The following is a 53,990-nucleotide window of genomic DNA, read 5'->3' as shown; positions in this document are numbered from 1 at the left end:
CAGCAGGCCGAGGTAGACGGAGGCGAGCAGTTCGGCGTCGCCGACCGCCACCGCGCCCGCGCCCTCGCCGATGCGCAGGTCGCGCAGTTCCACGAGCGGGCCGAGCTTGGTCCAGTGCGTGCGCAATCCGGAAAACGACACCGGGCGCTTGGTGCGGTGCTCGAGCCAGGCCTTGACCTGCGTCGGGTGCTCGGCGAGCAACGGCAGGGCGAGGCTGACGAGCCCGAGCAGCAGCGCGAAACCGAGGACCGCCACCGCGGCCATGTAGCCGAGGCCGACGTGCGCACGCTTGGCGTGGCGGAGGATCACGCGGCGGAACGCGGCCGGCACGGCCCGACGCACGACGACGCGACGCACGCGCTGCGCGTGTCGCGGTTCGGAGGCATCGTGGCTGCGGGTCTACGGATCACGGCTCACCGTCGGAAGGTCAAAGCAGGACCACGTCGAACTGCTCCTGCGAATACTGCTCGTCCGCCTGGAAGCGGATCGACTTGCCGAGGAACTCCTCGAGCTCCGCCACCGCGGCCGATTCCTCGTCCGTGATGCGCGCCACCACCTTCGGCGAGGCGATCACCAGCAGGCGCTGCGCTTCGAACTGCCGCACCTGCCGCACGACGTCGCGGAAGATCTCGTACGTCACCGTCTCCGGCGTCTTCAGCGAACCGCGCCCGCCGCACTCGTGGCACGGCTCCGAGAGCTGGCGCTGCAGGCTCTCGGTGGTGCGCTTGCGCGTCATCTCGACCAGGCCGAGCGGGGAGAAGTCGTACACGGTCGTCTTGGCGTGGTCGCGGGCGAGCGCTTTTTCGAGCTGTCGGAGCACCTGCCGCTTGTGCTCGGCGTCCGTCATGTCGATGAAGTCGATGATGATGATGCCGCCAAGATTGCGGAGTCGAAGCTGACGGGCGACCGACTGGGCCGCCTCGAGGTTGGTCCGGTAGACGGTTTCCTCGAGGTTGCGCTGACCGAGGAATGAACCGGTGTTCACGTCGACGGTGGTCATCGCTTCCGTCTGGTCGATCACGAGATAACCGCCCGACTTCAGCGGCACCTGCTTCTCGAGCCCGCGCTGGATCTCGTCCTCGACACCGTAGAGGTCGAAGATCGGCCGTTCCCCCGTGTAGTTCTCGATCTTCTCGTTGAGCCCCGGCATGTACTGCGCGGCGAACGCCTTGAGCCGGTCGCACGTCTCGCGGGAGTCGACCTTCACCTTCTCGACGTCGCGGCGCAGCAGGTCGCGCACGGCGCGCATCGGCAGCGACAGGTCCTCGTAGACGCGTTCGCCGACCTTGCAGCTCTTCGAACGCTCCTCGATCAGTGACCACACGCGGCCGAGGTAGGCGATGTCTTCGCCGATCGCCTCGTCCGGCTGGCCTTCCGCGTTGGTGCGCACGATGTAGCCGTGCTGCGCGCCGGGCGGCGAGAGCGAGGAGACGACCTGCTTGAGCCGCGCGCGTTCGCCTTCGTCCTCGATCCGCGCCGACACGCCGACGACGCGCGTGCGCGGCAGCAGCACGAGATAGCGCGAGGGGATGCTGAGCTGCGTCGTCAGGCGCGCGCCCTTGCTGCCGATCGGATCCTTGACCACCTGCACCACGATGTCCTGCCCGTCGCGCAGCAGTTCGGTGATCGGTCGCGTGGGTTGCGGCGGAAGCGGCGCATCTTCCGCGCCGCCCTCCCCCAGCGTCGTAGCACGGACGATGTCGCCCGCATGCAGGAACGCCGCGCGCTCGAGGCCGATGTCGACGAACGCCGCCTGCATGCCGGGCATGATGCGCTGCACGCGGCCCTTGTAGACGTTGCCCACGACGCCGCGACGCCAGCCGCGCTCGATGTGCAGTTCCTGCAGCATTCCGTTCTCGACGACCGCCACGCGCGTCTCCCGCGGCGTGACGTTGACCAGGATCTCCTCGGTCATGCCGCGGCTCCCGAGAAGACGTCGATGCCGAATTCGGCGAGCAGCGTCGCCGTCTCGTGCACGGGCAGGCCCATGACGCCCGAATAGCTGCCGTCGAGCCGCGTGACGAAGGCTTCGGCGCGTCCCTGGATCGCGTAGGCGCCAGCCTTGCCGTCCCATTCGCGCGTGGCAACGTAGCCGTCGAGCTGCGCGGGCGTCAGCGCCGCGAACGTCACCTCCGACACGCTCGCGGCCTTCACCTCGCGGCCCGCGGACATCAGCCAGACCACGCTGACGACCTGGTGCGTGCGCCCCGAGAGGCGCGTCAGCATGCGCATGGCATCCTCGGCGTCGACGGGTTTGCCGAAGACCTCGTCGTCGAGCACGACCTCGGTGTCCGCGGCGAGCACGAGTGCACCGGGGACGGCCGCGATCTCCAGCAGCCCCGCGCCGGCCTTCTCGCGCGCGACGCGGCGCACGTAGTCGAAGGCGGCCTCGCCGGGCTGGCGGACTTCGGGGATGTCGATGTCGAGCACGCGTGGCTCGAGGCCGAGGCGGCCGAGCAGCTCGCGACGGCGCGGGGATTTGGAGGCGAGATAGAGCATCGTTCGAAGAATAACCCGCCGTCCGCGACGACGATCCTGAACCTTCGGCATCGCCGCCCGACCCCACGACGCCTCACCGCTCGTTCACTCCGGCGTACCGACCCTCTTTCCCACGGAGTCCCCCATGCCCAGCCTCGCCGCCCGCCTGCGTCCCCTCGTCCTCGCCATCGCACTCGCGTCCGGAGTGTCCATGACCGCCGCCGCCCAGCCCGTTTCGAACGCGGCCGTCGCCACCGACGGCACGCTGCTCGCCGTCGCCGCGCAGGCCGAGTCCCGCCGGGCGCCGGACATCGCCACGGTGTCCGCGGGCGTCGTCACCCAGGCGGCCGATGCGAACACCGCGCTGCGGGAGAACGCGGAGCGCATGGCCAAGGTGGTCGCCGCCATCCGCGCCGCCGGCGTGGCCGATCGCGACGTGCAGACCGCCGGCATCAACCTCAATCCGCAGTACCGCTATGCCGAGAACCAGCCGCCGGCCATCACCGGCTACCAGGCGAGCAACACGGTCAACGTGACCGTGCGCGACATCGGCCGCCTCGGCCGCATCCTCGATGCGCTGGTCGCCACCGGCGCCAACCAGATCAACGGCCCGACGTTCGACATCGACCGCAAGGAGCCGGTGTACGACGAGGCCCGCCGCGCCGCGCTCGAGAAGGCGCAGGCACGCGCGCAGATGTACGCGAAGGCGCTCGGCCTGCGTGTACGGCGGATCGTGAGCATCGACGAGACCGGCGGCTCGATCCCGCGGCCGGGCCCGGTGTTCGCGATGGCGAAGATGGCGCGCGACGAGGCCACACCGGTTTCGCCCGGCGAGAACGTCCTCTCGGTCAATCTGGACGTCGTCTTCGAACTCGGACAATGACCATGGCTCCTCCCGAAAAAGGCACGACGCCGCAGATCGACCCGCGCCCGGGCAAGAACCCGGGCTACGACGACGCGAATCCGCGCAGCCGCGAGGACGTGCCGCTGCGGCAGGAGGACGCGCGCGGCGAGAACTTCGGCAAGTTGCCGAACCCGGAGGTCGGCGGCCTCGACCGCGATCCGGTGGTGCGGCCGGACCCCGCCGCCGGCGGCTGACCCGCCTCGACGCCGCGAACGAAACGGGCCCTTCTCGGGCCCGTTCTTTTTATGCGCCGATCGCGACGCCGGTCGCGCTTCGTGCATCGATGCCACTGCTGCAACCCCGTTCGCCCGGCCCGCCCGTTCGTATCGGCACCGCACAACGAGGAGCCGGTCATGCATACGATCCACGCCCCGCGCGTCGCCCCGCTCGATCCCGCACGTATCGCCTCCATCAGCGGTGCGATCGCCGTCAACGGCCTGCTGTTCCTGCTGCTGGTGGCGCCGATGTCGGCGCCGGTGCTGAAGCTCATGCGCGACAACGGACCGATCGTCACCTACATCCCGGTCGAGCACACGCCGCCGCCTCCGCCGCCCAAGGATCCGCCGATCCGCGTGCGCATCGAGCACACCACCACGCCACGCCCCGTGCCCACGCCGACGATCGCGCGGCCCGACCCGCAGCCCGTGCTCGACACGGATCCGGAGCCCGGAGACTTCGCAGTCGTTGAGCCCACCGATGCGGGGCCCGTCACCGGCGGCGACGACGTCACGACCGATCCGGGCCCGCCGATGGCGGGCGCGCATCTGGAGTACGCGAGGAACCCGGCGCCCGCGTATCCGCGCGAGGCGCTCGCCGGGAACGACGAGGGCACCGTGCTGCTCGAGGTGACAGTGGACGTCGACGGGAAGCCGATCGAGGTGCGGGTGGCGCGGAGCAGCGGGCATCGAGCCCTCGACCTGGCCGCGCGGCGTCAGGTGCTGTCGAGCTGGCTGTTCCGCCCCGCGATGCGTGACGGCCGCGCCGTGCAGGCCATAGGCCTCGTGCCCGTCGAGTTCAAGCTCAACTGATCGACCCGATGCCGGCGGCCCGCGCCGCCGGCATCGTCAGGCGCGGTGGTACGGGTGGTTCGCCAGCAATGCGGCCGCGCGATAGAGCTGCTCGGCCACGACGAGGCGCACCAGCATGTGCGGCAGCGTGAGCGGGCCCAGCGCCCAGGACTCGTCCGCGCGCTCGAGCACTTCGGTCGCGTGCCCCTCGGGCCCGCCGATCAGGAAGGCGAGATCCCGCCCCTGTCCCCGCCAGTGCTCCAGACGCTGCGCGAGTTGTTCCGAGGTATGGCCGCGACCGCGGCCGTCGAGCGTCACGACCCACGCGCCACGCGGAACCGCCGCCAGCACGCGCCCGCCCTCGTCGGACTGCGCGCGTCCGGCATCACGGCCCTTGCCGCGCAGGCCCGGCTCGACCTCCACGAGATCGAGCGGCAGCCAATGCGAGAGGCGCTTGCGGTATTCCGCGAAGCCTTCGGCGACCCATCCGGGCGCGCGCTCGCCGACGGCGACCAGACGCGCCTTCATCGCGCCTCAGCTCAAGGCGAGGGACGCGGCCGGCGCTCGACGTCGAACTCGTCCGCATCGTCCTCGAAGGACAGCGGCATCTCGTCGTCCTCGCCGAGATGGCCGGAGGCCAGCTCGTCCATGCGATCCGGCGGCTCGTCGCCGACGGTCCAGAGGCGCTCGAGCGCATAGAACTCGCGCACGCGCGGCAACATGACGTGGACGATGACGTCGCCGAGGTCGACGAGCACCCACTCGGCCTCGCGCTCACCCTCGACGCCCAGCGGCATGATGTCCAGGCGCTGCTTCGCGAACTTGACCACCTCGTTCGCGATCGACTTCACGTGGCGCGTCGACGTGCCGGACGCGATCAGCATGTAGTCGGTGACGCTGCTCTTGCCGCGAACGTCGATCTCGACCACGTCGCGCGCCTTGAGCTCCTCGACCGCGTCGTGGACGGTCTTGAGCATGGTCTCCACCGAAGGCGGCGGGCTCGGCAGGCGGGTCTTGATGACGTGGGCTTGTGTGCTCAAGGCGGAACAGCTCCGGGTAGTGAACGCGAAGTATAGGGACTAGGCTGGATCGGGCCGTGCATACAGCCGGTGACGGACGATGTAGGCGGCGACGGGCGGCGGCACCTGCGACATCCAGGGTTCATCGTTTCCGATCGCAGCGCGTATGGCGGTGGACGATTCCGGGCGCGGCGGCGTCATCGGCAGCACGGCAAGGGCGCCGGCCGGCGCGTCGAGTAGCGCGTCGACGGGCCGCAGGCGCTGTGCCACAGCGGCGGCGAGTGCCGCATCGATCCCGGCGAGGCCGGTGGCGTCCAGCGGAAACCCGGGCCGCCCGACGGCGAGCAGGTGCGCCACCTCGAACAGGTCCCGCCAGCGGTGCCAGCGATGCAGCTGGCCGAGCGAATCAGCCCCGATGACCCAGATCACCGGCGTCGCGGGAGCGACCTCCGCCCGCACCTCGGCGAGCGTGTCGATGCTGTAGGACGGCCGGTCGCGCGCGAGTTCGCGGCGATCGACGCGCAGGCCGCGTTCGCCGGCGACGCCGAGTTCGACCATGCGCGCGCGGTGTGCCGCGTCCGCATGCGTCGCGGATTTGTGCGGCGGGTCCGCGGCGGGCACGAGATGCACCTCGACGCCGAGTCGGTCGCGGACGGTGCCCGCCACCGCCAGGTGCCCGCAATGCATCGGATCGAACGTGCCGCCGTAGCCGACCCAGGCGCGCATCAGCCGGTGGCGAGCAGCCGTGTCGCCCCGCGCTCGGCGAGCGCGACCATGAGCCGCTCGAGTTCCACCCACGCATCGCCCGGCGCGCGGCCCTTGGCGATGCGGTCGACACGCCCGGCCTGCACCAGCATCGCGTCCCAGGCCTCGGGCCCGTGCTGCTGCAGGGCACGCCGGTACATCGGCTGCTTCGTGTCCCAGACCCGCTGCGCCTTGAAGGCGGCGGCGAGGTTGCCGCCCTTCGCCTGCACCTGCGCAAGCGCGGCGCCGCGCGAAAGCTCCATCACGATCATGCCGAGCAGGGCCGGGATCGCCTCGCCTTCCGCGCGCAGGCCGGCGAGGATCCGCACCACCTGGGCCGGCTGGCGGTTCATGGCCGCATCGATCAGGCGGAAGACGTCGTAGCGCGCGGCGTCGGCAATCAGCGACTGCAGCGTCTCGAGTGTCAGCGGCCGGCCGCCGCGCGCGCCATCGGGGGCATCGCGGAACAGGAGCGCGAGCTTCTCGACCTCTTGCGCAGCCGCCAGCAGGTTGCCCTCCACGCGCTCGGCGAGGAACTGCACGGCGTCCCGATCCGGCGAAAAGCCGCGGCTGCGCAGGCGTCGATCGATCCACGTGCCGAGCTCGTGCGGCTTCACTGCCGTAGCGACGGCGACGCGGCCGATCCGGCCGATCGCCTGGCTCCAGTCGCCGCCGTGGCTGCGGCTCCACTCGCCGCAGGTCACCAGCAGCACCACGTCGGACGGCGGCGCGGAACAGAAGTCGAGCAGTAGCTTCGCGCCCTCCTTGCCGGGCTTGCCGGTCGGCAGGCGCAGCTCCATCAGGCGCCGGGTGGCGAACAGGCTGGGCGCGCCGAACGAGGCGGACATGCCGGCCCAGTCGGGCTCGCGCTGGTTGCCCACGGCTTCGAAGACTTCGCGCTCGGCGATGCCATCACGACGTGCGGCGGCGCGGACCGCATCGGCCGCCTCGAGCACGCGCAGGGGTTCCGGCCCGGCAATCAGGTAGGCCGGACGAAGCGGGCCGGAATCGAGTTCGGCGACCAGCTGCTCGGGTGAGAGCTCCACGCCGCGACGATCAGCCGCCGGCGTTGCCGGCCGCCTGGTCGGCAGGATTCGGCGTGATCGCCGGCTGCGGGATCGGCTTCATCGGCTGGACGTTGCCCGCCTTGAACACCGTGTCCACGCGGCGCAGCACCGAGAACGCCATCTCGCGGCTGAGCTCGCGCGAGAGCGCCTCGCGCTCGCCTTCCGCGCCGATGGCGCTGGTGGGGTTGGAGACGTAATCGCGCGACAGCTCGATCGTCTGCCGCGGAACCACGACGCTGCCGTCAGCGCCGCGCAGTTCGAAGATCACCGCGTAGCGCAGGCTGAACTCCTGCGAGCGACCCAAGGCGTCGACGCTGATCGGCGTGTCGCCCCACTGCTCGGCCACGATGTCGAGCACCGCGCCCTCGCCGCCTTCGCGGATGACGGTCACGCCGCCGCGCTCCAGCGCCTGCGCGATGGTCTCGGCCAGCGCGCTGTAGCGGTTCGCCGACACGACGTGCAGCGGGCTCAGCTGCGTCGGGACCGTGATCTGGTCGCGCAGGTGGAAGCCGCAGCCCGACAGGGCGAGGAGGAGGACGGCGGGAAGCAGGCGTCGGATCATGGGGGCAGTCTGGACGAGGGGACGGCGGGCGGCAATAGCGACGGTACGGGCGTCCACGTGGCGTGCACGCGGACGCCCGGGACTCATCCGGCCACGATGTTGACGATCTTCCCGGGCACCACGATGACCTTGCGAACCGCCTGGCCCTCGAGGAATTTGGCGACCGCCGGCTCCGCGAGCGCCTGGGCCTCCACCGCCTCGCGCGAGGCGTCGACCGCGGCCTCGATCGTGCCCCGCAGCTTCCCGTTGACCTGCACGGCGAGTGTCACCGCGTCGCGTGCGAGGGCCGAGGCGTCGGCCTTCGGGAACGGCACGTCCTCCAGCAGCGTCTCCGGGTGGCCGAGCGCCTGCCACAGCGCGTGGCAGACGTGCGGCGTGACCGGATTGAGCAGCAGCACCATCGTCTGCAGCGCCTCGTGGCGCACCGCGCGGCCCTGGTCGCTCATGTCGTCGAACTTCGACACCGCATTGAGCAGCTCCATCAACGCCGCGATCGCGGTGTTGAAGCTGTGGCGACGCCCGTAGTCGTCGCCGACCTTCTGGATGGTCTCGTGCAGCTGGCGGCGCAGCGTCTTCTGCGCGGCGGTGAGCTGCGCGACGTCGACCTCCGGATGATCTGGCTGCGCGACGTGCGCCGTCACCTCGCGCCAGAAGCGCCGCAGGAAGCGCGCCATGCCTTCGACGCCCGCCTCGTTCCACTCCAGCGACTGCTCCGGCGGCGCCGCGAACATCGAGAACAGGCGAACGGTATCGGCGCCGAACTTCGCGACCATCGTCTGCGGATCGACACCGTTGTTCTTCGACTTCGACATCTTCTCGGTGCCGCCGATCTGCACGCGGCCGCCGTCGACCACGCTGCGCGCGCCGGTGACCTTGCCGCGCTCGTCGCGTTCGATCTCGACGTCCGCCGGGTTGATCCAGTCCTTCGCGCCGTTGTCGAGCTCGCGGTAGAACGTGTCGGCGATGACCATGCCCTGCGTCAGCAGGTTGGTCGCCGGCTCGTCGCCGTCCACGAGGCCCGCGTCGCGCAGCAGCCGGTGGTAGAACCGGAAATAGAGCAGGTGCAGGATCGCGTGCTCGATGCCGCCGATGTACTGGTCGACCGGCAGCCAGTACTTCGCGCGATCGTCGACCTGGTCGGTGGCGCCGGCCGACGTGTAACGGGCGTAGTACCAGCTCGACTCCATGAAGGTGTCGAACGTGTCGGTCTCGCGCTCGGCCGCCGCGCCGCACGACGGGCACGTCGTCTTGCGCCACTCGGGATCGGACTTGATCGGCGAGGACACGCCGCTGAACTCGACGTCCTCGGGCAGCACGACGGGCAGCTGGTCCTCGGGCACCGGCACCGCACCGCAGGCGTCGCAGTAGATCACCGGGATCGGGCAGCCCCAGTAGCGCTGGCGGCTCACGCCCCAGTCGCGCAGGCGGAAGTTCACGCGACGACGGCCGCGACCTTCGGCCTCGAGCCGGGCGGCGAGGTGTTCGAAGGCTTCGGCGTATTCCATGCCGTCGAGCTCGTCCGAATTGACGACCCAGCCCTTCTCCGTCCACGCGCCCTCGTCGAGGATCCGGCGCTCGAAGGCGTCCACGACTTCGACCGCCGCCCGCGTCTCGTAGGGATCGGCCGCGGACGACTCGCCGAGCGCAATGCTCATCGGATCGTCGTGTCGCGTCAGGTGCTTGGCCGCTTCGAGCAGCGCATCGCGCACCTCGGCGGGCGCCACCACCATGCGGATCGGCAGGTCGTACTTCTTCGCGAAGGCCCAGTCGCGCTCGTCGTGGCCGGGTACGCCCATGACGGCGCCGGTGCCGTAATTCATCAGCACGAAGTTGGCGACGAAGACGGGCAGCGCCTCGCCGCTCACCGGATGGATCGCGCGCAGCCCGGTGTCGAGGCCGCGCTTTTCCTGCGTCTCGAGTTCCGCCTCGGACACCCCGCCCTGGCGCAGGTCGGCGATGAAGGCGGCGAGTTCGGGATTCGACGCGGCCGCGGCCATCGCGAGCGGGTGCTCGGCGGCGATGGACAGGAACGTCACGCCCATGAGCGTGTCGGGGCGCGTGGTGAAGACGGTGACCGGCTGGAGCGCGGCGCCGTCACGGGCGCGCACGTCGAAGCGGATCTCCAGGCCTTCCGAGCGCCCGATCCAGTTGCGCTGCATCGTCTTGACCGCGTCCGGCCAGCCCGGCAGCGTGTCCAGCCCGTCGAGCAGCTCCTGCGCGTAGTCGGTGATCTTCAGGAACCACTGCGGGATTTCCCGCTTCTCGACCAGCGCGCCGGTGCGCCAGCCGCGGCCGTCGATGACCTGCTCGTTCGCGAGCACGGTCTGGTCGACCGGATCCCAGTTCACGACCGAATTCCGGCGGTAGGCCAGGCCCTTCTTCATCAGCCGCACGAACATGCGCTGTTCGTGGACGTAGTACGAGGGCTGGCAGGTGGCGAACTCGCGCGACCAGTCGATCGCATAGCCCATCTGCTGCAGCTGGGCCTTCATGTGCGCGATGTTGGCGTAGGTCCACTTCGCCGGCGCCGTGTTGTTCTTGATCGCGGCGTTCTCGGCAGGCAGGCCAAAGGCGTCCCAGCCCATGGGCTGCAGCACGTTGTGGCCGGTCATGCGCTTGTAGCGGCTGATGACGTCGCCGATCGTGTAGTTGCGCACGTGGCCCATGTGGAGCGCCCCGGACGGGTACGGCAGCATGGACAGGCAGTAGTACTTGGGCTTGGGCGACGATTCGTCGACCTCGAACGCGCGCGAGCGCGTCCAGAAGGCCTGCGCGGCCGATTCGACCGGGGCCGGCGCGTAGGCGCGGGGGTCGGCGGGGGAAGGAGTGACGTCGGTCGCGGTGGGAGCGGACACGGGCAACCCGGACAGGAAAGGCGGTCCGAGAGCCTATCGCAGTGCACAAATCCGCGTCACGTCCGCACGCCGGCTGGCACACGGGTTGCATAAGGTGCCCATGCGCCCCACCTTACCCGCCATGCCGCTTTCGAACCCGTCCCGCCGCCGGCGCACTGCGCTTCTTGCTCTGCTCGTCGTCGCGATGGTGGCCATCGGCGGCCTGATGCTGCGCGGCATCCAGGCGTTCGACGCCAGCGCACTCTGGGTGGGACACACCCACCAGGTACTGGGCCAGATTGAAGCCGTGCGCTCGGCGCTGGAGGGCACCGAGTCCACGGCGCGGGCGTTCCGCCTGTCCAACGCAGAGGCGATCGAGGCCGACTACCAGGCCATGCGGCCGCTGGCGCTCCAGCGCGTCGACGAATTGACGGGCCTGGTGGCCGACAACCCGCCCCAGCTCGACCGCGCGCGCGCCTTGGCGCAGCTCGTCAAGGCCCGGCTCGCCAGCATCGACGCTACGCTCGACGCCCATCGCAAGGGGTTTCCCGACGTCGCCAACCGCATCATGCTTGACAGCGGCATGCCGCAGGCGCGGCGCATCACCGAAGCCGCCGATGCGATGAGCGCCGCCGAGCGCCGGCTGCTCGCCGAGCGGCAGACCGCCCGGTCGCGCGACGCCCGGGAACTCGGTGCCGCCGTGGCCGCGGGCATTGTGTTCTCGCTCTCGATGCTGGGCCTCCTGCTCTGGCTGGTGGCACGCGAGAACCGGCGCTCGCTGCAACTCGAACGCGAGGCGCGCGAGGCGCTGTCGACCCTCGAATCGCAGACCGCGCAGCGCGAGCAGCTCGCCGAGCAGCGTCGCGTGCTCGGCAGTTTCGCGGGGCTGCTGCACAGCTGCCATACGGTCGGCGAGTCGCTCGCGATCACCGGAAACGCCCTCGCCCAGCTGGTGCCGGACGGTGCGGGGATGTGCTACGCGATGCGCGCGTCGCAGAACCTGCTGGAGGCGCACGCGCTGTTCGGGACGCACGGCGTCGAATATCCGGAAGTGATGCGGCCCGACCAGTGCTGGGCACTGCGGCGCGGGCACACGCATCTCTACAACCCACGCCGGCCGACGGCGATGTGCGAGCACCTGGCCGACCTGTCGGCGGAGCATTCATGCGGGGCGTGCGTGCCGCTGACGTCGCAGGGCACGGTGCTGGGCCTGCTGCACGTCAGCAACCGCACCGGGGCGCCCCTGAGCGACCTGGAACGCGCCGCGGTCGAGTCGATCGCCGAGCACCTCGCGGTCGTGCTCTACAGCCTGGAGCTACGCGAGAGCCTGCGCGTCCAGTCGCTTCGCGACCCGCTCACCGGCCTGCACAACCGCCGCTACCTCGAGGAAAGCCTGCCGCGCGAAGTCGAGCGCTGCGAGCGGCGCGGGCGTCCGCTGTCGCTGCTGATGCTGGACGTCGACCACTTCAAGCGGTTCAACGACGAGCATGGCCACGGGGCGGGCGACGCGCTGCTGACGCGGATCGGCCAAGTGCTCGCCGAGGTGACGCGTGGCGAGGACATTGCTTGCCGCTACGGCGGCGAGGAGTTCACCATCGTCATGCCAGAGGCCGATCTTGCCCAGGCGATCATGCGGGCGGAGCAGATCCGTGAGGCGATCGCCGCGGCGGGCATCACGTACATGCGTCGCGAACTCGGGCCGGTGACGGTCTCGATCGGCGTGCACCAGCGACGCGCAGGCGTCGACGGCCCCGACGCGCTCATGACCACCGCGGACCGCGCGCTCTACGCCGCGAAGGCGTCCGGTCGTAATCGGGTGGTGGCCGCGGGCGCGGGCGTCGGCGCACTCCCCTCGCCGTGAGCAAGGTTCAATTCGCCTCCCTTCGCGGAGGCGCCATGGCTGTTCCTTCCCCGCCCCACCCCCCGACCGCTCCCCGCAACGCGGCGAGGCCGACATGACCGGCGAGTGGATCGGCTACGTCGCCGCCGCGCTGACCACGCTGTCGTTCCTGCCGCAGGCGGTGAAGACGATCCGCACGCGCGACACCCGCGGGATCTCGCTGGGGATGTACGTCGTGTTCACCGTCGGGGTCGGCTGCTGGTTCTTCTATGGGCTGGTTCTGTCGTCGTGGCCGATGATCGTCTCGAACCTGGTCACGCTGGGGCTTTCGGCGACGATCCTGGGGATGAAACTGCGCTACGGCTAGGCGGCGCCAGGCCGAACGTGGCCACGAACCACGCCGCGAACGCGAGGCGCTGCGAGAGCCCCACCGGCAGCAGGCCGGGCAGCAACAGCGCGAACAGCAGCACGTGCAGGGCTCCGATCGCGACGAGCGTCGCCATCCGCGTGTCGCGTGGGCCGCGCACGCCCAGCCTCAGCAGCGCCGCGCCGGCCGCGAAGGCGATCCACCACAGCGTCCACAGCGCACCGTGCAGGCGGCCGGACGCCCCGAGCAGGTCGCCCGAGTCGAGCGGCGACAGGCCCATGCCGACGAAGGCCAGGGCCGACAGCGTGCACGCGTTGAGCCCGACGCCGGCCATCAGCGGGGCGTCGTGCAGCCATCGCCGGCGCGCCTGCAGCGCCACCGCAACGAGCAGTCCCGGCAGCACGAAGGCGATCGCATTGAACGCCACGGCCCGCGGCATGCCGCTCGCGCCGAGCAGCGCGACGGGATGCAGCAGGTTCGAGAACACCGGAAATGCCGCGCCGAAGCCCGCGAGCGCAGCGGCGAAGAGCATCGCGGCGGCGACGACGGCGAGGCGCGGAAGGCTGACGGGACGTTGCATCGGCCCATGCTAGCGTGCGCGCCTTGCACCGACGGGGCCGCGTCCCCATCTCCCGACGACTTCCAGGAGCCGCCATGACCGCCGACGCGAATCCGCACGTCTTCGACGCCACCGCCGACCGCTTCCAGGACGAGGTGCTGCAACGCTCGCTCGAAACGCCGGTGCTGGTCGACTTCTGGGCCGAATGGTGCGGCCCGTGCAAGACGCTGGGCCCGATCCTCGAAAAGCTCGCCGCCGAGTACAACGGCGCGTTCCTGCTGGCCAAGGTCGACGTCGACAAGGAACAGCAGCTCGGCGCGGCCTTCCAGGTGCGGTCGATTCCGACGGTCTTCCTCGTCAAGGACGGCCAGCTCGCCGACGGCTTCCCGGGCGCGATGCCCGAAGGCGCGCTCCGCGAATTCCTCGCCTTGCACGGCATCGTGCCGCGCGAAGCGGCGCCCGGCGAGGCGCCGCAGGACGAGACGCCGGCGGCCGTCGACCCGCATGAGGAGGTGGTGCGCCTTCGCGCCGAGTCGGCCGGCAAGCCGGACGACGACGCGCTCAAGCTGGACCTCGCGCTGGCGTTGCTGAAGGTGGGCGCCGTGACGGAGGCCCAGGGCCTGCTCGATGCCCTGCCCGCCAACCTGGCCACAGACGACCGGACCGAGCGTGCGCGGTCGCACCTGCGCCTGCTTTCCGCGGCCCACGACGCGCCGCCCGCGGACGTGCTGGAGGCGGCGATCGCCGCGGACCCGGCCGACCTGCGCGCACGCCACCTGCTCGCCGTGCAGCGCCTGCTCGGCGGGCGCGAGGAAGACGGCCTGGAGCACCTGATCGAGATGCTGCGCCGCGATCGCCAGTACGAGGATGGGCTCGCGCGCCGCACGCTCATCGACGCGTTCCGGCTGGTGCAGGACGACGACCTTGTCGGCCGCTACCGCCGCCGGATGTCGTCGCTGCTGTTCTGACCGCTGCCGCATGAACGCATCGCTGTTCCGCCACGGGCTCAACCTGTGGCCGCCCTTCCTCGCGACCGGCATCCACGTCACCCACCTGTCCGACGACTGGCGCCATGCGCGCGTCGAGCTGCGGCTGCGCCCGTGGAACCGAAATGCCGTGGGCACGCATTTCGGCGGCAGCCTGTTCGCCATGACCGATCCGTTCTGGATGCTGCTGGTCATGCGCGGCGTTGGCCGCGACCACGTCGTCTGGGACCGTTCCGGCTCCATCGACTTCCTGAAGCCCGGGCGCGGGCTGGTGCACGCCGAGTTCCGGCTCGACGACGCCACGCTGGAGTCGATCCGCACGGAGACCGCGGACGGCGCCAAGCACCTGCGCTGGTTCGAGACGCCCGTGGTCGACACCGCCGGCGACACGGTCGCGCTGGTGCGCAAGCAGCTCTACGTGCGCCGAAAGCCGGGTCGCTGATCACGCTTCGCGGCGTCCATCGCTTCGCGTCCCCATGCCGGCCCTATATGCTCGGCCGGCCCATGGACGACACCCCGCACGACGCCACCCCCGCCGAACCGCTGCCGCAGGTCAACGGCTACCGCCTGTTGCGCCCGCTCGGCCGCGGCGGCATGTCGACCGTCTACCTCGCCGAGCAGATCGCGCTCGGCCGCGAGGTGGCGATCAAGGTGATGGCGCCACAGGCGCTCGCCGACGAGATCAGTCGTCGTCGGTTCGAGAACGAGGTGCGCACCATCGCACGCCTCGAGCATCCGCACATCGTCCGCATCCACGAACTGGGGCGCACGAAGGACGGGCTGCCCTACTACTCGATGCCGCACCTCTCGCGCGGCCACCTCGGGGACCGCGACTACGTGCGCGACGAGGCCGGGGCGGTGGAGATCGCCCTCGCGCTGCTGTCGGCGCTGGAATACGCGCATTCGCGCGGCGTCGTCCACCGCGACGTGAAGCCGGAGAACGTGCTGTTCGACGATGCCGGCCGGCCGCTGCTGGCGGACTTCGGCATCGCGCTGCGCCGCGGATTCGGTCCGCGCGTCACCACCGCGGGCCTCGCGGTCGGCAGCACGGCCTACATGGCGCCGGAGCAGGCGCGCGGCGAGGAAGTCGACGGCCGCGCGGACCTCTACGCGCTGGGCGTGGTGCTGTGGGAAATGCTCGCCGGGCGCCTGCCGTACGAGGCCGCCGACGCGCTGTCGATGGCGATCGCACATGCGCAGCAGCCGATTCCGCGGCTTCCCGCGCACCTGCGGCACTGGCAGCGTTTCATGCAGCGCGCGCTGTCGAAGTCGCCCGATTCGCGCTTCCAGGACACCGCGGCGATGCGCGAGGCGATGCTCGCCGTGCGTCCGCCCCGCTGGCTGCCGGCGTGGGAACGCATCCGTCCGGTCGTCACCGGTCGCGGCAGCCGCGTCGCGCTGGTGCTGCTGCTCGTCGCGGGACTCGGCTATGCCGGCTGGTCGGCCTGGCCGCGTGGCGGCGACGACGACTTCTTTCGTTCGACCGCGCCCGCCGCGGCCGCGCGCGATGCAGGCGAGGCGGCGGGCCCCGATCCCACCGAACGCATGCTCGAGCCGCTACCCGCGGCCGACATCGAAATCGCCGTCGAGCGCGCGCGCGCCCAGATCGCGCGCAATGCGCTGACGGCCCCCGACGGCGACAACGCGCTCGCCACGGTGCAGCGGCTGGGCCAGGAAAATCCCGACGACCCACGCGTCCAGGCCGTCGCCCGCGAACTGCTCGAGGCACTGCGCGCGCGCGTGGCCGTGGCGGTGCGCTCGGGTGACGATCCCAAGGCGCGCGAGCTCGCCGCCCGCAGCGATCGGCTCGCCAACGCCATCGCGCCGTCCACCCCCGCGGCGGCGCCCACGCCCGACGTGCAGAAGGCCCTGCGTACCCGCCTGGACGAGGCCGTCGCGCGCGGCGACCGTCGCCGCGCGACCGACACCCTCGCCCTCGCCCGCGATCTCCGCGTCGCCGCACCGGAACTCGCGCGCTGGTCCCGTCGCATGGCGACGACGCCCACGCCGGCTGCCTCCGCCGCCGCCGAGATGGCGGACGTCGGTCGCGGTCGTGTGTCGACGCATCCGGTCACGCGTGGCGAGTTCCAGCGGTTCGTCGAGGCCACCAAGCGCACGCCCTCGCTGTGCCGCGAGCGTGCCTCGCTGCTGCGCGTGCTCGCCCCGCGCTCCTGGCAGTCGCCCGGCTTCCCGCAGGGCCCGGCCGATCCGGTGGTCTGCGTTTCCCTGCAGGACGCCGAGGCCTATGCGCTGTGGCTCGGCGCGCAGACCGGCGGCCGCTTCCGGCTGCCGACGTCAGCCGAATCGGCGCGCACCACCGCGGACTTCGGCGGGCGTGCGATCAGCCTCTGGCTGCGCGACTGCGGCACCGGCTGCCTGGAACGGATGGTCACGGCAGGCTCGTGGCGTGGCCGGAAGACGCAGGAGGCGCTGACCGCGAACCGCGGCTACGACGACGTCGGCTTCCGCCTGCTCCGCGAGCGCTGACCGCCGCCGCTTACAATCGCGGCATGGGCAAAACCAACCTGCAGCGGCTCTTCCTCACCGGCCTCCTCACCCTGCTGCCGATCTGGCTGACGTGGGTGGTCGTGAAGTTCGTCTTCGTCCTGCTCTCCGACATCAGCCGTCCGCTGATCGGGCCGGGCCTGCAGCGGCTCGCCGCGAGCGATCGCGCACTCGCCTGGGTGGCCGATGCCTGGGTCCAGAACGGACTTGCGCTGCTCGCGACGCTCGCGGTGATCCTGCTGTCAGGCGTGATGGCGCGACGCGTGTTCGGCCAGCGCCTGCTGCGCTGGATGGAGGCGCTGATCAAGCGCATCCCGTTCGCGAACATCATCTACGGCAGCGCGCGCCAGTTGCTCGACATCCTGCAGACCAAGCCCGACGGCACGCAGCGCGTGGTGCTGGTCGACTTCCCGCACACGGAGATGAAGTCGATCGGATTCGTCACCCGCGTGCTGCGCGAACAGGGCACGGGCCGCGAGCTCGCGGCCGTGTACGTGCCGACCACGCCGAACCCGACGTCGGGCTACCTCGAGATCGTGCCGATCGAGAAGATCACGCCGACCGACTGGACCGTGGACCAGGCGATGGCCTTCATCATCTCCGGCGGCGCGGTGTCGCCGGAAACGATTCCGTTCTCCCCCGCCAGCCGGCCGTGAGACCGCTGCTCGCGATCGTCCTCGCGCTGGCCGCGTCGGCCGTCGTGGCGAAGCCGCCGGCGCTCGAAGCCCGGCGGATCGCGCTCGACGACGGCACGTCCTTCGTCCTCCGCGTGCCGTCCGGCTACCGTATCGAGCCGGTTGCCCAAGGGCTGCGCCGCGCGCGCTTCTTCGCGCGCGATCCGCGCGGTCGCCTGCTGCTCACCGACATGCACGACCTCACCGACAACCGTCGCGGGCGTGTCCTGTCTCTGGGGGCTCCGGAGGGCAACGGTCGCTTCGCGCAGCCGCGCGCGCTGCTCGAAAACCTGCGCAATCCGAACAGCATCGCCTTCCATGTCGATGGCGCGGGTCGCACGTGGCTGTACGTCGCGCTGACGCCCGCGCTGGTGCGCTATCCGTACGACGCGGACGCCGGCACCGTCCAGAACGCGCCCGAAACGCTCGCGACGTTCCCCGACGAGGGCCTGTCGTACAAGTACGGCGGCTGGCACCTGACCCGCACGGTCATCGTCGAGCGCGACGGCACCGCGCTGGTCTCCGTCGGCAGCAGCTGCAACGCCTGCATCGAACGTGAGCCGGTACGCGCGAGCATCGTCGCCATCGCGCCCGACGGCTCGCAGCGCACGATCGCCCGCGGCCTGCGCAACGCGGTCGGCCTGGTGCGCGACGGCGACACGCTCGTCGCGACCAACCAGGGCGCCGACCACCTCGGCCGAAACCGTCCGGACGAGACGCTGTACCGCGTCGTCGATGGCATGGACGCCGGCTGGCCGCACTGCTACAGCGACCGCGGCCGCGTGCGCGCCGACGCGAAGTTTCCCCGCCGCGCCGGCTGCGGCCGCGTGGCGCGCCCACTCGCCTGGTTGCCCGCGCACGCCTCGGCGCTCGGCGTGCTGCCGATGCCTGCCCGCGCGGACGCCACCGACGTACTCGCCGGCCACTACGTCGTCGCGCTGCACGGCTCGACGAACGCAGCGCTGGGCCGCGGTTACGCGCTGGTCCGCGTCAGTCGCGACGGACGGCGCGTCGAGCCGATCGTCACCGGCTTCCTCGACGGCCGCACCGTGCGCGGGCGCCCGGCCGGGCTGATCGACGACGGCGCCGACGGCCTCTACTTCAGCGACGACCGCCGCGGCGTCGTCTATCACCTGTGGAAATCGCCATGACCGACCTGCGCGCCACGACGCCCCACGTGCTGCAGGACCGCGCGGTGCGACTGTTCATCGCGCTCGCGGCGTTGTTCTGCGTCAACACCGTGCTCGCCGAGTTCATCGGCGTGAAGATCTTCGCGCTCGAGGACACGCTCGGCCTGCAGCCGTTCGAATGGCGCCTGTTCGGGCAGACCGGCTCGCTCAGCTTCACCGCCGGCACGCTGCTGTGGCCGATCGTGTTCCTGATGACCGACGTCATCAACGAGTTCTACGGCCGGCGCGGCGTGCGCCTGATCTCCATGCTCGCGGCGATGCTCATCGTCTACGGCTTCGCGTTCGCGTTCGCCGCGATCTCGCTCGCGCCCGCGGGCTGGTGGGTGGAGGCCGCGCGGTCGCAGGGCGTGGACAACTACCAGACGGCGTTCGCCGCCGTCTTCGGCCAGGGCCTGTGGACGATCGGCGGCTCGCTCGTCGCCTTCCTGCTCGGCCAGATGATCGACGTCGCGGTGTTCCACCGCATCCGACGCGCCACCGGCCATCGGGCGATCTGGCTGCGGTCGACGGGCTCGACGGCGGTTTCCCAGCTCATCGACAGCTTCGTCGTGCTGTACATCGCGTTCGTCCTCGGGCCGCAGCACTGGCCGATGGGCCTGTTCCTGGCCGTGAGCACGGTGAACTACGCCTACAAGATGCTGGCGGCGGTCGCGATGATCCCGCTGATCTACGCGATGAAGGCGCTGATGGTGCGCTACCTGGGCCGCGACCGCGCCGACGCGCTCCGGGAGGCGGCCGCCGCCTGACGGCGACCATGACTTCCGACCGGCGAACCGCCGGTGTCGTGGCCTCATGCTCGGCGGGTCCCCTTGCTGGATCCCGTCATGACCCTGCGTCCGCTCGCCCTCGCTGCTGCACTCACCTTCAGCCTCGCCGCCCTGCCCGCCGCCGCCGGGCCGGCCAAGGCGCCCGCCGTCGCCTCCGCCCAGCAGGGCAAGGCGCAGCGCCTCAACGCCATGTACGAACAGTCGTGGGAGGAGCTGCTGAAGCTCAACCCGCTGCAGGCCACCTTCCAGGGTGACCCGCGCTACAACGACCAGCTTCCGGACTTCGGCACCGCCGCGTACCGGAAGAAGATGCACGACTACACGGTGAAGTGGCTGACCGCGGTCGAGAAGGTCGGTCCCGCCGGCCTGAGCGGCCAGGACCTGCTGAGCTACGAGATCTTCGTCGACGGCGCCAAGCGCTCGCTCGAAGGCGAGCGCTTCCCCGACTGGATGATGCCGATCAACCAGATGGGCAGCATCGCGAGCTACGGCGCGATGTTCGGCTCGGGCTCGGGCCCGCAGCCGTTCAAGACGGTCAAGGACTACGACAACTGGCTCAAGCGCGCCAACCAGCTGCCGAAGATCTTCGACACCTCCATCGCCAACATGCGCGAAGGCATGAAGGCCGGCGTGGTGCAGCCGCGCGTGCTGATGGTCAAGGTGGTGCCGCAGCTCGACGCGCTGATCAACGACGACCCGACCAAGACGCTGTTCTGGGGCCCGGTCGCGAACATGCCGAAGGACTTCAGCGCCGCCGACCGCGCGCGCCTGACGACCGCCTACCGCACGATGATCACGTCGCAGGTGATGCCGGCCTACAAGCGCCTGCGCGCCTTCATCAATGACGAGTACCTGCCGAAGACGCGCGAGACCGTCGGGCTCGATGCGCTGCCCGACGGCAAGGCCTGGTACGCCTTCGCCGCGAAGAACAGCACCACGACCAACCGCACGCCCGAGGAGATCCACCAGCTCGGCCTGAGCGAAGTCGCGCGCATCCACGGCGAGATCCGCGGCGTGATGCAGCAGCTCGGCTTCAAGGGCTCGATGCAGGACTTCTTCCAGTTCATGCGCACCGACCCGCAGTTCAACTTCAAGACCGAGGACGAACTGTTGGCGTTCTACCGCGCGCTCGAAGCCAAGGTGAACGAGGGCATCCCGCGCCAGTTCTCGCTGGTGCCGAAGTCCCCGTTCGAGATCCGTCCGGTCGAGGCGTTCCGCGCGAAGTCGGCCGCGGGCGGCGAGTACCAGAGCGCGAGCGAGGACGGCAAGCGTCCGGGCATCTTCTACGTCAACACCTACGACCTGCCCTCGCGCAAGCGCTGGGACGCCGAGGACCTGTACCTGCACGAGGCGATCCCGGGCCATCACTTCCAGATCTCGCTGCAGCAGGAGCTGAAGTCGATGCCGAAGTTCCGCCGCTTCGGCGGCGAGACGGCATTCGCCGAAGGCTGGGGCCTCTACGCCGAGTCGCTCGGCAAGGATCTCGGCGTCTACACCGATCCGTACCAGTACTTCGGCTACCTGCAGAACGAGCTGTGGCGCGCGATCCGCCTCGTCACCGATACCGGCCTGCACAGCAAGGGCTGGAGCCGCGACCAGGTGATCAAGTACATGCTCGACAACTCCGCGGAGAGCGAGACGCAGGCCACCGCCGAGGCCGAGCGCTACATCGCGTGGCCGAGCCAGGCGCTGGCGTACAAGTCCGGCGAGCTCAAGATCAAGGAACTGCGTCGCCGCGCCGAGCAGGCCCTGGGCCCGAAGTTCGACATCCGTGCCTTCCACGCCGAAGTGCTGCGTGACGGTGCGGTGCCGCTCGACGTGCTCGACGCCAAGATCGATCGCTGGATCGCCGCGCAGAAGACCTGACCCCGGTCGGGATGCGCACGGAAAGGGCCGCCTCGCGCGGCCCTTTTCCGTTTCGATGCTGCGGCGGCGGCATGCGTCAACGGTCGGCGCTCCCGCGCGTTCGCGGGACATCGACCCGGAGCACGCCATGGACCGTCGCCCGCCCTCTCCCGCCCGCGCACTCGTCGTCGGCCTCCTGCTCGTCAGCGCGGTGGCCTGGGCCGCGCGGCCCGCTCGTCGGCCGGCAATCGCGTCGCACGTCGCGGCTTCCGCCGTCGGCGCGGCCGCGATCGCACAGCGCCGCGACAGGTCGATCCCACGGCTGCGTGCCGAAGCCGATGCGTTGCCCGTCGCGACCACCGCACCGCCGCTGCCCGACTGCCCCGCCGAAGTCGCGCCGGCGCTGCCGGACGGCGTCGAACGCCTGCTGGGCATCGAATACGGCCGCGACCCGCGCCAGCGCTTCGACGTCTACTACCCCGCCGTGCCTTCGCCCACGCCGAGGCCGGTTCTGGTGATAGTCCATGGCGGCGGCTGGCGCGACGGCGACAAGCTCGTGGACAACGTCTGGCGCAACAAGGTCGCCTGGTGGGTGCCGCGCGGGTGGATCGTGCTGTCGGTGAATTACCGGATGCTGCCCGACACGCCACCGCTCGAACAGGCCGGCGACGTGGCCGCTGCGGTCGCACGCGCGCAACAGCTCGCACCCGCGCTCGGCGGCGACCCGCGACGCTTCGTGCTGATGGGCCACTCGGCGGGTGCACACCTCGTCGCGCTGCTCGATGCCGACACGACGCTCGCCGCCACGCGCGGCGTGCAGCCGTGGCGCGCCACCGTGGCTCTCGACAGCGCCGCCTACGACGTGCCGCGCCTGATGCGCGCGCCGCATCTGCCGCTGTACGACGACGCCTTCGGCACCGACTCGGCGCTGTGGCCGGTCGCGTCCCCGCTGGACCGGCTGCAGCCGGGCGGTGCGCCGCTGCTGGGCGTCTGTTCGTCGCAGCGCCTGGATTCCTGCCCACAGGCGCGGGACTTCGCGACGGCGGCGCGGACCGCGGGAACGCCGATGACGGTGTCGCCGCAGGACCTCAGCCACGAGCAGATCAACGAGACGCTGGGCCTGCCCGGGCCCTACACCGAGCTCGTCGACCGTTTCATCGTCGACGCCGTGCGCTGAACGCCCGGAGCGCATCGCGGCACGCGTCAACCACAGGGCGGTCCGTGCGTTTCCACTGCAACGCGGAGACCTTCCATGACCGACCTTTCCCGCCTCGCCACCGCGCACCAGCGCTTCGGACTCGGCGCCCGCCCGGGCGACCTCGACCGGGGCGGCGACGCCGGCTCGCTGCTCGAGCGGCAGTTGCAGGGCGATGCCGGGACTGCGGCTTTCGCGAGCCTGCCGCCGTCGCGCGTCTACCTGCACGAGGAAGCCGTGGCCCTCGCGGCTGCGCGTCTCGACAAGCGCGCTGCGGCCGAGCCCGAGCCCGGGATGGCGAATGCCATGCAGCGCGAGAAGACCGGCACGGCTCCGCGCGGGCGCCGTGCGCTGCGCGAGCGCGTTCGCGCGGAGCTGCAGTCGCGTTACGCACATGCAGCCGCCACCCCGGACGGCTTCGCCGAGCGCCTCGTGCGCTTCTGGTCCAACCACTTCGCCGTGTCGATCGACAAGCGGCCCGCGCTGCTCTACGCCGCCCCGATGGAGCGCGAGGCCATCCGGCCGAACGTCTTCGGCAGGTTCCGGGACCTGCTGCTCGCGGTCGAACGGCATCCCGCGATGCTTCGATACTTGGACAACGTGCGATCGGTCGGCGACGACTCGAAGCTCGCGCGCCGTGCCGCGGGTCGACGCGCGCTCGGCCTCAACGAGAACCTCGCCCGCGAGATCCTCGAGCTGCACACGCTCGGCGTGGATGGCGGCTATGCGCAGGGCGACGTCACCGAACTCGCGCGTGCGATCACCGGCTGGGGCACGCCGCTCCCGCGCGAAGTGCTCGACGCGCCGCCCGAGGACGCCTTCCGCTTCCGCCCCGCCGCGCATGCGCCGGGCGTGCGCACGGTACTCGGGCGTCGCTATGCGGACGACGGCCTCGCGCAAGGCCAAGCGGTGCTGCGCGACCTCGCCGTGCATCCGGCCACGGCCCGGCACGTCTCCGCGAAACTCGCGCGCCATTTCGTTGCCGACGAACCGCCTGCCGCACTCGTCCAACGCATGGCGCAGGCGTGGACGCGAAGCGGCGGCGACCTCGCCAGCGTGTACCGCGCCCTCATCGAAGCGCCCGAGGCCTGGGCGCCGACCGCGCGCAAGTTCAAGTCGCCCGACGATTATCTGGTCTCGGCACTGCGCGCACTCGATGCGGACGTCGCGATCGGCCGTTTGCAGCCGGTGCTGGCGCAGCTCGGCGAACCCGCGTTCACGCCGCGCTCGCCGGCCGGTTTCCCCGACGTCGCGTCGGCATGGAGCGGCGGCGACGCACTGTTCAAGCGCATCCAGGCCGCGCAGCGGCTGGCGGCGCTCGCGGCCGACGCCTCGCCCGATCCGCTGGCCGTCGCGCGCACCGCGCTCGGGCCGCGGCTCGACGAGGCCACGACGACCGTGCTGCGTCGCGCCGAGTCCGCGCGCTCCGGGCTCGCCCTGCTCTTCGCGAGCCCGGCCTTCCAATGGAGGACCTGACATGGACCCGACCCGTCGTGCCCTGCTGAAATTCGCCGGCACCGGCGCTGCACTCGCGCTGTGGCCGCGGGCGCCCGCGTTCGCAGGCGCGGGGGCCGACACCCGGCTCGTCGTCGTGTTGCTGCGCGGCGGACTCGATGCGCTGCATGCCCTGCCCCCCGTGGGCGATCCGGATTACGCGCGGCTGCGCGGCGACCTCGCCGTCGCCGATGCGCTGCCCATCGGCGGCGGCTTCGGCCTGCATCCGTCGCTCGCCTTCGCCGCGCAACTGCAGGCCGCGCACCAGCTTCTGCCGGTCGTCGCGATCGCGCCGCCCTATCGCGGCCGGTCGCATTTCGAGGCGCAGGACAACGTCGAGAACGGCGGCGGCGCCGCCTCGCATCTCCAGAGCGGCTGGCTGAGTCGCGCGGCCGGTGCGATGGCGGGGCCACGTGCGCTCGCCGTCGCGGCCGTCCCGCCCCTGTCGGCCCGCGGTCCGGGGCGCGTCGAGACGTGGTCGCCGCCGTTCGTCGAGGCGGTCGACCCGCAACTGATGCAGCGGCTGAAGACGCTGTACGCGGGCGACGCCGTGCTGGCCGCGTCGTTCGCCGATGCGATGCAGCGCAGCGCGGACGACGGGGCTGCCGGTGTGCTGCGGCTGCCCCAGGCGATGGCCGCGGCGGCGCGTTTCATGGCGGCTGCGGACGGTCCGCGGCTCGCGTTCGTCGAGGACACCGGCTGGGACAGCCACGGCGGCCAGGCGCTGCAGCTGCGACGCAAGCTTTCCGAACTCGACGCGGGGCTGCGCGGTTTCCACGAGGCCGGTGCGTCGATCTGGCCGCGCACCGTCGTCGCGGTGGTCACCGAATTCGGGCGAACCGCGGCCGCGAACGGCACCGGCGGCACCGACCACGGCACGGGTGGCCTCGCAGTGCTCGCCGGCGGCGCGGTGCGTGGCGGGCGCATCGCCGGCGACTGGCCCGGCCTGTCGCGCCCCGCCCTCTTCGAAGGCCGCGACCTGCGCGCGACGAGCGACCTGCGCGCCCTGTTCAAGGGCCTGCTGGTCGATCACCTCGGTCTCTCGCGCTCGGCGGTCGACACGCAGGTGTTCCCCGACAGCGCGGATGCGGTCGCCATGCGCGGGCTCGTCGCCTGACGCAACGAAAAACGGCGTGCGGAAATCCGCACGCCGTTCGTCTCCACTGCGATGTCGCGAGGCCTCAGCGGGCCGAGCGGCTCCGCGGCGCGCGCGCACCGGCGCCACGCGGGGCACCGGCATGCGCATGACGCGCGGCCGGCTTGCCGTGCGGACGCGCCGACGGACGCGCGGTGCGCTTGCCGACCGGCGGCTTCGCATCCATGCGCAGGGCCTGCGACGGCTCGAAGCCCTCGACGACCACCTGCCGCACGTTCTTACCGAGCAGCTTCTGCACCTGCGAGAGCAGGCCGCCCTCGTCGATCGCCACGAGCGAGATTGCTTCGCCGGTCGCACCGTTACGACCGGTGCGGCCGATGCGGTGGACGTAGTCCTCCGGCACGGTCGGCAGGTCGTAGTTGATGACGAGCGGCAGGTCCGGGATGTCGAGGCCGCGGGCCGCGACGTCCGTGGCCACGAGAACGCGGCAACGACCCGTCTTGAACTCGCTCAGGGCCTTCTGGCGCTGGCCCTGACTCTTGTTGCCGTGGATCGCGGACGCCTTGATGCCGGCCTCCTCGAGCTGCTCGGCGAGGCGGTTGCAGCCGTGCTTGGTCTTGCCGAACACGAGGATGCGCTCCTGGAAGCGCGTCGCCAGCAGGTGCACCAGCAGGTCGCGCTTGCGCGAATTGTCGACCGGATGCGCGATGTGCTCGATCGTCGACGCGACGGTGTTGCGCGCCGCGACTTCGACCTCGGCCGGATTGCGCAGGAACTCCATCGCGAGGCCGCGGATGCGCGATTCGAACGTCGCCGAGAACAGCAGCGTCTGGCGCTTGACCGGCACCTTCGCGACGATGCGCTTGATCGCCGGCATGAAGCCCATGTCGAGCATGCGGTCGGCTTCGTCGAGCACGAGGATCTCGATCGCATCGAGCTTGACGGTGCCGCGCTCGAGGTGGTCGATCAGGCGGCCCGGTGTGGCGACGAGGATGTCGACGCCGCGACGCAGCAGGTCGACCTGCGGGCCCATGCCGACGCCGCCGAAGATCATCCCGGTGTGCATGCGCAGGTGGCGACCGTAGTTGCGCAGGCTCTCGTTCACCTGCACCGCGAGCTCGCGGGTCGGCACGAGCACGAGCGCGCGCGGCTTGCGCGGGCCGGTCGGCGGCGTCAGGCCCGACAGGCGGGCGAGCAGCGGCAGGCCGAACGCGGCGGTCTTGCCGGTACCGGTCTGGGCGCCGCCCAGCACGTCGCGGCCCGCCAGCACGAGCGGAATCGCCTGCAGCTGGATGGGGGTCGGGGTGGTGTAGTTCTTTTCGGCGAGCGCGCGCAGCAGGGCGGGCGGCAGGCCGAGGGCCTCGAAGGCCGAGGTCTCGTGGGTCATGGAAGAGCTCCGAATAGCGATATGCCGCGACCCTGGGGGCCGCGGGGCGACTCGAAGCTTTCCTGACCGCGCTGCGAGTGGGACGTAGTGACGCACCGGAGGGATCCGGGACGTTGTCGGCGCCGGGAATTGCGTGCGGATGACGTCGCATGGGGCCGCGGGAAGCGGCGGCCCGGAGGGGCCTGCGAGAAACCTGGAAAACGAGCCCGAGGGCGGATGCCAGGCGCGGGGACCCGTGCATGGTACGTGAAACCACCCGCCGCTGCCGAAGGGGCGGCCCGGCCGTTCAGCCACGGCGCCGGCATGACCTCCGGCACGCTTGGGCCCGGCAGGCACCGGCTAACGTCCGGCAGGCATGCCATCCCGCGTGTCGCCCGCCGCTGCGCGTCGGGCCGCCCGTCCCGTTCCGGCTCCGGAGTCCCCCGTGACCTTCAAGAAAACGCACCTTCCGCTCGCCGTCGCCGCCGTCCTGGCCGGCGCCGCGGCCTATGCCGCGCCCGCCGCGAAGACGTCGGGCGACCTCGCCATCGACACCGCCAAGCTGCCGCCGGTGAACCGCTTCGCCAAGGCGGACCTCGATCCCTCGAAGGACGCGTGCACCGACTTCGGCGGCTACGTCAACGGCAAGTGGCTCGCCGCGCATCCGATTCCCTCCGACCGCACCTCCTGGGGCGCGTTCGAGATGCTCGACGAGCGCAGCAATGCCGTGCAGCGCCAGATCGCCGAGGCGGTCGCCGCCAAGAAGAGCACCGACGGCGTCGAGAAGATCGTCGGCGACTTCTGGTCGACCGGCATGGACACCAAGAAGATCAACGCGCAGGGCGTCGCGCCGCTGAAGGCGCACCTCGCCCGCATCGATCGCCTGTCCGACAAGGCGCAGATCGCCGACTACCTGCGCGAGAGCGCGGCGAAGGGCGAGAACGTGCTGTTCGGCTTCGGCGCGAACCCGGACTACAAGAACTCGTCGATGAACATCGGCGTCGCGTTCCAGGGCGGCCTCGGCCTGCCGGACACCACGTTCTACACGGACGCCACCAAGGCGAAGGTGCTCGGCGCCTATCAGGCGCACGTCGCCAAGGTGCTGCAGCTGTCCGGCATCGGCGCCGCCGACGCCGCGAAGCAGGCGAAGGATGTCGTCGCGTTCGAGACGCGCCTGGCGAAGGCCTCGAAGTCGCGCTCGGAACTGTCGCGCGACGCCGAGCTCTTCTACAACCCGATCAGCCCGGCCGAAGCCGACAAGCTGTCGCCGAACTTCCCGTGGACGACGTTCTTCAAGTCGCAGGGCCTGGACGTGCCGGCGATGTTCTCGCTCGCGATCCCGTCGTTCCACCAGGAAGTCAGCAAGATGCTCGGCGACGTGCCGGCGTCCGCGTGGCGCAGCTACCTGCGCTTCCACACCGTCGACGAGGCCTCGCCGTTCCTGTCCGATGCCTTCGTCAACGAGAACTTCGCGTTCTACAGCCAGACGCTGCGCGGGCAGAAGCAGATCAAGGAGCGCGGCAAGCGCGTGCTCGGCGCGCTCAACGGCGCGGCCGGCGAGGCGATGGGCCAGATCTACGTCAAGACCGCGTTCTCGCCTGATTCGAAGGCGCGCATGGAGACGCTCGTGCAGAACCTGCGCGAGGCGCTGAAGGCGCGCATCGAGAACCTCGACTGGATGAGCCCGGAAACCAAGCAGAAGGCGCTCGCGAAGTGGGCCGCGTTCACGCCGAAGATCGGCTACCCGGACAAGTGGCGCGACTGGTCGGGCCTCAGGACGTCGCGTGCCAGCTACATCGGCAACGTGCTCGCCGCGAACGAGTTCAACTACAGGTGGGACATCTCGAAGATCGGCAAGCCGGTCGACCGCACCGAATGGGGCATGAGCCCGCAGACGGTCAATGCCTACTACAACCCGTCGATGAACGAGGTCGTGTTCCCGGCGGCGATCCTGCAGCCGCCGTTCTTTGACCCGAATGCGCCGGATGAGATGAACTACGGCGGCATCGGTGCCGTGATCGGCCACGAGATGATCCACGGCTACGACGACCAGGGCAGCCGTTTCGGCCCGACCGGTAACTTCGAGAACTGGTGGACCGACGCCGACTCAAAGGGCTTCACGTCGCGCACCGACAAGCTCGTCAACCAGTTCAACGGCTACGAGGCCGCACCGGGCCTCAACGTCGACGGCAAGCACACGCTCGGCGAGAACATCGCGGATCTCGGCGGCCTCAACACCGCCTACGACGCGATGAAGCGCGCGACCGCCGGCAAGCCGGACACCGCCAATGACGGCCTGACGCGCGACCAGCGCTTCTTCGTCAACTTCGCCACGGTGTGGCGTCGCAACTTCACGCCGGACGAGTTGAAGCTGCGCATCACCACCGACGAGCACGCGCCGGCGACGTTCCGCGCGATCGGCGCGCCGTCGAACATGCCGGCGTTCGCGCAGGCGTTCCAGTGCAAGGCCGGCCAGAAGATGGTGCGCGGCGGCGACCAGCAGGTCGTGATCTGGTAACGCAGCGCTCGATGCGATGAAACCGAAAGGCCCGGGGAAACCCGGGCCTTTTTCGTTGCCCGACGCATGTGCGACGTGAGGAAGGCGTTCAGTCCTCCCCGCGGCGCGTTGCTAGACTCCCGCCGGTTCCCCCATGGACGCCACGCAATGACCGCACGCCCGCTCGCCGCCGCCCTCGCCGTGGCTCTCGTCGCCGCCCTGTCCTCGCCCGCGACGGACGCCGCGACCAAGAAGAAGGCAGCGGCGCCGAAGTCGAGCGCACCGACGGCCTGCACCGACTTCCACGCCTTCGCCAACAGCGCCTGGCTCACCGCGAACCCGCCTACGCCGGGCGTGCCCTCGGTGTCCGCGCTCGACCAGCTGCGCCAGCGCGCCCACCAGCAGCAGATCGACCTGCTGAACGGGTCGATGTCGGCCCCGCAGAACGACGTGCAGAAGCTGCTCGGCGACTTCTGGGCGAGCGGCATCGACGAGGCGGCGGTCGAACGCGACGGCGCGAATCCGATCGCGCCGCTGCTCGGCCGCATCAATGCAATCAGGAAGGCGAAGGACATTCCGCCCGCAATCGCCGCGCTGCACCAGGTCGGCATCCCGGTCGCCTTCAACTTCAGTGCGGACGTCGACCTCGCCGACACCGACCGCCACGTCGGCTACTTCACGGAAGGCGGCGTCGGCCTGCCCGATCCGGCCTTCTACACGCGCACCGACGCCGAGACGCGCGAGGTGATGGATCGCTACCGCGCCTACGTGCGGCGCATCCTCGCGCTCACCGGCACGCCGGAAGCGCAGCTGCCCGCGCAGGTCCAGCAGGTGCTGGACCTCGAGACGCGCCTCGCGCAGTCCGGCCGCCCGGTCGCCGCCCTGCGCGATCCGCGCGCCAATTACGCGGCCGTGCCGACGGCGGGGCTCGCCAAGCAGTACAAGCGCCTGCAGCTCGCCGAGTTCCTCAAGGCGCAGGGCGTCACCGACGACCAGGTGTCGATGGCGAACGCGGCCCTCTTCGCGGCGCTCGACAATTTCGTCGCCACGCTGCCGCCGGAGCAGTGGAAGACGTTCCTGCGCTGGCGCGTCGGCGACTCGATGGCCCCGTACCTCAGCAAGTCGTGGCGCGATGCGAGCTTCGACTTCCGCGGTCGCGTGCTCGGCGCGCAGGTCTCGCCGATGCCGCGCCAGGAATCGGTGCTCGACGCGATCAACCTCGCCGCTGGCCCGATGCTCGGCCGCGAGTATGTCGCGCGCTTCCTGCCCGCCGCGTCGCGCACCCAGGCCGAGGCCATCGCGACGCAGGTGCGCGATGCGCTGTCGACGATGGTCGACCGCGACACGCGTCTCGGGGCCGCCGCGAAGACCGAAGCGAAGGCGAAGCTCGCGGCGCTGAAGGTCGAAGTCGGCGCGCCGCGTCGGGACCTGGACTACACCGTGCAGCCGATGGGCCGGGGCAGCTTCGGCAGCAACATGCTCATCGCGTCCACCTGGCGCCATCGCGAGGAGATGCGCCGCATCGGCCGCGGCAATGCCGATCGTCGATGGGACGTCCTCCCGCAGCAGCCGGCGCTCGCCTACGACGTGCCGCAGAACCGCCTGATCGTCACCGCCGCGATGCTGCAGGCGCCCGTGTTCGACGCAACGCAGCCGCAGGCCGCGCTCTACGGGGCCTACGGTGCGCTGGTCGGCCACGAGCTCGTGCATGCGATCGATCCGCAGGGACGCCTGATCGACGCCCGTGGCCAGGCGCGCGACTGGTGGACGCCGGCCGAGGCCAGCGCCTGGTCGTCGCAGGTCTCGCGCATCGGCGCGCAGGTCTCGGCACAGCCGTATCCCCAGCTGCAGGGCGTGCGCGTCAACGGCAGCCTCGTCGGCGAGGCGCTGGCGGCCGACCAGGCCGGCGTCGAGCTGGCGCAGGCTGCTCTGCAGACGGCGCAGCCGGGTGCTTCGAAGGAAACGATGCAGGCCTTCTACACGGCCTGGGCGCGCCTCTGGCCGGAGCAGACGTCGGTGGACGTCGCGACGGCGCGCGCGGCGAGCAGCGCCTATCCGCCCGGCCGCTGGCGCGCCAACCTGCCGCTGATGAACCAGCCGGCGTTCGGCACGGCGTACGCCTGCAAGGCGGGTACACCGATGCAGCCCAAGGCGGACCAGCAGGTGCGCTTCTGGCCGTGAAGCGCCGCGCGGCTTGAACGAAAACGCCCGCTTCAGCGGGCGTTTTCGCGTCAGTGCACGATGCGGATGTTCGGCGGCCGGGGCCGCGGACCGCGGGACGGCGGACGCCGACGCCAATGACGGATCAGGAGCCAGCCGAACAGCATGCCGCCCAGGTGGGCGAAGTGGGCGACGCCGGGCATGGTGCCGGTGACGCCCATGAACAGTTCCGCGACGCCGTAGAAGATGACGAGCGTGCGCGCCTTCAGCGGCACGGGCGGAATCAGCAGCATCACGCGCTGGTTCGGGAAGAGCATCCCGTAGGCCAGCAGCAGGCCGAAGATGCCGCCGGACGCACCTACGGTCGGATAGGCCTCGCCGCCCATGCGCAGCGTCGCGTAACCGACGACCAGCTGGCACAGCGCCGCGCCGATGACGCAGGTGAAGTAGTACGTCGCGAAACGCCGCCGGCCCCAGATGAATTCGACCTGCGAGCCGAACATCACGAGCGCCAGCATGTTGAACAGCAGGTGCCCGAAACTGCCGTGCATGAAGGCGTAGGTGACCAGCTGCCACGGCATGAAGGAAGGCGCCCCGTAAGGATCGCCACCGCCGATCGGCCACAGCTGCAACATTTCGAGCACGTCGCCCAGCACAGTTTCCGCCGCGAACCACTGCAGCAGGAACACGACCACGTTGGCGATCAGCAGGGCCCGGGTGACGGGCGGCAGTTTGGCGAACATCACGGCTCCTCGGGAGCCGTCATGGTAGCTGTTGCAGTGCAGTAATTCGCGGCCGGCGGCGCCGCTCGCTCAGCCCGGAGGCCCCCACAGCGCCTCGTCGAGCGTCGCGGCGCGAGGGCGGGCGGCCACCTTCACGCGGCCGTCGACCACCGCCACGCCATCGGCCCGAAGCCGCGCGCATTGCTCCAGGAATCCGTCCGAACCCGGCGGAAGCGCGATGCGCCCGTCCGACCGCAGCACGCGATGCCAGGGCAGGCCCGGCGCGTCGCCGGTGGCGAGCAGCCGCGCGACCAGCCGCGCGCGACCCGGCAGTCCGGCGCGCCGCGCGACCTCACCGTAACCCGCGACCTCGCCGCGTGGAATCGCGCGGATCGCATCGAAAATCCGCTCGGCGGCGTCGTTCGTTCCTGGCGTCATGGCGGTTAGCATAGCCACACCCAGGAGCCGAACCATGCGCGATTTCGACGACATCCGTGACTACCTCGACGGCGCAGGCCACGAGGTCACCGTCCACGACGACGGCCTGATGTGCATCGAGCTCTCGCTCGACCACGGCAGCCGCCACCAGGCGATCTTCCTGACCCGCATCGCCGACGAGGACGAGCGCCTGTACCTGCGCGTGAGCACGGTCGTCGCGCCGATGACGGGCGTCGATCCGAAGCGCGCGCTGGCCTTTAACTGGGACAGCCAGGTCGGCCATCTGGCGCTCGGCGACCTCGACGGCGTGCCGCACCTCCAGCTGTGCGAGAACCGCCCGTTCGCGGAACTCGACCTCGCCGAGATCCATCGCCTCGTCCTGGAAATCGGCGGGCTCGGCGATCGCATGGAACGCACGCTCTCGGCGGGCGGCGACCTCTTCTGATCGGTGCCCTCGACGGCTGAATGCCGCCGCCGTCGATCACGCTTCGTTGACGCCTGCCTAACCCGCCCGGGAGGATCGTCGATCCCGCGGCGGCAACCCCGCCGTGCACTCTCCGAAGCGAGTGCACTCCCCGCTCGGGAGGAGGAACCCCGGTGGATGGAGCCCCACCGGGGTTCTTTTTGCGCCTCAGGCCAGCCCGGTCGCGCGCAGCGCCTTGAACGACAGCCAGGCGATGCCGCCGGCGGCAGGAATCGTCAGCACCCACGCCCACACCATGCGCTCGACCACGGTCCAGCGGATCGCGTTCGAGCGCTTCGCCGTGCCCACGCCCATGATCGTCGCGCTGATGTTGTGCGTGGTGGACACGGGGATGCCAAGCGCGGAGGCGGTGAGGATCACGGCCGAGGCGCTGGCTTCCGCCGCGAAGCCGTTGATCGGCTGGAGCTTCACCAGCTTGTGGCCAAGCGTCTTGATGATCCGCCAGCCGCCCGCCGCCGTGCCGGCCGCCATCACCAGCGCGCAGGTCACCTTGATCCAGGTATCGATGTCCTTGTGCACCATCGCGCTCTGCGTCGGATGCAGGAACGCAAGCCACGCCGGCAGGTTGTCGAGGGTGCCGGCCGCCTGCGCGCCCAGCAGCGCGATGGCGATGATGCCCATCGTCTTCTGCGCATCGTTCGAGCCGTGGGCGAAGCCCATCGCGCCCGCGCTGACCATCTGCGCGACCTTGAAGCCGCGGTTGACCGAGCGGGGCCGCGCCGCACGACGCAGGAAGCCGCCGCTCGACGCCATGCCCGAGATGATGGCGTAGAGCACGCCCATGACCAGGAAGCCGATGATGAAGCCGATCAGCGGCGACGAGACCATCGGCACGAGCACCTTCCAGAGCACGCCGCCGCTCTTGAACCACGGGTCCTTCGGCTCCGACCAGACGATCGCATGCCAGTTGCCGTTCGATGCCGCGAGCGCCGCGCCGGCGAGGCCGCCGATCAACGCGTGCGAGGACGACGACGGCAGGCCGACGGCCCAGGTGATCAGGTTCCAGACGATGCCGCCGAGCAGCGCGCACAGCACGAGCTGCGACGTCACTTCGACGACGTGCGTGTCCACGATGCCGGAGGTGATCGTCTTGGCGACGGCGGTGCCCCACAGCGCGCCGACGAGGTTGGTCGCCGCCGCCAGCATCACCGCCTGCATGGGCGAGAGCGTCTTCGTCGCGACCACCGTCGCGATCGAGTTGGCGGTGTCGTGGAAGCCGTTGATGTACTCGAAGATGAGCGCGGCCGCGACGACCACCAGCACGAGGGTCAGCATCGACGTCGCCTCAGGAGTTCTTCAGCACGATTTCGTAGGCGACGACGCCGGCTTCCTGGCAGCGGTCGATGGCCTTCTCGAGGATCTCGAAGAACTCCTTGAGCAGGAACATCTGCAGCGAGTCCAGCTGGCCGGAGTAGATGTCGCGGTAGAGCTCGAGCATCAGGCGGTCGGCCTCGTTCTCGATCGAGCGCAGCCGGTCGCTGAGCGCCTTCATCGGCTCGATCTTCATGCCCGGCAGCGCCTGGACCATCTCGACCACCACGCCCGCCGCCTTCTCGAGCATCGCCGCGCGCGGCGCGAAGTCGATGCCCTGCAGGTGCTTGAGCGCGAGCGAGTAGCGGTCGGCGAACTTCTCGACCTGCTTGGGGATCTTGTAGAGCGCCGAGCCGAGCGCCTCGATGTCCTCGCGCTCGATCGGGGTGATGAAGCTGTTGACCAGCTCCTGGCGGATCTTGTCGGATGCCGCGCGTTCGCGCTGGCGCGCGAGCTTGAACGCGTCGAGGGCGGGCTGGCCCGTCGTCTCGCGCAGCATCGCGTGCAGCGCCTTGGTGCTGTCGTGCGCGGCGACCGCGGCCTCCTCGAGCAGCGCGTAGAACTGCTTGCCTTGGCCGAACATCGTCTGCAGGGAAAACATGGGTGGCCTCGTGGCGGGCGGGCGGATGACACAATTATGACGGCCGATTGTTACGGTTTTCTTGCACCTCTCATCGGACCTTCACGAAGCGCCTGTCTCGCGGCCTGATAAGATCGCGCCCGCTTGAACCGTCCCCTGCCCCGCTCCCGGATCGCGCGCCCCGCCCTTCCCCGGCACGGCCGCGCCTGCCCGAACGCGCGAGCCCCGCGCCTGGAACCGATTCCGTGCGCGACCTGCTGATCGTCTTCGTCCTCGTGGTCTTCAACGCCTTCTTCGCGATGTCGGAGATGGCGGTGATGACCTCGCGCAAGTCGCGCCTGCGCCAGATGGCGGCGTCGAGCACCCGCGCACGCAAGGCGCTCGAGCTGTCGGAGGCCCCGGAGAGCTTCCTTTCCGCCGTCCAGCTGTGGATCACGCTGCTCAGCCTGCTCACCGGCTACTTCGGCGGCGAATCGATGGGCGAAAAGATCGCCGAGCCGCTGCGCGACATGCCCGCGCTGGCGCCGTACGCCACCTACATCGGCCGCGTGACCGGCTTCCTCGTCGTGCTGTTCTTCTTCGGCCTCATCGGCGAGCTCGTGCCCAAGCGCATCGGCACGCTGCGGCCGGAGGCCATCGCCGCGCTCGTCGCGTACCCGATGGACTTCTTCGCGAAGATCGCCAAGCCGTTCGTGGTGCTGCTGTCGACGTCCACGCGGCTGCTGTTGCGGCTGCTCGGACTCGGCAAGGACTCCGGCGAGGCGGTGACCGAAGAAGAGATCCGAATGCTGGTGAGCGAAGGCCACGAGCAGGGTGTCATCGACGCCGACGAGCGCAAGATGATGAACCGCGTGCTGAGCCTCGGCGACCGCACCACCGAGGGCCTCATGACGCCGCGGACCCGCATCGCCTGGCTCGACGCCGCCGCCGAGCCCGCGGAAAACCTCGAAATGCTGCACGCCTCGCCGTTCTCGCGTTTCCCGGTCTACCGGGGCAGCGACCAGGACGTGGTGGGCGTTCTCGAAGCCAAGACCCTCCTGCGTGCGTTCGGCCGCGGCACGGTGCCCGACCTGTTCTCCGAGTTGCGCGAGCCGTTGTTCGTGTCCGAATCCACCCCGGCGCTGAAACTGCTCGAGATCTTCCGCGAGGAGCAGCAGTCCCTCGCGCTCGTGGTCGACGAGTACGGCGACGTGACCGGGCTGGTCACCGTCAACGACCTCATGGGCGCGGTGATCGGCCGCATCCAAAGCGACAACGACGACAGTCCCACCGGCGTCGTGGTGCGCGACGACGGCTCGCTGCTCGTCGACGGCTCGCTCGGCGTCGAGGAGTTGCGCGAGCTGATGGGCGTGAGCCACCTGCCCGGCGAGGACGAGCACGACTTCCACACGGCCGCGGGCATGGTGATCGCCCAGTTCGGCCGTATCCCCCACGCGGGCGAGCACGTCGACTGGAACGACTGGCGCATCGAAGTCGTGGACCTCGACGGCCCCCGCGTCGACAAGCTGCTGCTGCAGCAGGTGCCGACCCAGGATGGGAACGACGATGACGGGACCGGCTGAGCGCGGCCGCGTCCACGGCGCGCGCGCCCTGCTCGATGCACTCGCCGAAGGCGATCCGGACGAGGTGCAACCGCTCGCCGGCCTGTTCCGCGGCCTCGGCGACAGCGCCTTCGGCATGCTCCTGCTGGCCGCGGCCGGCCCCGCCTTCATTCCGGTTCCGGGGCTCGCTGGCGGCCTGAGCGGCCCACTGGTGATGCTGGTCGGCGTGCAGCTTCTCGTGCGCATGCCACAGCCGTGGCTGCCGGCCGCGATCGGCCGTCGAGGGCCGAAACGGCGCACGCTTGCGAAGCTGCGCGACCGCATATCGCCGTGGCTCGGGCGCCTGGAGCGCGTCGTGCGCCCGCGCGCGGGCGTGCTGCTCGACCACCCGGTCGCCGAGGTATTCACCGGGCTGCTGGTGCTGCTCGTCGGCGCCATGCTGACGCTGCCGATCCCGTTCACCAACTACCTGTTCGGGGTGCTCGTGCTGCTCTTCGCGCTCGCGTTCCTGGAACGCGACGGCCTGCTGATGGCGGCGGCGTGGGTCGGCGGCATCGCGGCGGCGATCACGTTCGGGCTGCTGTCGGGCAGCATTGCCCACGCGATCGCGCGATACGTCTGATCAGGCCGCGACGGTCCCGGCGGCGAGCGCCTCGAAATCCTCCGCCTCGAGCGGATGGCCGAGCCAGAAGCCTTGGGCGAGGTCGCAGCGGCGCTCGCGCAACAGCGCGTATTGCCCCTCTTTCTCGACGCCTTCGGCGACGACGGTGATGCCGAGCGAATGCGCCATCGCGATGATGGCGGTGGTGAGCGCGAGGTCGTCGGGATCGCGGAGCACGTCGGCGACGAAGCTGCGGTCGATCTTGACGCCATCCACCGGCACGCGACGCAGGTGGCTGAGCCCGGAGAAGCCCGTGCCGAAGTCGTCGAGCCAGACCTTGACGCCCAGCGAGCGCAGACGCGTGAGGAGCTGGCTGGCGTGCGTCTCGTCGGAGATCACCGCGGTCTCGGTGAGCTCGATGTGCAGCCGGTCGGGCGACAGGCCCGCGTCGCGCAGGCTGGCTTCGACCATCCGCGCGAGGTCGCCGCTGCGCAGCTGGCGGGGCGACACGTTGACCGACACGAACAGCGGTGCCCCGGCGCCTCCGCGCCCGTTCGCCCAGCGCACGGCATCGCCGCAGGCCGCGCGCATCACCTGGGGCCCGATCGTCTCGATGAGGCCGCTCTGCTCGGCGACGTCGATGAACACCGACGGCGCGATGACCCCCTGTTCGTGGTGCTTCCAGCGCAGCAGCGCCTCGGCGCCGACGAGCTGGTGGTCGACGAGCCGATACACCGGCTGGTAGACCAGCCTCAGCTCGCCGCGATCCCAGGCGCCGCGCAACTCGTTCTCGAGGTGCACGCGTCGTTCGACCGCCTCGTTCATCGCACGGCTGTAGAAGCGGTAGCAGCTCTTGCCCGCGACCTTCGCCTGGTACATCGCGATGTCGCCGTTCTTCAGCAGCGCGGTCGCCCCGTCGGCGTCGTCCGGGAACAGCGTGACGCCCACCGACGTGCCGAGGAACACCTGCCGGCCCTGCACCACCAGCGGCTCCGACAGCACGGCGACGAGTCGCTCGGCCAGTCGCGTGGCGGTGCCGCGCACTTCGCCGTCCTCGACCAGGATGACGAACTCGTCGCCACCGAATCTTGCAACGCGCGCATCGGCACCGCCGATGCTGTCGACCGCGGACGAAATCCGGTGCGCGAACTGCAGCAGCACTTCGTCGCCCGCGTCGTGCCCCAGGGTGTCGTTGATGCGCTTGAAGTCGTCGGCATCGGCGAACAGCAGCGCCAGTTGCCGCCCTGCTCCGTTGAGCTGGAGCAGGCGGGCATCGAGCATCTCGCGGAAGGCCAGCCGATTCGACAGGCCCGTCAGCGCATCGGTGTAGGCCATGCGCCGGATCTCGCGGTCGTGCCGCGCGACGCTCTGGCCCATGCGCCCGAACGCGCGGACGAGGTCCCCGAGCTCGTCCTGGCGCCGGCTGACCGGCATCTCGACATCGAAGCGTCCGGATTCGATCTCGCGCGCGGAATCGGCGAGGTCGCTGATGGGCCGCACCATCGTGCGCTGGATGACCGCGAGCAGGACGCCACCGAGCGCGAGCAGTGCGGCGCTGAGCAGCACGATCGCCAGAAGCTGGCGGTGGCCGGCCTCGGCGATGCGGCCGCGCAGGTCCGCCATGGCCGCCTGCTGGAAGTCGCGGCCTTCGTTCCGGCCGAAGCCCACGCGCACGCCGCCGAGGCGCGAACCGCCGATCAGCACGGGCGCGGCGACGTCGAGGAGATCGCCCGACATCTGGGTATGCACCTCGCGCGCGCCGATCGCTTCGTAGGCGAGGTCGTCGTCCATGCGCCGGCCGTAGGTCGGGATGTCCGGCGTGCCGTCGTGCAGGATGTTGCCGTCGGCGTCGAAGACGAGCACGTAGCGCACGCCCGGCTGCCGCAGCGTGCTCTTGGCGAGGTCGCCGACCGCATCCAGGTCGAAGTAGTAGAGCGGATTCACCAGCTCCTTCGCGAGCTGGCCGGCGGTGCCCTCGGCGCGACGGCGCAGGTTCGCGTCGAGCACCTCGCTGGTCGCCTGGCGGGACATCGACTCGACGGTCTTCTGCACCTCCTGCTGGCGCATCCAGAACAGCACCATCAGCGCGCTGGCGGCGAGGATCGCGAAGCCCACCATGGCGAAGAACTGTGCCTGGAGGCCGATCCGCACCTTCATTCGACCGACGCCTTGATGCGCGTCACGCCCCGGCCGATGCCCGCCAGCGACGCTTCGGCGGCGGCATCCAGCGGCAGGAAGCGCGTCGTGCCGAAGAAGGCGAGCAGCGCCTCGCGCGCGGCCGGATCGCTGGACGCCTGCAGCAGCACGTCCCGGAGCCGCGCGGCGATGCGCGCGTCGAGGTCGCCCCGCACCACCTCGATGGCGCGCGGGTATTCGGGCGTCTGTCCGATCAGCACGAAGTCGCGGCGGAAGGTGGTCGGCACGCGCTGCGGGTTCTCCCAGTCGACGTTGCTCATCACGCCGGCATCGACGAGCCCCTTGTGCACCCACGTCGCGATGTTGAGTTCGGAGCGGGCGAACAGGTAGCCGATGGCGCCGCGGCTCGGCTGGTCGTCGGGGGACAGCAGGATCTCGAGGTGCATGCCGCGGTCGAGCAGCAGGCCCGCCGGCACGTAGTAGGCGCTCGTCGACGACGGGCGCTGGAAGGCGATGCGACGTCCGGCGAGGTCGTCCAGCGACGACAGGCCCCGATCGCGGCGGGCGAAGAAGACGCTGCGATAGCGGCTCACGCCGTCGCGCTCGGTCAGAAGCAGCGGCGTTGCCCCGGCGCGCTGGCGCAGCAGCATCGCGGTTCCGGCGGTCTCGGTGACCCAGTCGACGCGGCCACGGCGCATGTAGCTCGCCATCTGCTGCGGATCGCGGGCCATCAGGATGCGGCCCTCGCGGATGCCGAGGTCGGCCATGCGCGGCACGACGTAGTCGAGCAGCGGCTTGAGCTGGTCGTAGTGCGCCGCGGGGTCGTCGCTGATGCGCCCGAGCACCAGCACGCCGGACGCCGCGCCGTCGGCGGCGCGGAGCGCATCCGGTGCGGCCAGGGCCAGCAGCAGGCAGCAGAAACGGAGGACGCGCTGGAACACGACTGAGACCGGAAGACTCCCCGCGCCAGCCTAATCGAATCCGGGTCGAATTGGGACGGGCATCGCGCTCCGCGCCACGGCGATCACACGGCCGGACGCCCGCGGGCGACTACGGCGCGGCGCCCGGCGCGCCGGCGATGCGGGCCATCCGCTGCGCGTCGGCGAGCACCCCGCGAAGCAGCCGGACCTCCCGCTCGTCGAGCTCGGACCGGCTGAAGATGCGGCGCAACTTGCGCATGGCGCTGTCGGGGGTCCGGCCCTTGTGGAAGTCGATCGCGTCGAGCGTCTCGGCCAGCTGGGCGTAGAAGCCCTCGAGCTGCTCGTGCGAGGCCGGGGTGTCCCGCGGCTCGGCCGCCGGGGCTGCCTCGGCATGGCCCAGCAGTGCGATGCGGACCTCGTAGGCCAGCACCTGCACGGCCGCGGCGAGGTTGAGCGAGCTGTAGGTCGGGTCCGCGGGGATGTGCACCGCGTCGTGGCAGAGATGCAGCTCGTCGTTGGTCAGACCGGTGCGCTCGCGGCCGAAGACCAGCGCCACGTCCCCATCCGGCAGCCGCGCGGCCACCGCCTCGGCGGCCGCGCGCGGGCTGAGCTCCGGCAGCGCCACGCGCCGGCTCCGGGCGGTACAGCCGAGCACCCGCTGGCAGCCCGCGAGCGCGGAGGCGAGGTCCGGATGCAGCTCCGCCGCCTCCAGCACGTCGTCCGCGCCGGCGGCCAGTGCGCGGGATTCCTCGTTCGGAGCCTTCTCGGGCGCCACTAGCACCAGCCGCCGCAGCCCCATCGTCTTGAGGGCACGGGCGGCGGAGCCGATGTTGCCGGGGTGCTGCGTGCCCACGAGCACGATGCGGATGCGGTCGGCGCCGAGCGCGATGAAGTCGGGAGTCATGCCCGCAATGGTAAGCTTCACGACCCGCCGTCGATGGCGGGATCGCTCTTTTCCACGGCCAGCGCGCCCGGACATCCCATGCAGAAACCCGCCATCACCTTGATGATCAAGGCCGCGCGCGCCGCCGGCAACGTGCTCCTCCGCCACATGCACAAGCTCGACGCGCTGAACGTCGTCGAGAAGGGCCGCATGGACTTCGCGAGCGAAGTCGACGCCCTGGCCGAGAAGGAGATCATCAAGGAATTCCGTCGCGCGACGCCCGACTACGCGATCCTCGGCGAAGAGAGCGGCCCGCTGAATTCCGCGCCGCGGTCGCGCTACACCTGGGTCATCGACCCGCTCGACGGCACCAGCAACTACCTGCGCGGCATCCCGCATTTCTGCGTGTCCATCGCGCTGTGCGAGAACGGCGAACCCATTAACGGCCTCGTTTTCGACCCGCTGCGCAACGAGATCTTCCACGCCACGCGTGGCGCGGGCGCGGTGCTCAACGACAAGCGCATCCGCGTGGCCGAGCGCAAGGACCTCAACGGCGCGATGCTCATCACCGGCTTCCCGCCGCGCGAGCGCGAGCGGGCTTCGGCGCAGCTGAAGACGCTGGATGCCGTGCTGGGCGTCGCCGAGGACGTCCGCCGCACCGGCTCCGCTGCGCTCGACCTCGCCTACGTGGCCGCGGGTCGCGCCGATGCCTACTTCGAGGCGGGCCTGAAGCCGTGGGACATCGCGGCCGGCGTGCTGCTGGTGCGCGAGGCTGGCGGCAAGGTCGTCGACTACCGCGGTCGCACGCTCGGTCCGATGGACAACCGCGGGCTCGTCGGCCGGCCGCTGGTCGCCGGCAACATCAAGATCTGCGACGAGCTGCAGAAGCGCATCGTCGACACCGGCTACGCGGCGACGTTCGACGCGACCTGAGGCCGGTCGCCGGGGCGCACCCCGGCCTCTCGACATCCAAGAAAAAAGGCCGCATCGCTGCGGCCTTTTTCCGTTGCGGCGCGGGCGACGTCAGGGACGCCGCGCGAGTTCCGCCTCGTCCTTCGCCTTCGGCATCAGGTCCTGCTTGGACACGCCGAACCAGAGCAGCAGCGGGCAGGCGATGAAGATCGACGAGAGCGTGCCGATGACCGTGCCGATGATCTGCGCTTCCGCCAGGCCGCGGAGCGACGCACCGCCGAAGACGTAGAGCGCCAGCATCGAGAGAAAGGCCACGAAGGAGACGATGACCGTACGCGACAGCGTCTGGTTGATCGCCTTGTTCATGATCTCGCGCGGGCTGAGCCGCATGCTGCGGAAGTTCTCGCGCACGCGGTCGAACACCACGATCGTGTCGTTGATCGAGAAGCCCATCACCGCGAGCAGGCCGGCGAGCACGGTCAGGTCGAACTCGTGGCGCGTGAGCGCGAACCAGCCTGCGACGATCGCGACGTCATGGATCGTCGCAATGATGGCGCCCAGCGCGAACTTCAGCTCGAAGCGCATCGAAATGTAGATCAGCAGGCCGACCAGCACGAACAGGAAGGCGTAGAGCGACTTCCAGGCGAGCTCCTTGCCGACCTGCGGACCGACGAAGTCGCTGCGCTGCACATGTGCGGCATTGCCCGGCAGGCTCGCGGCCTGCACGACGGCGGCGGCGGTGCGGTCGCGCGCGCTGTCGCCCGCCCCGCCCTTCTGCGGCTGCAGGCGCACCATCACCTCGCGGCTGGAGCCCAGGCCCTGCACCTGCGCGCCACCGAAACCGGCACCGTCGAGGCGGTTGCGCACCGCATCGGTGTCGACCGGCTGGTCGTACCGTAGTTCGACGACCGAGCCGCCCGTGAAGTCCAACGCGAAGTTGAACGTGCGACCCGGGTCGAACCCGCCGTTGAAGGCATTGAACAGCATCACGGCGAACGAGCCGAACAGCAGCAGGCCGGCGATCGTCAGCGAGATCCAGCGCAGGCGCATGAAATCGATGTTGCTGTCGTACGGGAAAACATTGAAAGGCTTCATGGATGTCTTCCCTTAGATCGCGATCGACTGCAGCTTGCGGCGACGGCCGTAGATCAGCGTCGCGATGGCGCGCGACACCGAGGTCGCCGTGTACATCGAGGTCAGGATGCCGACGATCAGCGTGACCGCGAAGCCCTTGATCGGGCCCGTGCCGAACGCGAACAGCGCCAGGCCCGCGAGAATCGTGGTGAGGTTGGCGTCCGCGATGGTGCCCTGCGCGCGCTCGTAGCCCTCCGCGATGGCCGTCTGTGGCGGCAGCCCCAGCCGCAACTCCTCGCGGATGCGTTCGTTGATCAGCACGTTCGCGTCGACCGACATGCCGACGGTGAGCGCAACGCCGGCCATGCCGGGCAGGCTGAGCGTGGCGCCGAACAGCGAGAGCAGCGCGACGACCATCAGCAGGTTCATCAGCAGCGCGAGGCAGGTGATGATCCCGAAGACGCGGTAGTAGATGAGGAAGAAGCCGAGGGTGAAGAGGAACGAGTACAGCACGGCCTGCAGGCCGCGCTCGACGTTCTGGCGGCCGAGGCTCGGGCCGACGATGCGCTCTTCCACGAAGTCCATCGGCGCGGCGAGCGAGCCCGAGCGCAGCAGCAGCGACAGGTCCGACGCCTCCTTCGCGCTGCCCAGGCCCGTGGTCTGGAATTCCTTGCCGAACACGCTCTGGATGTTGGCGACGGAGATGACTTCCTGGTTGATGCGCGTGCTGCGCACTTCCTTGCCGTCGACCGTCTTCACCTCCGGCACGCGCTCGATGTACACCACGGCCATCGGCTTGCCGACGTTCTCGCTGGTGAAGTCGAACATGCGCTGGCCGCCGATGCTGTTCAGCCGGACGCTGACCGCCGGGGTGCCCGACTGCGGATCGGTCGTCGCCGTCGCGCCGACCAGCTGGTCGCCGGCCACGATGATGCGCTTGCTCAGCAGGATCGGAACGGGCTTGCCGTCCGGGCCGACCTCGCGCCGGTAGTAGACCTTCGCCTCCGGGGGAACGCTGCCGCTCGAAATGGCGTCGTAGGCATTGCCTTCGATCACCGCGCGGTACTCGAGCGTGGCGGTCGCGCCGATGATGCGCTTGGCCTGTGCGGTGTCCTGCACGCCCGGCAGCTCGACGACGATGCGGTCGGTGCCCTGGCGCTGGATGATCGGCTCGCCGACGCCGATCGCGTTCACGCGGTTGCGCAGCGTGCTGACGTTCTGCTCGACGGCTTCCAGCGCGAGACGCTGCGCCTCGGCCGGCAGCATCTTGACGACGATGCTGCCGCCGGAAACGGCGACATCGAGGGTCGTCTGGCCCCGCGTGATGAGCTGGCTGGCCGTCGCCGCGTCTTGCGGGGCCACCTGGGCGACCACGGCGCCGTCCGCGCGGCGCTCGACCGACTCGTACCGGACGCCGGCGTCGCGCAGCTGCACACGCACGTCCTCGGCGAGCGCGTCGAGGCGCTTGTCCATCGCGGCCTTCTGGTCGACCTGCATCATGAAGTGCACGCCGCCCTGCAGATCCAGGCCGAGCAGCATCGGCTTCGCACCGATCGACGACAGCCATTCGGGCGAGGTCGACGCGAGGTTCAGCGCGACGACGTACTGGTTGCCGAGCGGCTCACGCAGGACGTCCGAGGCCTTGACCTGCTGGTCGGGATGCGCGAACCGGATCAGCAGGTTGCCCTTGTTGATCTCGACCCGCTTCGGCGCGATGCCGGCCTGCGTGAGCAGACCGGTGACGCGCGACTGCAGCGCGGCGTCGATGGCACCACCCCGGTTGGCGGTCACCTGCACGGACGGGTCCTGCGGGAAGACGTTGGGCAGCGCGTACAGCGCGCTCAACAGCAGCAGGACGAGGGCAAGGGCGTATTTCCAGCGCGCGTAGGTCAGCATCGAAGTCCAGGCGGCTCCCCGCCGCGTACATAGCGTTTAGGGGCGGCCGGAGCCGCCTTCAAGGGCTCGCGGCTCAAGCCGCCTTCAGGGTGCCCTTCGGCAGGACGTTGCCGATCGCCGCGCGCTGCACGCGAACGCGCACGCCGTCGGCGATCTCGATGGTCACGAAGTTCTCGCCGATGTCGGCGACGGTGCCGGCGAGGCCGCCCGCGGCGATCACCTCGTCGCCGCGCTGGAGCTTCTCGAGCATGCCGCGGTGCTCCTTCGCGCGCTTCATCTGCGGACGGATCATCAGGAAGTACATGACGCCGACGAGCAGGAGCGGGAACAGCAGCGTGCCGAAGCCGCCGGCGCCGGCGCCGGGGGCGGCGCCCGTGGCCTGCGCGTGGGCGGCGGGAATCAGGAGGTCGAGCAGCGACATGGCGGAATCCGGCGAAAACGACCCGGGATTATGCCATGCGCTTCACGTCGCGCCGGGTACGGCCGGCAGGCGGCCGCCCGTTCAGGCTTCGACCGCGTCCCGGCGGGCGGCGTAGAAGGCGTCCCGGAACGCCGCGAACCGTCCTCCAGCGATCGCCTCGCGCATCCCGGCCATGAGGCGCTGGTAGTACCGGAGGTTGTGGAGCGTGCCCAGCACCGGGCCCAGCATCTCGTTGCAGCGGTCGAGGTGGCGGAGGTAGCTGCGCGTGTAGCCGTTGCGGCAGGCGTAGCAGTCGCAGCCTTCCTCGATCGGGCGCGTGTCGCGCTCGTACTTCGCATTGCGCACGCGCACCACGCCGGTCGACGTGAAGTAGTGGCCGTTGCGCGCGTTCCGCGTCGGCATCACGCAGTCGAACATGTCGACCCCGCGTGCGACCGCCTCGACGAGGTCCTCGGGCCGGCCCACCCCCATCAGGTAGCGCGGCCGGTCCTCCGGCAGTTGTGGCGCGGTGTGCTCCAGCATCGCATTGCGTTCGTCCTCGGTCTCGCCCACCGCGAGTCCCCCGATGGCGTAACCGTCGAAGCCGATCGCCTTCAGCCCGTCCGCCGAGCGCGTGCGCAGCTCGCGGTGCACGCCGCCCTGCACGATGCCGAATAGCGCGGCGTCGTTGCCCTCGTGCGCGCGCTTGCTGCGCTCGGCCCAGCGCAGGGAGAGCTCCATCGAGCGTCGGATGACGTCCGGCGATACGGGGACGCCGTCCTTATGCACTGGCGGGCACTCGTCGAAGATCATCACGATGTCCGAATCGAGCACCTTCTGGATCCGCATGGACTCCTCGGGACCGAGGAAGACCTTCGCGCCGTCGGTCGGCGAGGCGAACGTCACGCCCTCCTCCGTGATCTTGCGGCGATGCGCCAGCGAGAACACCTGGAAGCCGCCCGAGTCCGTGAGGATCGGACCGGTCCAGCGCGAGAAGCCGTGCAGGCCGCCGTGGTCGCCGATGACGTCGAGGCCGGGCCGCAGGTAGAGATGGAAGGTGTTGCCGAGGATGATCTCGGCGCCGAGCTCGCGCACCTGGTCGGGCGTGACGCCCTTCACCGATCCATAGGTGCCGACCGGCATGAACGCCGGCGTCTCGACGGTGCCGCGCGGGAATGTCAGCCGGCCGCGACGGGCCACGCCGTCGGTGCCGAGCAGTTCGAAGGACATGCGGCTCATGCGTGCTGGAATCCGGAAATCGTGTGCATGGGCCACGGGGGCGTGGCCGCGACGCATTGCGATGCGTCGACGGTCATCGGTGCGGTCCGCTCGCCGGCGCGCGCCACAGCAGCATCGCGTCGCCGTACGAGAAGAAACGGTAGCGCGCGTCGATCGCGTGCCGGTACGCGGCGAGGATCCGGTCGCGGCCCGCGAACGCGGACACCATCATCAGCAGCGTGCTCTGCGGCAGATGGAAATTGGTGACCATCGCGTCCACGGACGTCATCCGGTAGCCGGGCAGGATGAACAGCTGTGTCTCGCCGGCGAACGGCGCGAGCACGGCGGTGCCGTCGGGCTCGTGTCGCGTGGCGCTCTCCAGCGCGCGGACCACCGTCGTGCCCACGCCGATCACGCGCCCGCCCGCGTCCCGCGTGCGGCGGATCTTCTCGACCAGCGCGGCGCCCACGTTGATCCATTCGCTGTGCATCTGGTGCTGCGTGAGGTCGTCCACCCGCACCGGCTGGAAGGTGCCCGCACCGACGTGCAGCGTGACGTGGCCGGTTTCGACACCCATCGCGGCCAGGCGCGCGAGCAGCGCCTCGTCGAAGTGCAGGCCGGCGGTCGGCGCGGCGACGGCGCCGACCTCGCGCGCGAACACGGTCTGGTAGCGCTCGGCGTCGTCGATGCCGGGCTCGCGCTGGATGTACGGCGGCAGCGGCAGGCGCCCGGCGTGCAGCAGCCAGGATTCGAGCGGCTCGCCGACGGCGAACTGCAGCAGGTAGAACTCGCCCTCGCGACCGAGCACGTGGGCCTCGCCGCCGGCGTCGAGCGCGATGACCGCGCCGGCCTTGGGGGACTTGCTCACGCCGAGTTGCGCGCGCGCCCGATCGCCGCCGAGCAGGCGCTCGATCATGATCTCGACGCGGCCGCCCGATGCCTTCTGGCCGAACAGGCGCGCGGGGATCACGCGCGTGTCGTTGAAGACGAGCAGGTCGCCCGCGCGCAGCAGCGACGGCAGGTCGCGCACGACGCGGTCCTCGAACGGACCGTCGCCCGGCGGCACGACGAGGAGTCGGCTCGCCGATCGTTCCGGCAGGGGCGCCTGCGCGATCAGTTCCTGCGGAAGCTCGTAATCGAAATCGGATTTCTTCAAGGCGTACGCACCGGCGCGACCGTTCGTCGTGGCGCGAACGGGCCGCACAGTGTAGCGGCGTGGCGGGGGTTATCGGCGCAAATGGCGCGTGGTAGCATGGACGCAAGCATTTGAATGGAAACGGAAAACGTGTTCGCACGGGCTTCCGCGCCCGCGCTGTTCCCGCGTTTTACGTGCTTCCCGTCACCGACTTCCGGAGTCCCGCCATGAACCAGTCCGCCGCCCATGCCATCGCCCTCCTCGCACCCCTGCGTGCCCGCGGTGGCGAGCGCCGGACCGTCGGCCTCGACGATGCGACGGTCGAGCGCTTCGCGGCGTCGCACCCGGAACTGCTGGAGGCCATCGAAGCCGCGGCGTCCGAATTCGCGTCGATCCAGGGCGACATCGCGGACCTGCTGGACCTCGACGAGCAGGCGCAGATCCATGCGGTGCAGGCGGGCTACGTCAACTTCTATCCGGACGACGCCGTCAACCCGTACGTCGCCCTCGCCGCCCGCGGGCCGTGGATCGTCACGCTCAAGGGCGCCGTGGTCCATGACTCGGGCGGCTACGGCATGCTCGGCTTCGGCCATGCACCCGCCGCGGTGATCGAGGCGATGTCCAAGCCGCAGGTGATGGCGAACGTTATGACGCCGTCGGTCTCGCAGTTGCGCTTCGACCGCGCGCTGCGTGCCGCCGTGGGCCGCGAGGGCTGCCCGTACGAGCGCTTCTTCTGCCTCAATTCGGGTTCGGAGTCGGTGTCGCTGGCCTCGCGCATCGCGGATGCGAACGCGAAGCTGATGACCGATCCGGGCGCCCGCCACGCGGGCCGCACGATCAAGCGCCTGGTCGTGAAGGGCAGCTTCCACGGCCGCACCGAGCGTCCCGCGCTGTATTCCGACTCGTCGCGCCGCACGTACATGCAGCATCTCGCGAGCTTCCGTGGCGAGGATTCGGTGATCACGGTGGAGCCGTACGACGTCGAGACCCTGCGCCGCGCGTTCGCCGACGCGGATGCGAACGGCTGGTTCATCGAGGCGATGTTCCTCGAGCCCGTCATGGGTGAAGGCGATCCGGGCCGCGGCGTGCCGCGTGCCTTCTACGAGGCCGCGCGCGAACTCACGCGCAGCCACGGCGGCCTGCTGCTGGTCGACTCGATCCAGGCCGGCCTGCGCGCCTCCGGCGTGCTGTCCATCGTCGACTACCCGGGCTTCGAAGGCATCGACGCGCCGGACATGGAGACCTATTCGAAGGCGCTGAACGCGGGCCAGTACCCGCTGTCCGTGCTCGCCGTGAATGCGCGCACCGCGGCGCTCTACCGCAAGGGCCTGTACGGCAACACGATGACGACCAATCCGCGCGCGCTGGACGTCGCCTGCGCGGTGCTCGCGCAGGTCACGCCCGCGGTGCAGGAGAACATCCGCGCACGCGGTCGCGAAGCGCTCGAGCGACTGGAAGCCCTGCGCGCGGAGATGGGCGGGCTGATCACCAAGGTGCAGGGCACCGGCCTGCTCTTCTCGTGCGAGCTCGCGCCCGAGTTCAAGTGCTACGGCGCCGGGTCGACCGAGGAATGGCTGCGCGAGCATGGCATCGGCGTGATCCACGGCGGCGTCAACTCGCTGCGCTTCACCCCGACGTTCACCATCACCAGCGACGAGCTCGCGATGGTGGTCGGCATGGTCGGCCGTGCCCTGCGCGAAGGCCCGCGTATCGAGCAGGCCGCGGCGGCCTGACCGACCGCGGGGCGCCGCTCAGTGCGGCGCCCAGCCCGCGATGCCGCGCAGCAACGCGAGCACGGACGCGGTGAGGATCACCCCCCACGTCAGCAGCGTGCCCCAGAAGCGCCCGATCGAATAACCGCCGGAGCGCGACAGGCCGAGCGCGTGCAGCACGCGCGCGAGCAGCAGCGCGGCGCCGAGCGCGGCCACCGCGTCGCGCCGGAGTCCGGTGCCTTCGAGCAGCGCGAGCAACAGCAGCGCGAACGGCACGTATTCGATGAAGTTGGCATGCACGCGGATGCGCCGCAGCAATTGCGGATCGCCGCCGTCGCCGAGGCCGATCTTGCGTCCCCGCCGCAACGCGACGATCGGCCAGAGCAGCGTGAGCAGCAGCAGGCCGTGCAGGCCCGCGACGATCGAAGTAACGGGCAGCATCAGGTCTTGCCTCCGGTGATGGCACGGGTGAGGAACCACAGGCCTACGAGTGCGAGCGCGGCGATGGCGATCAGCCAGGGTCGCAAACGCAGCGCGGGCTGCCGCGTGGCGGCGGCGATGTCGACCGCGGGGCGCGCGGGTGCGGGCGCCGCGGCGACCTTCGGGCTGAGGCGCCAGGCCCCGCCCTGCAGTTCGACCTTGCCGGCCAGCGGTGGGAGCGCGAATTCGTGCCAAGTGATGCGCACATCGCCGATCTGCGGGCGAAGCGGGTTCTCGGTGCTGGCGAGCCCGTCGCCCTCGGGCTGGAAACGGCCCGACATGGCGCCGGGCAGCCGCGAGAAGGCGGGACGCAGCGTCTGCCATTGCCCCAACAGGCGCACCACGGACAGCGGCAGCGGGCGCCCGTCCAGCGAGACACTACGCACCCACCACTGGCGATTGCGGACCGGCAGCCGCGCGGGATTGCGATGCGGTGCGTCGAATGTGGCGGAATCGATGGGCGCGGCGTTCCAGACCGTGGCGTAGCCTCCCGACTCGTCGCGTCGCCACTGGAACATCTCGACGCGCCGTTCCATGCCGAACTGGCCGGAGCCCACGCCGAATTCCGGATCGGCGAGCGCGTTCGACGGCTGCGGCTCGCCTTCGGGCGCCGACTGCGCCGACGCGCTCGGCGCGAAACCGAGTACCGCGACCAGCAGCGACGCGGCCACGGCCCGCACGAAGCTCATGCGGCGAACGCGCGCGCCTGCAAGGCCGGCACTTCGTTGGCGGTGCCGAAACGGCCCTCGGGGGATCGCACCACGCGGGCGAGCGCACAGGCCGGGTCGTGGGTGAAGTACAGATGGACGTCGCGCGACAGCATGTCGTTGAGGAAGGCGCGCTTCTCGTCGATGAGCAGTTCCGCGTTGCGGTCGTAGCCCATGGTGATCGGCACGTGCACCCACGGACGGCCCGGGATGAGGTCGGCGCAGAACACCACCCCGCCATGCGCATGGCCATGCCCGTCCTGCGCGCCGACGATCTCGGCGAGCATCAGGCCGGGCGTGTGGCCGTCGCTGTAGTGGAAGCGCACGGCATCACCCAGGGTGACCGAGCGCGGCCCGTCGACCAGTTCGAGGCGGCCCGTTCCCTGCAGCAGGCCCGGCAGTTCCGGAATGAAGCTCGCGCGGTCGCGATCATGCGGGTCCAGCGCGCGCTCGAAATGCCGCTTGCCGACGATGTAGGTGGCGTTCGGAAACACCAACGACGGAGCTACGCCGTCGCGCCAGCTCGACAGCAGCCCGCCGGCATGGTCGAAGTGCAGGTGCGACAGCACGACCACGTCGATGTCCTCCGGTGCGAAGCCGGCGCGCTCGAGCGAATCGAGCAGGACGTGGCGGTCCTCGACGACGCCGAAGCGATCGCGACGCGCGGGATCGAAGAAGGCGCCGATGCCGGCCTCGAACAGGACCGTCTTCCCCGCGAGCGGCGAGGCCAGCAGCGCGCGGCAGGCGAGGTCGATGCGGCCCTGCTCGTCGGGCGCCGCCCAGCGCGACCACAGCGCGCGCGGCGCGTTGCCGAACATGGCGCCGCCGTCGAGCTTCTGGCGATTGCCGTCGATGGACCAGAGCTTCATGGCGATCTCCGCGGCGGATGCCTCATTCGACCGCCTGCGGGCGGTGGGGTCAAGGCAAATCGCACCAACGAAAAAGCCCGCGTGAGCGGGCTTTCGATGCGGAACAATGGTGGCCGGGGAGGGAATCGAACCCCCGACACGGGGATTTTCAATCCCCTGCTCTACCAACTGAGCTACCCGGCCAACCGCCACGGGCGGGCCCGTGGGAGGCGGCATGTTAGGGGGCGTCGGCGACATTGGCAAGCCGCATGCGGACTGAACGGGCGGCGATCTGCACGACCAGCCACGCCGGAGCCGGCGCAAGATCGGGAAATCAGTCCGGAGTCCGCCATGCACCGCTCGCTCCTCGCCGCAACCGCCCTGCTCGCCGCCGGCCTCGCCGGCTGCGCCACGAACTCCGCCGCGCGCGAGGCCGACCAGCTCGCCCTGTACCGTGCGCACGCGGGCCCGCCGGTCAGCAGCTTTCCGTACCTGCGCACCCTGACTCAGTGGACCCCGCTCGGCCGCGACGCACTCGCGGTCTGGCTCTCGCCGACTCGCGCCTACCTACTCGACGTCTCCAACTGCAGCGACCTCGAGTTCGCGCACGGGATCCAGCTGACCGAGAACGGCGGCACCGTTTCCGCGCGCTTCGATCGCGTGCTGCCGCTCGGCACGTCGATGGCGATCCCCTGCCGCATCGAGCAGATCCGGCCGCTCGACACGCGCGCGATCCGCGACGCCGAGCGCCTCGCCCGCACGGCACGCTGACCAAAAAAAAGCGCCCCGGAGGTCCGGGGCGCCAGGGCGCTCGCGCGCAGGGGAAGGCTCAGTCCTCGGCGGCGCGGTAGGCCACGAGGTAGCGACCGGCCGCCACCGCGAACGCGGCACGGGTGACGGTCTTGCCCGGATCGAAGTAGGCCTTGAGCGTGGGCTGCAGGTCGTACGGACCCTGTTCCACCGCGAAGCGCGCGTTGATCAGGCCGAGGTCGAGCGCGTACTGCACGTAGCCGCGCAGCGCCACCGGGATCGAGGCCGCATCCGCCACCGGCACGCGCTTGCCGTCGTAGGCCGCCGTGACCGTACCGCTGAAGGCCTGCGCCTCGGACTGCAGCGCCATGCTCTGCACGAGCGAATAGGCGAGCGAGACGCGCGTGACCGAATCGGTCGGCTTGAACGCGCCGCCCACCGTGCCCATCACGCCGTCCTGCGAGTGCGCGAGGTCGCGGAGCACGCCGCCTCGGGCGATGGCCGCCTCGGCGAACGCGTAACCCGTCGTGCCTGCGGACAGGTCGGTGAAGCTCGACTTGCCGCTGAAGGGCAGCGACTGGCGCAGGTTCTGGCCCATCGCCAGGTACTGCGCGAGTTCGATGCGCTTGAGCACCGCATCCGGGCGGAACTGCTTGTCGGAGTAACCGTCGACCAGGCGGTTCGCGACCGCGAACTCGATCGCCTGGCGCGCCGGGTGGCTCGCGATGTCGTTCAGGCCCGTGTAACCGCCCGAGTTGAGGAACGAGATCTGGCCGTCGACATAACCCGGGGCCGCGTAGCCGTTGGTGACCTTCGCCGGATCGAGGGCGACGCCCGAGACCGACCCGATGCCGCGCACGGTGAGCTTCCACTTGCCCGGCTTGCCGGGCGCGCCGATGGTGACCGTGTCGCCGGCCGCGGGAAGCGCAATGGACGAGCCGTACTGCTCGCCGTCCGGATCGATGAGCACGAGTGCGACGGTGTTGTCGACCGTGGCGCGCGCGCTGACGAAGGCGACGTCGGATGCGACGTCGAACTCCATCGTGTCCACCGGGCCCACGGGCGAGAAGAACAGCGAGAACGGCTTCGGGTCGGCGCCCTTCGCCAGCACCGCGTTCGAGTTGAACGTGCGCAGCGCGTTGACCGTCGCGCCGTAGCCGGTGCGCACGTTCGTCGACTCGGCGACGGCCGCGTAGGCGTTCACGTGGCCGGCGCCGGCTTCCCACGCCAGGCGGCCCGTCATGTTGGTCGCGGTGCGCTTGAGGATGTCCTTCACCTGCGCCGGGGTCAGGTTCGGGTTGGCCTCGAGCATCAGCGCCACGATGCCGGCCACGTGCGGCGTCGCCATCGAGGTGCCGCTCATGTGCGTATAGAACGGCAGGTGCTCGGGCGCGAGGGCCGCCGCATCCTGCTCCGCCGCCAGCGGCGGCAGCGCGCCCGTGTTGGCGCGGGTGGAAATGATGTCCACGCCGGGGCCGACGATGGTCGGCTCGTTGACGTAGGTCCAGCTCTGGCCGTCGGGCATGGTGAACGTGCCCGTCTCACCGCGTTTGCCACGCGAGGAGAAGCCCGTCAGCACGCCGTCTTTCTCGCCCGCGCCGACCGAGATCACCCACGGCGCCTGCGCATACGGATTGTGCGTGTCCTCGCCCGGACCGTCGTTGCCGGCGGCGAACACACTGACGATGCCGCGCTTGTACAGCTCGTACGTGGCGATGCTGACCGGGTTCGACGGATCGAACGGGCCGCTGCTGCCCCACGAATTGCTGACGACGCGGATCGTGTCCTTGTAGCTGAACTGGTTGGTGGCCGCGTAGTCGAGGCCGCCGACCGCGTCGAGGATGAAGAGCACGGCGCCGGAGCCGTAGCCCACGAGCGAGGCGCCCGGCGCGACGCCGCGGTAGAGGCCGTTCGAGCGCTGCCCGCTGCCGCCGGTGATGCCCGCGCAATGCGTACCGTGGCCGGAGCTGAGGTCCGAGTTCGGCACGTTCTCGAGGTACGTCAGCGGGATGATGCCCGGCGCCACGTCGGCGGCCACTTCGCGCAGCACGTTCTGCGGCGCGAGCACGTTCTGCACGACATGCGT

At 70.4% G+C, this 53,990-nt stretch carries 49 protein-coding genes, 1 tRNA gene and 1 pseudogene; 23 read left to right on the top strand and 28 right to left on the bottom strand.

The annotated features are described in order from the left end of the window. The 3 genes from ACY35P_RS05345 to ACY35P_RS05335 all read right to left on the bottom strand — a co-directional run. A partial coding sequence (locus tag ACY35P_RS05345; RefSeq protein ID WP_462114794.1) for a hypothetical protein occupies nt 1–357 on the bottom strand: 357 nt, incomplete at its 3' end. Between the two features lie 70 nt (nt 358–427). Continuing rightward, the gene (rng, locus tag ACY35P_RS05340; protein ID WP_462114793.1) at nt 428–1,915 is read right to left on the bottom strand and encodes a ribonuclease G; all 1,488 of its coding nucleotides are present in this window, start codon (nt 1,913–1,915) and stop codon (nt 428–430) included. Further along, complete coding sequence (locus tag ACY35P_RS05335) at nt 1,912–2,499, bottom strand: Maf family protein (RefSeq protein WP_462114792.1); 588 nt, start codon at nt 2,497–2,499, stop codon at nt 1,912–1,914. The genes rng and ACY35P_RS05335 overlap by 4 nt, the downstream gene beginning before the upstream one ends. A 124-nt stretch (nt 2,500–2,623) precedes the next feature. Here ACY35P_RS05335 and ACY35P_RS05330 point away from each other — a divergent pair, with 124 nt between their 5' ends. The 3 genes from ACY35P_RS05330 (at nt 2,624) to ACY35P_RS05320 (ending at nt 4,410) form a co-directional block, all read left to right on the top strand. Beyond that, entirely contained in the window at nt 2,624–3,361 is a 738-nt protein-coding gene (locus ACY35P_RS05330; protein WP_462114791.1) for an SIMPL domain-containing protein, read from the top strand. Between the two features lie 2 nt (nt 3,362–3,363). Beyond that, nucleotides 3,364–3,576 (top strand): hypothetical protein, encoded by a 213-nt coding sequence (locus ACY35P_RS05325; RefSeq protein WP_462114790.1) that lies wholly within the window; start codon nt 3,364–3,366, stop codon nt 3,574–3,576. A gap of 159 nt (nt 3,577–3,735) precedes the next feature. Then, nucleotides 3,736–4,410 (top strand): energy transducer TonB, encoded by a 675-nt coding sequence (locus ACY35P_RS05320; protein ID WP_462114789.1) that lies wholly within the window; start codon nt 3,736–3,738, stop codon nt 4,408–4,410. Between the two features lie 36 nt (nt 4,411–4,446). Here the strand turns inward: ACY35P_RS05320 and rlmH are convergent, their stop codons facing one another. From rlmH to leuS, 6 genes and pseudogenes are all read right to left on the bottom strand, one after another. Further along, nucleotides 4,447–4,917, bottom strand: coding sequence for a 23S rRNA (pseudouridine(1915)-N(3))-methyltransferase RlmH (rlmH, locus tag ACY35P_RS05315; protein ID WP_462114788.1), 471 nt, complete (start codon nt 4,915–4,917; stop codon nt 4,447–4,449). A gap of 113 nt (nt 4,918–5,030) precedes the next feature. Beyond that, a pseudogene (gene rsfS / locus ACY35P_RS05310) lies at nt 5,031–5,429 on the bottom strand (ribosome silencing factor); the annotation flags it as partial. 39 nt (nt 5,430–5,468) lie between these two features. Next, nucleotides 5,469–6,134, bottom strand: a complete 666-nt coding sequence (gene nadD, locus ACY35P_RS05305) for a nicotinate-nucleotide adenylyltransferase (RefSeq protein WP_462114787.1) — start codon at nt 6,132–6,134, stop codon at nt 5,469–5,471. Continuing rightward, nucleotides 6,134–7,198, bottom strand: a complete 1,065-nt coding sequence (gene holA / locus ACY35P_RS05300; protein ID WP_462114786.1) for a DNA polymerase III subunit delta — start codon at nt 7,196–7,198, stop codon at nt 6,134–6,136. Before holA ends, nadD begins: the two co-directional genes overlap by 1 nt. A 10-nt stretch (nt 7,199–7,208) precedes the next feature. Beyond that, nucleotides 7,209–7,781, bottom strand: coding sequence for an LPS-assembly lipoprotein LptE (locus ACY35P_RS05295; RefSeq protein WP_462114785.1), 573 nt, complete (start codon nt 7,779–7,781; stop codon nt 7,209–7,211). A gap of 83 nt (nt 7,782–7,864) precedes the next feature. Beyond that, nucleotides 7,865–10,636 carry a leucine--tRNA ligase gene (gene leuS / locus ACY35P_RS05290; RefSeq protein WP_462114784.1) on the bottom strand — a complete coding sequence of 924 codons (2,772 nt, stop codon included), beginning with the start codon at nt 10,634–10,636 and terminating at the stop codon, nt 7,865–7,867. On the opposite strand from leuS, the gene ACY35P_RS05285 reads away from it, so the two are divergent. Together ACY35P_RS05285 and ACY35P_RS05280 are read left to right on the top strand one after the other, a co-directional pair. Then, a complete protein-coding gene (locus ACY35P_RS05285; protein WP_462114783.1) occupies nt 10,608–12,476 on the top strand; it encodes a sensor domain-containing diguanylate cyclase in 1,869 nt (622 codons plus the stop codon). The two genes, leuS and ACY35P_RS05285, sit on opposite strands and share 29 nt — an antisense overlap. Before the next feature lie 94 nt (nt 12,477–12,570). After that, nucleotides 12,571–12,822 (top strand): SemiSWEET transporter, encoded by a 252-nt coding sequence (locus tag ACY35P_RS05280; protein ID WP_462114782.1) that lies wholly within the window; start codon nt 12,571–12,573, stop codon nt 12,820–12,822. Here ACY35P_RS05280 and ACY35P_RS05275 read toward each other — a convergent pair. Beyond that, the gene (locus ACY35P_RS05275) at nt 12,770–13,402 is read right to left on the bottom strand and encodes a DUF998 domain-containing protein (RefSeq protein WP_462114781.1); all 633 of its coding nucleotides are present in this window, start codon (nt 13,400–13,402) and stop codon (nt 12,770–12,772) included. The genes ACY35P_RS05280 and ACY35P_RS05275 overlap by 53 nt on opposite strands. A 74-nt stretch (nt 13,403–13,476) precedes the next feature. Here ACY35P_RS05275 and trxA point away from each other — a divergent pair, with 74 nt between their 5' ends. From trxA to ACY35P_RS05225, 10 genes are all read left to right on the top strand, one after another. Continuing rightward, nucleotides 13,477–14,349, top strand: coding sequence for a thioredoxin (gene trxA, locus ACY35P_RS05270; RefSeq protein ID WP_462114780.1), 873 nt, complete (start codon nt 13,477–13,479; stop codon nt 14,347–14,349). Nucleotides 14,350–14,359: 10 nt separating this feature from the next. Continuing rightward, nucleotides 14,360–14,809 (top strand): DUF4442 domain-containing protein, encoded by a 450-nt coding sequence (locus ACY35P_RS05265; RefSeq protein ID WP_462114779.1) that lies wholly within the window; start codon nt 14,360–14,362, stop codon nt 14,807–14,809. 62 nt (nt 14,810–14,871) lie between these two features. Continuing rightward, the gene (locus ACY35P_RS05260; protein WP_462114778.1) at nt 14,872–16,854 is read left to right on the top strand and encodes a serine/threonine-protein kinase; all 1,983 of its coding nucleotides are present in this window, start codon (nt 14,872–14,874) and stop codon (nt 16,852–16,854) included. A gap of 23 nt (nt 16,855–16,877) precedes the next feature. After that, nucleotides 16,878–17,528, top strand: a complete 651-nt coding sequence (locus ACY35P_RS05255; protein WP_462114777.1) for a DUF502 domain-containing protein — start codon at nt 16,878–16,880, stop codon at nt 17,526–17,528. Continuing rightward, nucleotides 17,525–18,697: a PQQ-dependent sugar dehydrogenase gene (locus tag ACY35P_RS05250; RefSeq protein ID WP_462114776.1), complete on the top strand. Its 1,173-nt coding sequence runs from the start codon at nt 17,525–17,527 to the stop codon at nt 18,695–18,697. The genes ACY35P_RS05255 and ACY35P_RS05250 overlap by 4 nt, the downstream gene beginning before the upstream one ends. Then, on the top strand, nt 18,694–19,482 hold the full coding sequence (locus tag ACY35P_RS05245; protein WP_462114775.1) for a queuosine precursor transporter: 789 nt from the start codon (nt 18,694–18,696) through the stop codon (nt 19,480–19,482). The genes ACY35P_RS05250 and ACY35P_RS05245 overlap by 4 nt, the downstream gene beginning before the upstream one ends. Nucleotides 19,483–19,560: 78 nt before the next feature. Continuing rightward, nucleotides 19,561–21,369 carry a DUF885 domain-containing protein gene (locus ACY35P_RS05240; protein WP_462114774.1) on the top strand — a complete coding sequence of 603 codons (1,809 nt, stop codon included), beginning with the start codon at nt 19,561–19,563 and terminating at the stop codon, nt 21,367–21,369. Between the two features lie 127 nt (nt 21,370–21,496). Further along, nucleotides 21,497–22,525, top strand: coding sequence for an alpha/beta hydrolase (locus ACY35P_RS05235; RefSeq protein WP_462114773.1), 1,029 nt, complete (start codon nt 21,497–21,499; stop codon nt 22,523–22,525). 75 nt (nt 22,526–22,600) lie between these two features. Further along, nucleotides 22,601–24,019 (top strand): DUF1800 domain-containing protein, encoded by a 1,419-nt coding sequence (locus ACY35P_RS05230; protein WP_462114772.1) that lies wholly within the window; start codon nt 22,601–22,603, stop codon nt 24,017–24,019. Nucleotide 24,020: 1 nt separating this feature from the next. Next, the gene (locus tag ACY35P_RS05225; protein ID WP_462114771.1) at nt 24,021–25,154 is read left to right on the top strand and encodes a DUF1501 domain-containing protein; all 1,134 of its coding nucleotides are present in this window, start codon (nt 24,021–24,023) and stop codon (nt 25,152–25,154) included. Between the two features lie 64 nt (nt 25,155–25,218). Here ACY35P_RS05225 and ACY35P_RS05220 read toward each other — a convergent pair whose 3' ends face one another. Continuing rightward, nucleotides 25,219–26,520: a DEAD/DEAH box helicase gene (locus tag ACY35P_RS05220; RefSeq protein ID WP_462114770.1), complete on the bottom strand. Its 1,302-nt coding sequence runs from the start codon at nt 26,518–26,520 to the stop codon at nt 25,219–25,221. Nucleotides 26,521–26,875: 355 nt separating this feature from the next. On the opposite strand from ACY35P_RS05220, the gene ACY35P_RS05215 reads away from it, so the two are divergent. Further along, nucleotides 26,876–29,017 carry a M13 family metallopeptidase gene (locus ACY35P_RS05215; RefSeq protein WP_462114769.1) on the top strand — a complete coding sequence of 714 codons (2,142 nt, stop codon included), beginning with the start codon at nt 26,876–26,878 and terminating at the stop codon, nt 29,015–29,017. Between the two features lie 147 nt (nt 29,018–29,164). After that, nucleotides 29,165–31,177 carry a M13-type metalloendopeptidase gene (locus tag ACY35P_RS05210; protein WP_462114768.1) on the top strand — a complete coding sequence of 671 codons (2,013 nt, stop codon included), beginning with the start codon at nt 29,165–29,167 and terminating at the stop codon, nt 31,175–31,177. A gap of 50 nt (nt 31,178–31,227) precedes the next feature. Here the strand turns inward: ACY35P_RS05210 and ACY35P_RS05205 are convergent, their stop codons facing one another. Continuing rightward, nucleotides 31,228–31,899 (bottom strand): rhomboid family intramembrane serine protease, encoded by a 672-nt coding sequence (locus tag ACY35P_RS05205; RefSeq protein WP_462114767.1) that lies wholly within the window; start codon nt 31,897–31,899, stop codon nt 31,228–31,230. 69 nt (nt 31,900–31,968) lie between these two features. Then, the gene (locus ACY35P_RS05200) at nt 31,969–32,316 is read right to left on the bottom strand and encodes an MGMT family protein (protein ID WP_462114796.1); all 348 of its coding nucleotides are present in this window, start codon (nt 32,314–32,316) and stop codon (nt 31,969–31,971) included. A 34-nt stretch (nt 32,317–32,350) separates the two neighbouring features. On the opposite strand from ACY35P_RS05200, the gene ACY35P_RS05195 reads away from it, so the two are divergent. Then, complete coding sequence (locus tag ACY35P_RS05195) at nt 32,351–32,761, top strand: hypothetical protein (protein WP_462114766.1); 411 nt, start codon at nt 32,351–32,353, stop codon at nt 32,759–32,761. A gap of 186 nt (nt 32,762–32,947) precedes the next feature. Here ACY35P_RS05195 and ACY35P_RS05190 read toward each other — a convergent pair whose 3' ends face one another. After that, nucleotides 32,948–34,075 carry an inorganic phosphate transporter gene (locus tag ACY35P_RS05190; protein WP_462114765.1) on the bottom strand — a complete coding sequence of 376 codons (1,128 nt, stop codon included), beginning with the start codon at nt 34,073–34,075 and terminating at the stop codon, nt 32,948–32,950. Nucleotides 34,076–34,085: 10 nt separating this feature from the next. Then, on the bottom strand, nt 34,086–34,712 hold the full coding sequence (locus tag ACY35P_RS05185) for a DUF47 domain-containing protein (protein ID WP_462114764.1): 627 nt from the start codon (nt 34,710–34,712) through the stop codon (nt 34,086–34,088). 224 nt (nt 34,713–34,936) lie between these two features. On the opposite strand from ACY35P_RS05185, the gene ACY35P_RS05180 reads away from it, so the two are divergent. Both ACY35P_RS05180 and ACY35P_RS05175 read left to right on the top strand, forming a co-directional pair. Continuing rightward, on the top strand, nt 34,937–36,253 hold the full coding sequence (locus ACY35P_RS05180) for a hemolysin family protein (protein WP_462114763.1): 1,317 nt from the start codon (nt 34,937–34,939) through the stop codon (nt 36,251–36,253). Continuing rightward, nucleotides 36,237–36,854 carry an exopolysaccharide biosynthesis protein gene (locus ACY35P_RS05175; protein ID WP_462114762.1) on the top strand — a complete coding sequence of 206 codons (618 nt, stop codon included), beginning with the start codon at nt 36,237–36,239 and terminating at the stop codon, nt 36,852–36,854. Before ACY35P_RS05180 ends, ACY35P_RS05175 begins: the two co-directional genes overlap by 17 nt. Here the strand turns inward: ACY35P_RS05175 and ACY35P_RS05170 are convergent, their stop codons facing one another. The 3 genes from ACY35P_RS05170 to ACY35P_RS05160 form a co-directional block, all read right to left on the bottom strand. After that, nucleotides 36,855–38,990 (bottom strand): putative bifunctional diguanylate cyclase/phosphodiesterase, encoded by a 2,136-nt coding sequence (locus ACY35P_RS05170; RefSeq protein WP_462114761.1) that lies wholly within the window; start codon nt 38,988–38,990, stop codon nt 36,855–36,857. It abuts the gene before it with no gap. Next, a complete protein-coding gene (locus ACY35P_RS05165) occupies nt 38,987–39,910 on the bottom strand; it encodes a phosphate/phosphite/phosphonate ABC transporter substrate-binding protein (protein WP_462114760.1) in 924 nt (307 codons plus the stop codon). Before ACY35P_RS05165 ends, ACY35P_RS05170 begins: the two co-directional genes overlap by 4 nt. A gap of 109 nt (nt 39,911–40,019) precedes the next feature. Beyond that, nucleotides 40,020–40,793, bottom strand: coding sequence for an RNA methyltransferase (locus ACY35P_RS05160; RefSeq protein WP_462114795.1), 774 nt, complete (start codon nt 40,791–40,793; stop codon nt 40,020–40,022). A gap of 78 nt (nt 40,794–40,871) precedes the next feature. Between ACY35P_RS05160 and ACY35P_RS05155 the strand changes: the two genes are divergently transcribed. Beyond that, nucleotides 40,872–41,705, top strand: a complete 834-nt coding sequence (locus ACY35P_RS05155; protein WP_462114759.1) for an inositol monophosphatase family protein — start codon at nt 40,872–40,874, stop codon at nt 41,703–41,705. Nucleotides 41,706–41,795: 90 nt separating this feature from the next. Here the strand turns inward: ACY35P_RS05155 and secF are convergent, their stop codons facing one another. The 5 genes from secF to queA form a co-directional block, all read right to left on the bottom strand. Next, on the bottom strand, nt 41,796–42,779 hold the full coding sequence (secF, locus tag ACY35P_RS05150; protein ID WP_462114758.1) for a protein translocase subunit SecF: 984 nt from the start codon (nt 42,777–42,779) through the stop codon (nt 41,796–41,798). 12 nt (nt 42,780–42,791) lie between these two features. Further along, the gene (gene secD, locus ACY35P_RS05145; RefSeq protein WP_462114757.1) at nt 42,792–44,654 is read right to left on the bottom strand and encodes a protein translocase subunit SecD; all 1,863 of its coding nucleotides are present in this window, start codon (nt 44,652–44,654) and stop codon (nt 42,792–42,794) included. 73 nt (nt 44,655–44,727) lie between these two features. After that, nucleotides 44,728–45,075, bottom strand: a complete 348-nt coding sequence (gene yajC, locus ACY35P_RS05140) for a preprotein translocase subunit YajC (RefSeq protein WP_462114756.1) — start codon at nt 45,073–45,075, stop codon at nt 44,728–44,730. Nucleotides 45,076–45,156: 81 nt separating this feature from the next. Next, complete coding sequence (gene tgt / locus ACY35P_RS05135) at nt 45,157–46,293, bottom strand: tRNA guanosine(34) transglycosylase Tgt (protein ID WP_462114755.1); 1,137 nt, start codon at nt 46,291–46,293, stop codon at nt 45,157–45,159. A 73-nt stretch (nt 46,294–46,366) separates the two neighbouring features. Next, a complete protein-coding gene (gene queA, locus ACY35P_RS05130) occupies nt 46,367–47,428 on the bottom strand; it encodes a tRNA preQ1(34) S-adenosylmethionine ribosyltransferase-isomerase QueA (protein ID WP_462114754.1) in 1,062 nt (353 codons plus the stop codon). Between the two features lie 206 nt (nt 47,429–47,634). On the opposite strand from queA, the gene ACY35P_RS05125 reads away from it, so the two are divergent. Continuing rightward, nucleotides 47,635–49,140: an aminotransferase class III-fold pyridoxal phosphate-dependent enzyme gene (locus ACY35P_RS05125; RefSeq protein WP_462114753.1), complete on the top strand. Its 1,506-nt coding sequence runs from the start codon at nt 47,635–47,637 to the stop codon at nt 49,138–49,140. An 18-nt stretch (nt 49,141–49,158) separates the two neighbouring features. On the opposite strand, the gene ACY35P_RS05120 is transcribed toward ACY35P_RS05125, so the two are convergent. From ACY35P_RS05120 to ACY35P_RS05105, 4 genes are all read right to left on the bottom strand, one after another. Then, nucleotides 49,159–49,560: an MAPEG family protein gene (locus ACY35P_RS05120; protein ID WP_462114752.1), complete on the bottom strand. Its 402-nt coding sequence runs from the start codon at nt 49,558–49,560 to the stop codon at nt 49,159–49,161. Continuing rightward, nucleotides 49,560–50,288 (bottom strand): TMEM43 family protein, encoded by a 729-nt coding sequence (locus ACY35P_RS05115; RefSeq protein WP_462114751.1) that lies wholly within the window; start codon nt 50,286–50,288, stop codon nt 49,560–49,562. Before ACY35P_RS05115 ends, ACY35P_RS05120 begins: the two co-directional genes overlap by 1 nt. Beyond that, a complete protein-coding gene (locus tag ACY35P_RS05110) occupies nt 50,285–51,175 on the bottom strand; it encodes an MBL fold metallo-hydrolase (protein ID WP_462114750.1) in 891 nt (296 codons plus the stop codon). Before ACY35P_RS05110 ends, ACY35P_RS05115 begins: the two co-directional genes overlap by 4 nt. 107 nt (nt 51,176–51,282) lie before the next feature. Continuing rightward, a tRNA-Phe gene (locus ACY35P_RS05105) sits at nt 51,283–51,358 on the bottom strand. 147 nt (nt 51,359–51,505) lie between these two features. On the opposite strand from ACY35P_RS05105, the gene ACY35P_RS05100 reads away from it, so the two are divergent. Then, nucleotides 51,506–51,925 (top strand): DUF6491 family protein, encoded by a 420-nt coding sequence (locus tag ACY35P_RS05100; RefSeq protein WP_462114749.1) that lies wholly within the window; start codon nt 51,506–51,508, stop codon nt 51,923–51,925. Nucleotides 51,926–51,983: 58 nt separating this feature from the next. Here the strand turns inward: ACY35P_RS05100 and ACY35P_RS05095 are convergent. Next, nucleotides 51,984–53,990, bottom strand: a 2,007-nt coding sequence (locus tag ACY35P_RS05095; protein ID WP_462114748.1) for a S8 family serine peptidase, incomplete at its 5' end; no start/stop codon positions are given.

Source organism: Lysobacter xanthus (assembly GCF_047159895.1).
This window is presented reverse-complemented; position numbering and strand designations above follow the sequence as displayed.

Bases quoted from the DNA above. Each gene is read 5' to 3' on its own strand.
- rng (WP_462114793.1), bottom strand. From the start codon at position 1,915: ATGACCGAGGAGATCCTGGTCAACGTCACGCCGCGGGAGACGCGCGTG.
- ACY35P_RS05335 (WP_462114792.1), bottom strand. From the start codon at position 2,499: ATGCTCTATCTCGCCTCCAAATCCCCGCGCCGTCGCGAGCTGCTCGGC.
- ACY35P_RS05330 (WP_462114791.1), top strand. From the start codon at position 2,624: ATGCCCAGCCTCGCCGCCCGCCTGCGTCCCCTCGTCCTCGCCATCGCA.
- ACY35P_RS05325 (WP_462114790.1), top strand. From the start codon at position 3,364: ATGGCTCCTCCCGAAAAAGGCACGACGCCGCAGATCGACCCGCGCCCG.
- ACY35P_RS05320 (WP_462114789.1), top strand. From the start codon at position 3,736: ATGCATACGATCCACGCCCCGCGCGTCGCCCCGCTCGATCCCGCACGT.
- rlmH (WP_462114788.1), bottom strand. From the start codon at position 4,917: ATGAAGGCGCGTCTGGTCGCCGTCGGCGAGCGCGCGCCCGGATGGGTC.
- nadD (WP_462114787.1), bottom strand. From the start codon at position 6,134: ATGCGCGCCTGGGTCGGCTACGGCGGCACGTTCGATCCGATGCATTGC.
- ACY35P_RS05295 (WP_462114785.1), bottom strand. From the start codon at position 7,781: ATGATCCGACGCCTGCTTCCCGCCGTCCTCCTCCTCGCCCTGTCGGGC.
- ACY35P_RS05280 (WP_462114782.1), top strand. From the start codon at position 12,571: ATGACCGGCGAGTGGATCGGCTACGTCGCCGCCGCGCTGACCACGCTG.
- ACY35P_RS05275 (WP_462114781.1), bottom strand. From the start codon at position 13,402: ATGCAACGTCCCGTCAGCCTTCCGCGCCTCGCCGTCGTCGCCGCCGCG.
- trxA (WP_462114780.1), top strand. From the start codon at position 13,477: ATGACCGCCGACGCGAATCCGCACGTCTTCGACGCCACCGCCGACCGC.
- ACY35P_RS05265 (WP_462114779.1), top strand. From the start codon at position 14,360: ATGAACGCATCGCTGTTCCGCCACGGGCTCAACCTGTGGCCGCCCTTC.
- ACY35P_RS05260 (WP_462114778.1), top strand. From the start codon at position 14,872: ATGGACGACACCCCGCACGACGCCACCCCCGCCGAACCGCTGCCGCAG.
- ACY35P_RS05255 (WP_462114777.1), top strand. From the start codon at position 16,878: ATGGGCAAAACCAACCTGCAGCGGCTCTTCCTCACCGGCCTCCTCACC.
- ACY35P_RS05245 (WP_462114775.1), top strand. From the start codon at position 18,694: ATGACCGACCTGCGCGCCACGACGCCCCACGTGCTGCAGGACCGCGCG.
- ACY35P_RS05240 (WP_462114774.1), top strand. From the start codon at position 19,561: ATGACCCTGCGTCCGCTCGCCCTCGCTGCTGCACTCACCTTCAGCCTC.
- ACY35P_RS05235 (WP_462114773.1), top strand. From the start codon at position 21,497: ATGGACCGTCGCCCGCCCTCTCCCGCCCGCGCACTCGTCGTCGGCCTC.
- ACY35P_RS05230 (WP_462114772.1), top strand. From the start codon at position 22,601: ATGACCGACCTTTCCCGCCTCGCCACCGCGCACCAGCGCTTCGGACTC.
- ACY35P_RS05225 (WP_462114771.1), top strand. From the start codon at position 24,021: ATGGACCCGACCCGTCGTGCCCTGCTGAAATTCGCCGGCACCGGCGCT.
- ACY35P_RS05220 (WP_462114770.1), bottom strand. From the start codon at position 26,520: ATGACCCACGAGACCTCGGCCTTCGAGGCCCTCGGCCTGCCGCCCGCC.
- ACY35P_RS05215 (WP_462114769.1), top strand. From the start codon at position 26,876: ATGCCATCCCGCGTGTCGCCCGCCGCTGCGCGTCGGGCCGCCCGTCCC.
- ACY35P_RS05210 (WP_462114768.1), top strand. From the start codon at position 29,165: ATGACCGCACGCCCGCTCGCCGCCGCCCTCGCCGTGGCTCTCGTCGCC.
- ACY35P_RS05205 (WP_462114767.1), bottom strand. From the start codon at position 31,899: ATGTTCGCCAAACTGCCGCCCGTCACCCGGGCCCTGCTGATCGCCAAC.
- ACY35P_RS05200 (WP_462114796.1), bottom strand. From the start codon at position 32,316: ATGACGCCAGGAACGAACGACGCCGCCGAGCGGATTTTCGATGCGATC.
- ACY35P_RS05195 (WP_462114766.1), top strand. From the start codon at position 32,351: ATGCGCGATTTCGACGACATCCGTGACTACCTCGACGGCGCAGGCCAC.
- ACY35P_RS05190 (WP_462114765.1), bottom strand. From the start codon at position 34,075: ATGCTGACCCTCGTGCTGGTGGTCGTCGCGGCCGCGCTCATCTTCGAG.
- ACY35P_RS05185 (WP_462114764.1), bottom strand. From the start codon at position 34,712: ATGTTTTCCCTGCAGACGATGTTCGGCCAAGGCAAGCAGTTCTACGCG.
- ACY35P_RS05175 (WP_462114762.1), top strand. From the start codon at position 36,237: ATGACGGGACCGGCTGAGCGCGGCCGCGTCCACGGCGCGCGCGCCCTG.
- ACY35P_RS05170 (WP_462114761.1), bottom strand. From the start codon at position 38,990: ATGAAGGTGCGGATCGGCCTCCAGGCACAGTTCTTCGCCATGGTGGGC.
- ACY35P_RS05160 (WP_462114795.1), bottom strand. From the start codon at position 40,793: ATGACTCCCGACTTCATCGCGCTCGGCGCCGACCGCATCCGCATCGTG.
- ACY35P_RS05155 (WP_462114759.1), top strand. From the start codon at position 40,872: ATGCAGAAACCCGCCATCACCTTGATGATCAAGGCCGCGCGCGCCGCC.
- secF (WP_462114758.1), bottom strand. From the start codon at position 42,779: ATGAAGCCTTTCAATGTTTTCCCGTACGACAGCAACATCGATTTCATG.
- secD (WP_462114757.1), bottom strand. From the start codon at position 44,654: ATGCTGACCTACGCGCGCTGGAAATACGCCCTTGCCCTCGTCCTGCTG.
- yajC (WP_462114756.1), bottom strand. From the start codon at position 45,075: ATGTCGCTGCTCGACCTCCTGATTCCCGCCGCCCACGCGCAGGCCACG.
- tgt (WP_462114755.1), bottom strand. From the start codon at position 46,293: ATGAGCCGCATGTCCTTCGAACTGCTCGGCACCGACGGCGTGGCCCGT.
- ACY35P_RS05125 (WP_462114753.1), top strand. From the start codon at position 47,635: ATGAACCAGTCCGCCGCCCATGCCATCGCCCTCCTCGCACCCCTGCGT.
- ACY35P_RS05120 (WP_462114752.1), bottom strand. From the start codon at position 49,560: ATGCTGCCCGTTACTTCGATCGTCGCGGGCCTGCACGGCCTGCTGCTG.
- ACY35P_RS05115 (WP_462114751.1), bottom strand. From the start codon at position 50,288: ATGAGCTTCGTGCGGGCCGTGGCCGCGTCGCTGCTGGTCGCGGTACTC.
- ACY35P_RS05110 (WP_462114750.1), bottom strand. From the start codon at position 51,175: ATGAAGCTCTGGTCCATCGACGGCAATCGCCAGAAGCTCGACGGCGGC.
- ACY35P_RS05100 (WP_462114749.1), top strand. From the start codon at position 51,506: ATGCACCGCTCGCTCCTCGCCGCAACCGCCCTGCTCGCCGCCGGCCTC.